Genomic DNA, 57,370 nt, shown 5'->3' on the forward strand with positions numbered 1-57,370 from the left:
AATTCGGTGAGTCACGCTACTCTATATGTTTTCGAAGAGACTTCCTCTTCCTTTCTAATTCATAATATTCTAACTTAAATTAAATATCTGAGATAACACTCAGTGCAAATAATGTATGTTCACGATTTTTGTCGTAGTGTAGGAATTCCTACATGAGTATGAAGATCACCCCCACCCAAGTTCGGGTGGAGGAGGTGGGCTTGTGGGAGAAGCCTTTTCCCCTATATAGTAAGATTCCTTAAACATCAACACCAATTTCCACCAACAGCGCATGTTGGAATTCCAACAAACCAGTCCAAAGTCTAAATAAGTTTTTCCCAAGAAATAACTTAAACTTAACATATTCATAAATAAATTTCCTTTAATTCTTCGAGGCCTTCTTTCAAGAAATTTTTTGAATAAAATATAAGTTATTCGTCTTTGGTAATATTAGAGGGTTTTTAAATACCTTTTTAAGTTGGATGCAAACGGATATTTGGAAACTTGCAATAGGTGGGCTAACGGTTCTATTTCCGTTGTTTTATTTTTTACCTAGCTCTTCTTCTGGAATGATGGAAGCGGACAGAAGCCTTCCCGAGTTTCAGATAATGGAAGAAGGTAATAGAAGCACCGACATACGCAATACCTTAATCGGAAAAGAAAATCTTGTCTATTTCGGATATCTAAATTGCAAGACGATATGTCATGGCAGTTTGCATAAATTAAAAAATCTAATTTCGAAACAAAAAGATCTAAGACTCGTATTTGTAAGTTTAGATCCAGAAAATGATACAGAAGAACGTTTCGAAAAATATTTTTCCGATCTAAAGGTGGAAACTAAATTTATTCGACTGGAATCAAGGGGTAGAGCCTTCGAACTTGCCAGACTTTTCGGGATTATGGCATTTTCTTCCAACGAAAGTGGGGATATAGACCATCCAGATTCGGTCCTTTGGGTTAATTCTCAAGCAAGGATCAAAGGATTAATTTTTGAATTTGATAAACATTGGGATCAAAGTCCAGAAGAACTTCTAAAATTTATAAGCGATAAAAAAGAACAAAAGTTTCTAAACATCTAAGCGATTCATAATAAACGAAAACAAAAACGGGATCGTTCGAAAGCTCGAATCCAAAATGAAATAGGTCCGAGACCCGATCTAGAAATAAACTTTTAGAAAAACAAACGGATATCCGGGTCACTGTGGCAGGTGCGTTGTTCAATGCTGGAGAAATTTCTCAAAATGTTCACCAAGCAACAGAAGCGGAAAAGAAAAGTTTAGAAGAGATCCGAAACTTTTTAGATCGGATCCAAAATTCGAACACTGTTATTGCGACCCAAGCAATTGAAGCGGCAGACCAAGCCAGAAAATGTGAAAAATTAAGTGATTCTTTGCAAAAACAGGTCCAGGAATTCAAAGCCTAATTCCAAAACAGAAACTGGAAATTTCTTTCTAAACTTAGAGAGATTTTTCCGATCTGCAAAATTTTTCGTTTGAAATATTTTCTTTCCAAGAAGAAGGTTCCTAATTGTTTTCGGACCTTATCATGAAAAAGTTTCTGTTTATCTCTGTATCCGCAATAGCGCTTGCGGTCTTTTTAGCAATTCCAGGCACAATTAGCTCCCAAAGCGGCGATATCGAAGCAGCCATACAAGCAGCTTGTAACCGTTTAGTCGAAGGTGGACTCTACAAAAGTTGCAAACCAGCCCCTGGATTCTCACTCGGGCAAGGTTATTATAGCCAATCCGCTCAAATTAAATGCCAATGTGAGAACAAATCCGATAACGGAAAAACGATCGTTACTATTTCTCTTTGGCAAGGATATTAATCCTTACTAGATAGAGTCCGAGCTTTCCAGAATCTGAAGTTTTAAAATTGGAAAACCGGAATTATGTCCAATCTCCGCCTAAAGAAAGGGTTATTTACTTTGGACATTTTTTAGCTCTTTTCGTTTCAAAACGATATTCGAAATCACGTCTTTGATCACATCCTTATAATAATATTGTCCTTCTTTCTGATCTTCTCCTGCCCAAAAGAAGAAAACTAAAAGCAGTCTTCCAGCATAAGCAAGCTCCGAATAGCTAATCTTATTATTGATCTGGATAAAGGCTACTTTTTGAACTTCCGTTCCTTGTTTATCGTTTGATGAAAGAATTCCGGATTCGTTAAAAACTTTTTTTGCCATTACATCCAAGACGATGGAGCAGAAGATAGAAAACACCATTTTCAGGATTCCTTCGCGTCCAATCTAATGCGACATAATACCTATTATCGGAAGTTGGGAATTCTTGGTCAGAGGAGCAAATTCTGCAGTATTTCCGAATCTTCGCCCATGCACGCCGAGATCACGATCCCAATTCTTCCTATTTGTCGAAGTGACTACAAAATCTCAAAAATCACTCAGATCATCATGCAAGATTAAATCGTCCAGATACACATTTGCATAATCAGTTCTGATGCCGGAAGTTCCCCAGCTAAAAGTTCCATCCGTGATAGACAATTGGAGAACATTATCTACGTAAAAATCTATATGATTTCCGATCGCAACCAAACTAAGCTTGTACCATTGTTTTGTTTGGAAAAACTTTGGATTTCCTGCCTGGTCTTTTAGAGTGCCGGTTGCCAATGTTGTATAAGTGCCGCAGAGTTTTTTCTTAAAATAAACGGTCCCATCACTTCGGAGAGATGCAACATACAGATCGTTTTCGGTTCTATATCTGGTAAATAGATGAATCCCTTGCCAACTATCCGAAGAAGTTTGCCAAGAATCTATGTAGAATCTTGCCTCCAATGCTTGATCCGTCCATTTAACACGTGAGCCATTATTCAAACCTTGGATCAGCATCCTGAAATTATAATCTTCCGTTTTCGCCCTTTTATATAGTCCCCCGGAAAGATGTTTAGATACCAAGGTTCCAGAAGTAACTTCAATATGAGATTGTAGAGCCTTATTAGAACTAGCTTCTATCACGCTTCCATCTACATAGGTTTCGAAACCCTCGAAGGAAACTCCAGCCGGAGTTTGCCATGGATAGACTTCACTTGATCCGCTGGGATAATAACCAGTACCTGGAAAAAATTCGTAAGTGCCAGGAGGATTACAAGAACTTGCCTCTAGTTGATTTCTCGTTTGGGCGGAAGGATCTAAAACTTGTTCCAAAATAATATTTGTTCCAAAATCGAAAACGCCTAAATATAGAACACTAGCAAAGCCTAACACTTTAAAGGTGGAATTCATATAGTCACCCGTCCGATTATTTTCGATCCGAGATCAAATTCCTTTTACTTTCGAAAGTCAAGCTCTTAATTAGAATTGAGTGCAATTCAGTATTATCACTCGATTGTTCCATTTAACGTTTTCTGATTTAAAATAAAATCCAAAGAAAAACGACCTGGTCCTGACAAATATAGAAATAAACATCCGAGCGCCTGCGAATACTCGGACCGAATCTCATGTAGAACTGCCCAAATTCCCAGAATCGGCGGAGCTTGAGGTGGTGCTAAAGGAGAAGTTCCGAAAAATAAAGGCAATTTCGTAAGATACATCGCCACAAGCATTTCTATAAAAAATACAATACTTAAAGGTTTTGTCAAAATTCCCAATACCAGCATTGTCCCCCCTATAATTTCTAAACCTCCTATAAATGCTGCTGTCATTTCCGGATTCGAAAATCCTAATTTTGTAAATCTCCCGATTCCTTGGTTTAGATAGAGAAATTTAATAATTCCCTCCCAGATAAAAACTCCTCCCACCAAAATCCGGATAATAATATTATTTCTGCTATTCTTTGTCTCAATGCGAAAGAAATGATTCGCTAAATTGCTCAGATACATGGTTTATTCCTTTATATAAACTGTTTTGCAGTTAGAAGGCAGAAAGATACAAAAAGTAGAAAGAATACAATAGAACCTGCATGAACGATAAAATTGGGAGTTTAAACTTCTGCGGGAATAACCGACCTCAAAAATTGTCCCCTCCTTCATTTAAATTTTCCCCATTTCTTTCCCATTCAGTCTAACTTAAATACATTTATATATTCTTGTTACGTGAATGAACCATTTTCGATTACAAGATGTAATACAAACCTAGACCGTATTACAAAATCCGAATAGACCGGTTTCTATTTTCAAAATCATATCGAGACTCCAGTCGGTATAGAAACTTTTTACTAGTATGTAATCAATTAATTACTTAAAATCTTGAATTCAAAACTTCCGGATAGAAATTTGGTCCTATGCGACCATCCGTTTCCGTTATACTCCCTACATACAACGAAAGCAAAAACCTACCTATCGCTGCGGATAGGATTACCCGGTCTCTATCCGATTACCGTCATGAGATCATTGTGGTAGATGACGATAGCCCTGATCATACCTGGGAAGTTGCGGAACATCTTCAGGAGAAAATCCCACAACTCAAAGTAATCCGAAGACTGACCGGGAAAGGATTATCTTCCGCAGTTTTAACTGGTATGGGTGCAGCAGAAGGAGAAGTTTTCGTAGTGATGGATTCGGACCTCCAACACGACGAAAAGATCCTTCCGGAGATGATTCGTTCTTTTTATGAAAGAGACGTGGATCTCTGCCTCGGGACCAGATATGCGAAAGGTGGATCCACAGGAAAATGGTCTTTAGCCAGAATTGGAATTAGCAGATTCGCGAATTTTCTAGCGAAAGGGCTTTTGGGTCTTCCTGTTTCAGATCCTATGAGCGGCTATTTTGGTATCAAACGTTCCGTATATTCCGATACAAAAAACGCAATCAATCCTAGGGGTTTTAAAATCCTTTTAGAATTTTTGGGAAGAAGTAAAGAAAATCTAAAAATAGAAGAAATTCCATATACATTCCAAACTAGAATGTATGGAGAAACCAAACTTAATAATTCAGTGATCAAAAGTTTCTTTTTGGCAATCCTTGATATTCGTTTCGGAAAATGGATTTCTCCTACATTTCTTCTTTATTCTCTCGTAGGAGCAAGCGGAGTACTTGTAAACCTAGTCGGGTTTTTAATCGCTGAACTATGCAAATTCCCGGATGTCCAAACCGGAATTTCCTTCTTGGATCCTTTTTCACTTTCCGTACTTTTCGGGATAGAACTTTCCATTCTGTCTAACTTCTTCCTCAACAACTACTTTACGTTTTACGAAAGAAGGTATTCCGGAAAAAATTTGACATTCGGATTTTTAGTATTCCATTCTGTGAGTATGGTAGGGATTTTAGTGCAGATGTCAGCCTTCCACTTCATCTACTATTCGATTTTTAAACAGTGGAATGGAGTCTCGGAACTTACTTTAAAATTCGGTGCAGATATTCTCTCGATTCTTACTGCAATGGTTTCGAATTATTTCCTGAATTCTAATCTAACTTGGTCCCAAAAGCCGGAATTAAAAACCTAAAGTTTTAATTGATTTCTTCTCTATAATTCTTAATTTATATTGAAGAAGGTCTTCTACCTTCTTTAGTCACAGTAATTGGAGAAGATTATGCCGAAGGTTCTGGTTCCTTTTGCAGACGGAATGGAGGAAATGGAAGCTGTCATCGTAATAGATGTGCTTCGAAGAGCTGGAATAGAGGTAATCTCTGCCGGAATTTCCACGAATACTATCATAGCTTCCCGAGGAGTAAAATTAGTTTCCGATTCTCTTTTATCGGAGGTGGATCCTTCTAGTTTTGATATGATCGTTTTGCCAGGAGGAAATCAAGGCACCAAAAATCTGAACGCAAGCCCCCTGGTTTCGGAAATATTAAAAATTTTTAAAAAAGAAGATCGCTGGATCGGAGCAATTTGTGCTGCACCGAATGTTCTACTGACTCATTCCATTCTTCAAAACCAAAAATTTACCGCTTTTCCCGGAAGTGTTCCCTCGAATGAAAAATACACTGGAAGCAGATTGGAACTCTCCGATAAAATTTTAACTAGCCTAGGCCCTGGCTCTGCGTTTGAATTTTCTTTAAAAATTATTGAACTTCTTTCCGGGATAGAAAAAAGAAAAGAAGTAGAAAAAAACTTATATCTTCCTTCTTAAGATGCAAATCTCTCAACAGATAAAAGATAAATTCAAGAACTCTAAAAACATCTTAGCACTCACGGGAGCAGGAATTTCTGCGGAAAGTGGTGTTCCAACATTTAGGGGAAAAGAAGGTCTTTGGAAACAATATAGAGCGGAAGAACTCGCGACACCTCAGGCATTTTTTCGAGATCCAAAACTAGTTTGGGAATGGTATCTTTGGAGAATGGAATTGATCACCACAAAGTCTCCGAATCCTGCTCACTTTGCATTGGCGGAATTGGAAAACAAAAGATCCAATTTTAATTTGATCACTCAAAATGTGGATGGCCTTCATAAAAAATCAGGCTCTAAAAAGATCATTGAGATCCACGGAAATATTTTTAGAAACAGATGTACCGATTGTGACAAAACTTACGATTCGGATCTTCTTATTCTTAAAAATTCAACGGAGTGTCCGAACTGTAAAAGTATAGTCAGGCCGGATGTTTTATGGTTTGGAGAAAGTTACGATACGGACCTATTAAATCAGGCAATCTCCCTTGCAGAAAAATCGGAACTCGTTTTTATCATCGGTTCTTCCGGAGCCGTAGGAATTCCTGTGGAACTTGCAAGAATCGCTAAAGAAAACGGTGCATTTGTAATAGAAATTAATACGGATCAAAGCGGCTACAGTAGATACGCTGACTTATTCTTACAAGGGAAAGCGGGAGAAATTCTACCCGAACTTATTCCTTACTTTGTCTGAGTTTTCGGGAAAGTTTCTTCTAACTTTTTGAAAATATAATCACCGAAGACCGGAAAACAATTCGGAGACATATGCCCAGGATCGGCAAATTCTTCACAATTACAGCTGGGATCCTCGTTCATATTCCAGAAAGCAGTTCCTGTTTCTTGGTTGAACTTTTCTATGATAGGCTTCCAGATTTCCATTGGAGTTTTTAGACCCTCAGAGGTTTCCACTTTTCTATTCATATACAGATTAAAATATGGACGGGCAACCTTTACCCAAATAGTAGCATAAGGTATTTTATATTCTTTTAATATACGAATTGAATCCCTTTGCATATCGAACATATTTGTATGGAATGTATAAGGTTTTAAATAAGAGGAAAAATCCATCTCGGATGCTTGGACGAGCTGCTCATCCGTATGTTTTTGATTAACAAGTTCCCTTGGAGTGCTCCCTTTTTCCTCTTTCAACGCTGTGAGTATTTCTTGGACCGCTGCCTTATATACTTTCGCTAGAGCGGACGAATTTTGCATTCTTTCCGAAATTCTCCATAATTTAGGCCTGTCTCGATAGGTATGAAATAGATGTTTAGATATAAATACGGATAATTCTTCTCTGGAATATTTAGTCCAATGTCTCAATATAAATTCAGAGGAAAGTCCGTGAATTAATACTTCATCTAAGGCGAGAACCGGGGTTTTATTATAAATTTCTAATGATTGGTCTAAAAGAACAAAATCCGGTCTAGTGCCGTCCGATTTAAATCTTTCTATCCAGTATAAGAAGTAATCTGGAGAACCGCCAGGAACGGAAAAATTATAAAGCACCCAATCCGAATGTCTTTTTTCCAACTCTTTTGTCGGAAGCAAAAGTGCTCTAGAATTTCCGAAAAAGACCAAGACTTTTTTACGGGTAGATGGATCCTTCTTCAGATATTCTTTCAGATCCGAATACAAATCCTCTTTGCTGATAAAATTCAGATGAGACAATGTATTAGAATAATAATATTGAAAGAACTCCAGGGTAAATAAACGGTCCAAACCTAAAGAGATCAAAAGAACAAGTAGAGGAAGAAGTAAGAATGTATTCTTTTTCATAGTTATTTCCGGCCTAGAACTGGCAATAAATACAAGCGCCGGAATCCTCCGATAATAATGCGATTGCAAAGACCGTTCCGACTCCGCAGGCAACAAGCAACCAATCTTTTCCCCTTCCCCATTCTAATAATCGATCTTTTCTAGATTGGATCCAATGAAATACGATAAATCCTAAATATGAATATCCGATCTTTTCGATATTCTTCATAGATTCCAAAAGAAAAGGAGAAGGTCCCGTAACCAAGGAAATCGAATTTTCTATCCAACCAAAGCCTAAGGATTGTAAAGATGAAGAAAGATAATTTGGAGTATTAGTCACAAGCCCAACGACATGTTGAAGCATCTTAGTTGCAGAATTTGCCCTGAACAGGATTGCGCTAAAAGAAAATAAACAAAATACAAATTGTATTCTTAAGAAATTGAGAATTTTACTTTTGGAATCTTCGTCGTTCCAACCGAACTTACCTACTAAAAATCTTTCGAACGCAAGTATAACACCCCAATAAAATCCCCAGGCGATAAATGTATAATCCGCTCCATGCCAAACACCACCGACAGTCATAGTGATGATCAGGTTCAGATAAGTTCGCCATTCTCCTTTTTTACTTCCGCCCAAAGGAAAATAAATATAATCCCTAAGCCAAAAAGAAAGACTCATATGCCATCTCTGCCATAATTCTCTTCCGGAAGGAGAAAACAATGGTGCGTTAAAGTTTTCAGGAAGTTCAAATCCGAAATAAAGTCCCACAGCTCTTGCCATATCGGTCAAACCTGAAAAATCACAATACACTTGGATCGCATAGCCGAATGCTGCCAGAACAAGAGATACATTATCATACTGTCCCGGATTTGAAAACACGGGAGCGATCACGCCTGCCACAGGATCTGCAATCAAAACTTTTTTGACCAACCCGGAGATCATCAAATAAGAAGCGCGAACAATCTTATCTTTGTCAGGACTTAGATGTCCTATATTTATGAAATAGTCCTTGGCTCTTAAAATCGGCCCCACAATCAGAACAGGGAAGAATATTACGAAACCAAGATATTGCTTTAGTCCTATAATTTCTCCTTCAGGTTTACGATATGCGTCCACGGCAGCCGCAATCATCTGGAAACTGTAGAAACTCACCGCTAAAGGGAGAGAGATCTGTAATATTCTGGGAACTTCGTCGAAAAATGGGTACTTAGTAAGATCAAAAAGTATCCTGTTGATAAAGTAAAAATACTTAAAGAACCCCAAATTGATCGCGTTCAAAAGAACAGCAAAGATCATCCAAACTTTCGGTTTCGCAGAAGTTTTGATCTTAAAATATGCGAGATAATTGAATAGAACGATTATTAGGAAATGTAGAAAGAAGTAGAAACCGCTTAATAAGGTAGAAGACGCTACCACATAAAAGATACCGCTGGAAATGAGTAAAAAATCGGATCTTTTCTTTTCCGGAAGAAGCCAATAGATAGAATATACGATAGAAAAAAAAACGAAAAATAAGATCGAATTGTAGAGCACTCTTTTACTTTCCCTTCTTGAATAGTTCCTTCCAGTAGAGAATCTCTCCCGGAGAAAGTTTTGCACCTGAGTCCTTTTCTTCCCGAACGGGTTTTTCAGCCAAGGCGCTTTCTATTTTTTTTACGAACTCTTCGGATAGTATAGGTTTTGTTCCCAGTCTTTTTGCAAAAGCCAAAATTTCCTGGTCGGAAGTCACCACGAATAGATCCGCAGGCCTAGGAGCAAATTTGATATATTCCTTGATCAAATCATCCGCCTTTCTGTCCCGGCTGAAATAAACGTGTATTTTTCCGTACGAATCTTCTTTGGTTTCGTTCCCTTTTTCTTTTTTGCCATCGAAGAATACATGGACTTTAGAACTTTTCAGTTTAGAAGAATAAGATTCCAAAATTCTCAAGAGGCCTACTCTGGCATCCCTCAATCGATTGGAATACATATACTCTTCCAATTCAGGAATTTTGTAAATCAGATTGAAACCGTCTACGACTAAATGCATCCCTTTAAAACTAGTGACCAGAATGTATGTTTTGGAAAAACTTGTAAACACCGAACCGAATCGGACAATGGCACATGGTGGAAGCAAATTCCCAACCGGCAAAATCTTCTAAAATCCGAAATTTTATACAAACGGTAAAATATTGGAGAAGTGTTTTACCCGGCACAGCAAGAGATTATTTTCTTTTAGGCCTAGCCGCAATCGACGTATTCTTTTTATTATTTGTAAACTCCTATAAGGAATTCATCCATAAGGATATTCCCGCTTACGTGCTTGCTTTCGATCTATTTGTCATATTTTTATGGGGAATAGAAGTTTGGATCAAGGTCCGACAGAAAAAAGATATCAAAAAATATTTGAGAACCAATTGGTACGAACTTATAGGTATCGTTCCTCTTTATTTCCTCCGCCCATTTTTACTATTAAGAGGCGTTAAACTAGCAATCGCATTTTATAGGTTCGGGACATCTGGCCAAAACGTAAGCGAAGTTCTAACGAGAGAGATCACATTCAGATTTAGGGATGTGATCGTGGACACTATTGCAGATGCGGTATTTTTACATTCTTTAGAAAGAGTGGAAGAAGTAATGCTAAGATTAGATTATAGTCAGCTTGCAAAGGAAGCCATTTCCAAACATAATGATCAACTCAACTCCAAGGTAAACGAATCCTTACAGTCCAAGTTTTTATTAGAAGAATTATCCAAGATACCTTTTATGTCCGAGGTATCCAAAAAGTTAGGACATGATATCGGAAGAATGATCGCAGAGGTATTAGAAACAGAAGTGATCGGTGATATCATGAAAGATATCACCGCAAATATCTTAAAAGAAATGGCAGAACATGTAAAAAAACTTCCGTTAGAAAGAATCACGGAACCAAAAGACGATATTCCTTCTCCTCCTGCCATCCCGGAAACTTAAGTGTCTCAGGTAGCACCGCCAGGTAATCTTAATATCAAAACTTGAGTTGTGGACTTTGCGAGAAGTTTACCTTCTTCATCAAAAGCTTCTCCTTCTAGATAAATATGTTGGTTTCCTCTAGCTACAACCTTTGCTTGTACGGTGATCCTTTGATTCTCTTTTACCATCCGGATATAACTAACGCTTAATTCCAGAGTCGTAGTAGGTTTACCCGCCGCCAAATAACATAATGGACCGAAAGTATTGTCAAATGCAGCCGCTAAAAATCCGCCCTGGAAAACTCCCATCGGATTGGAGAACCTAGGCTCCACATAAAAACTGCAGACCATCTCCTTCTTACGTACATATGAAACGAATTCCCCGGACAATTCTTTGAAAGCGGGAGGTGGAACTTTTAGACCTGGGGCGGCTTTTGAAAACTTCTCCCATTCTTTCTGCATATCTTCTAAATCTTTTTGATTCGCCAAGGTAGATCTCCTAGTCTATATTCCGATCTTGTAAAGAAATTGGATTCGGGCAAATTAAAATTGCCATGATTTGGTGACACAACCATTATGTAGGAAAATGAACCCATTCTTTTCTCTCGATACCAAACTAAAAAACGGTCTCCGGACCGCATGGCAGGAGCTGGGAATCAAAAAGGAAATCGCTCTTGCAATTGCAGGTGGTGGGATCAAAGCGTTTTACGGGCTGGGTTTTGCATATACACTAAGAACCTGGGGAATCAAAATTAAAGAAGTTTCTGGGGTGAGTGCCGGGGCCGCAATGGCAATCAGCACATTATCCGAAACGGAAGAAGACAGTTCGAATTATTTCCAAGAACTGACCAAACGAAATCCGAAAAACTTTTATTGGAATAGACTACTCAGGATCAGTGCTCCCTTTCCTCATCATGGGATAGCGAGAAGGACTGTAGAATATTGCCTTCGATTTTCCAAACTTATATCCAAAGCTGCAAAGATTAGGATCCATACAGTAGAGATCCCAAATGAAAGTTTAGACAAAAATAAAAAGGGTAAACCGATCCAAAGACTCTTGTTCGCTAAGGCAGCTTCTATCATACGCGCTTATTTTAAGGACGAAACATTACGGAGAAAGGGAGAACAACCTTTTGCGGTATTGCAAAAAATGAAAGATTGGGGATGGAGAGAAAAAGTTTTTACGGAGAAGGACCTAACCGATCCGGAAACAATCACCCAGATCGTAATGAACTCTTGCTCTGCATTCCCTGTTTTGCCGCTCCAAAGTTTTAACGGAAATTATTATCTAGATGGCGGCTTAACAAATAATCTTCTGCTTGAGGACTTCTCCTCTGACCTTCCTAAGATAGGAGTATTCTATGAACCCACTACGCTGGTCGGAAAATCAGCCTCGATTCTATCGGATACTCTACTTGTTTCCCCCGAGGGTCCATTTATTGAACAAGGATTTGATTATACTAGTCCAAGCCTTGTAAGGTATGCATTCGAAACTGGACGCAAGGATGCAGAAGAACAGAAGGAAAGGATCTTGGGTCATCTGGACCCAAACTGGAAAAAACACTTGCATTCTTTTTTCGAACAAATAAAATAATTAACTTGCTCCTGAAAAAGATAGGGTTATTCCCTATCCTTCTTCCGGGAGCTTTAGAATTAGCGAAAACGGTAAATAGAAAAAAACTTTCAGGACCCAGGAAATGCCTAAAATCGTAAATCACGAAAAATACAAAGCCGAGATTCTCTCCAAATGTGTGGATATTTTGGCTAGGCGAGGGTATTCGGCAGTTTCCATGAGAGAAATCGCCACCGAATTGGATGTTTCCACCGGAACTCTCTACCATTATTTCTCCACTAAAGAAGATATATTTAAAGAACTCGTAAAGTTCGTATTAAACAAGGACATCGAAGAATTACAGGTATATTCGAAGGGAGAAGACAACCAAACCATCGAAAAAAGAGTAGAAGCACTCTTTACAATGGTAAAGGACAGAGAAACCTATTTCCAAAATCTTCTATATATCATCTGTGACGTTTCTAGATTAAAAAATCATGAAGAAGAAAAACAACTGATCGCAGAAGCGATGAAAGAATACGTTACGATCATTACTAAACATCTAGGCATCACGAATCCGAATCTGAACAGACTTCTTATCAGTATTATTTTAGGAACTGTAGGCCAAAGAATTGTAGACCAAGAATCCATTAAACTGGATGAGGTTGCGGAAGTAGTAAAAGATTTTATGGGAGTAGTTCTCGCGAACACTTTTACATTCTGAAGTTTTAAGTCTCGAAACCCGCGGGATTGCTTGAACTTTTTCTCCATCCTAAGAATAGACGATTTGTTGGAATTCCAACAAGATCTTTGTTTAAAAAATTAATTGTAAAAATTAGGATCTTGTGATATAGCAACGGGCGCTCTCCCACGAGCCACTCCCCGCCACCCAAAGCCGGGCGGGGGCAGCACTTTCAAACATGTTGGAGCTCCAACACACTCAGAGACAAAAATTTCTCTTATCTCAAAACCTCTTCCTTTTTACCCGAATAAATATCTCGAATCAATCCTGAATATTTATCAGTCACCACATGACGTTTTACGGAAAGTTTTGCAGTGAGTTCATCTCCAGTCTCGAAAGGTTTAGGCAATAATCTAAAGTCCACTACCCTTTCGAAAGACTTGAATCCATTCGCTGAAGAAATGGAATTTTTGATCACCCCTTGGATCTTTACCGCACATTTCGCTTCTTCTTCCGCTGAACTGAATCCGATGCCCGGCTTGTAATCCGGAAAAAATTCTGGATTCGGAACAATCAAAGCTGAAAGATATTTTTGATCCTGACCGATCACCATACATTGAAGTATAAATTCGGACTGGCTCAGAATATTTTCGATCGGGACCGGTTCAACATTCTCCCCACCTAATAGAACAATGGTTTCTTTTGTTCTACCTACAATTTTCAGACAATTATTGTAAGTCATCATTCCCAGGTCTCCGGTATTAAACCATCCGCCATTCATCACCTTGCGAGTATTTTCCTCGTCATGATAATATCCGGACATAACCTGATCTCCTTTTACATGGATCTCTCCCTTGGTTGAATAGCCTTTAGGTCCACCTTCTTCCGTAGTCCAAAGAATTTTAGAAGTATTAGGATCCACTACTCTGAGAGAAGTTTCCTTATACAATGGACCTACTGTTCCCATCACCGCCTCATTCAAAATACGGACGGAGATCACAGGAGAAGTTTCAGTCAAACCATATCCTTCCAAAACCTGGATTCCTATCGCGTTAAAAAATTTGTCTACATGGTTCGGAAGAGCTCCTCCTCCGGAAACAGTTCCTTTCAATTTTCCACCGGTAGCTTGACGGATCTTATTCAAAACGATTAGATCCAAGAGTGTTGCCGGAAGAATATTCAAAATATATTGTAGAATCTTGAATATCCCCACAAACAAAGAAACAATTACATTTCTACCAGTCAGATCCAATTCTCTAAAACCTAGCCAACGTTTTGCAGACTGAATATTTGAAGAGAAGAAGAGCGCCGCATGAAATAAACTTTGTTTTACACTAGAAGACTTAGCTACCGTCGCATAAATCCCCTGGTACACACTTTCCCAAAGTCTAGGCGCCGAGGCCATAAATGTTGGTTTCACTTTTTTTAGATCTTCCTTCAACGTTCTCACGGAAGAATAATACGTACCCGCTCCGAAATGGATACATACCATCTCAAACATTCTTTCAAAACTATGCCATACAGGAAGAATGGAAAGTATCCTTTCTCCTGCAGCAAGTTTGATCGGGATACGATTGATTTGGGACATGATATTCTTATGAGTTAAAGGAACTCCTTTTGGACGTCCCGTTGTTCCAGCGGTGTAGATGAGCGTAAAAAGATCATCCTCCTGGATTTGGGAAATTCTTTTCTCCATCTCACGGTTGCCTTTTTCTCTCAGTTCTTTTCCTCTCTGCACCAGATCCCAAAACCTAAGCTCTTTTCCTGTACCCTTAGCATTCTTATCTATTAGAATTATTGTATGTACATTCTGGATAGCACTTTGGTTTTGATGCAGTTTCTTTAGCACGGAATCGTTTTCCGCAAACACGATAGTGGATCCACTATGAGGAAGAATATGGTTTAGGTCCGAATCGGTAACATCAGTTCCTCTCGGTACATCCGCCCCTCCCGCCATCACAATCGCATAATCTGCAATAATCCATTCTAAACGGTTATCTGCAAGAACGGCAGCATGTCCCTTATACGGAAATTCCAATTCTATAAGTGCTGTCCCGAGTTGTAATCCTAACTCGTACAATTCGGAAAAACTTACTGAGTCAAATTCTCCAGAAGAATTTTTAGTAAGAAACGCAGGTCTTTCCCCATATTTATTTTTGGACGATTGATATAAATCGGCAAGAGTTTTCATGCCACCTCCTAGGATGGTGGAAAGTATAGAGGTCGCTTGGAACTTTGTCGTCCTGGCGTATAACTCAGGACGTGCGAATTTTAAAATTTTAAAGAAGCCTTATACTGGATGGCTGTTTTTCTGAAGTCGCTCGGTGTAGAATCCGCAAACTTCTTAAAAGCTTCGTTAAATGCCGATTTTGAGTTAAATCCAACCGATTCAGAGATTGCTAAAATGGAACGGTCCGGATCTTCTAAGAGTAGAACCTTCGCTTCTTCTACCCTCCATGAATTGATATAATCTGAAAATTTCATGGATAGACGTTGGTTTAGAAATTCGGAAAGCTGGTGGTTAGTGAGTCCCAGCTCTTCAGCAAGTTGAGAAAGTGTGAGATCTTCATCTGCGTAAACCTTCTCCCTTCTCATCAATGTTTCCAGACGATCTTTGATTTTGGATTCATCCATTCCTTTCAGTCTGGATTTTTTATAACGGACTTCTCTTAAACTTTTTCCTACAAAGCCTAACCAATTCGGTTCTCTTTGAGAAAGTAAAAATCCGATCACCAATAGAACAGGAAGACTGAAAATACTTTCTTTTACGAATTCAATTCTTCTTAATATAGAACCTGTGAGTCCCCAGAAAATGACAAAACAAACCAAGCAGATGAAGAGTAAAAACATTCTTCTGGCTCTTTCTTCGTTTTCGTCTTGTTCCGAGCGAAATAAATAACTTCTGTATATCCAAAGTAATGGCAGAAAATAGGATAAGATCGAAATTTTAGGAGTGATCTGCAAAAAAGCAAGGATACTGGAATAAGTTCCTCCTTGCATAATGTTTTGTAATGTGTGAACTCTAAGTTCTTCTCCACCTAACCAAAAAGGTAAAAGTAAAATTACACAGATTAAATTGGGTAGAAAGTGAAGAAGTATCTCTTTTTTAGAAAGTTCCAGCCCGAGTAATGTGATTTGAAAGTGAATATAGAGAAGTGGCGCAATTCCCAACGCAAAAGGAATATGGATCGCATATAAGATGGGATACGTTTTGACTAGTCCAGAAAGGAATGTTGCAGCTCCTACCAGCCAGAAAGAAGAGCAAAACATAATTAGGGAGGCTCTGGTCCTTTCTCCAAGCGATGCAGGAGAAAGTAAGATCCCCAAAGACCAGACCCAACCGAAGGCGATTCCGAAAACTAAATAAGCAGTTTCTAAATCCATCTAACTTACTTAGAGATATCAGATCGAAACTAGATTAAAAGTCAAAAATGATAACGAGAAAGTATCTCAGAGCTTTCCGCTTTCTTACGAGCGGGGTTCCAGCCCAATGTTTTTCCTAATTCATCTACAATTTTATGCAAGGATTCGGAAGAAGGTGCGCCAGGCACTCCTACTCCGGATCTTCGAAAGAAAAAATCGGTTCCCTTCTCCACTTTTTCTTCGGAAGCAATATAACGGATCTCTGCTGTACTGAATTTTTCTCCATTATTCAAGGTTACAGATTCGTCATTTGCCTTCTGGTATTTTAGGACTTCGTAGGCTAAACTTCCATACCGAGCTCCCAAAGTTTCCAGATATTCTCCCGAAAGTTTAGAATATTTTTTGCTGAGTCCTTTGACTAAAGAAGAATGATCCGAAAATTCTCCGGACGATAGCGGGATCTGATCCGTTTCACAAGGCAAAAATTTTCCGGGAAGATATTCGCATAGTTTATCAGTGATCTTCTCCGCTAAATGTCTACTAGTCGTATATTTTCCGCCTAAGGCAGTAAAAAATCCAGGAAGCCCTTTTTCCTTATGATCTAAAATTTCAGTTTTACGCGAAGCGTTGTAAGTATCCGATTTTTCTCCCGGATCTTCTACCAAAGGCCTCATTCCACCATAATAAAAATCTACATCGGATTCCGTTAGATCCGAATATCCGAATGCATAATTAATTTCTTCTAATAGACCTTGGATATCCGATTTAGTGACCTTAAATTTATCGGGAGAATCCGAGAAAACTGTGTCCGTTGTTCCTACGATCGTTTTACCTCTCCAAGGTAGAACGAACATATGGGTTTTATCTCTTTTCTTTAATACGATCGCCTTAGAAACAGTTAAAGCTCTGATTACAATATGGATTCCTTTGGATCGGACGAGAACCTTATCCATTCCTACTCCTGCCAAAGATTCTACAAAATCCGCCCAGGGACCTGCGGCATTTACTACTGTTTTTGCAAATACCGGATAAGTTTTGCCGCTTCTTTTATCTTTTAAGATTGCTTGGTATACTTCTCCTTGCTGAGAAATCGCGACTAGTTCAGTATAATTAAGAGCAGTCCCCCCTTTTTTTTCAGCGGAGAAGATGAACTCGCATGTATGTCTTTCCGGATTCGTGTTCTGGTAATCGTAATATAAAAATCCACCTTTCAGGCCTGCTCTAGGCAGGCTTGGTGCTTCCATCACTACTTCTTCCGGTGATAAAAATCTGTATTTTGGAATCCAAGAATCTGAACTGATTTCTTTATTTCTATCGTACGAAAAATAATCGTACATTCCAAGGCCGATATTCGTGATCCACTTTTCCGAATTAGAATAAATTGGAATAATAAAGCCTAAGGTTTTGAGTGCATGAGGACTGATCTTTGCGAGGATTCTTCTTTCTCTTAATGATTCTCTCACTAAGCCAAACTCTGCATTTTTTAAATATCTTAAACCTCCGTGTATTAACTTGGAGGTGGCCTGAGTAGTTCCCGAAGCAAAATCATTCTTTTCTACCAAAAGTGCCTTTAACCCGCGTAAGGTGGAATCCCACAAAGTAGTAGCACCAGTAATCCCTCCCCCTATCACTAAGGTATCGAAAACTTGAGAAGAAATCGGAAAAGAAGGAGTTTTAGCGTGTTTCGTTTTGGCCATAGATTCACAGCTTACATTTGAGAACTCGGTCGGTCAAGACTTTAGAAATTACACAAGTTCTTTACTCCAAATCAGTAGATGATAATTTATGTTTAGACCCGGTTCTTATTTCCCACTTATTTTAGGGACTTGAACCGAACGGAGTTCGATTCAATAGATGTCATATACTTCCTCCCGGGCAGGTAGTTTTCAAAACAAATGGAATTCAATTCTAGGCTTCTTTAAGAAAGACCCAGATAGAGCAGTATATGAAAACGAATATGCTGAAGATCTAAAAAGACAAACTCGTAGTCTCCAATATCCAGGTGCATTTCTAGCGATGTTTGTTTGGTTGGGTTTCGCTTTTGGAACGGACCAAAAATTACATCCTGAATTTCCCGAACTATTTTATTTTCGGATCGGCTTTTCCTTAGTAGGGTTCATAAGTTTAATTTTCCTTCTCTTGGATACATTATTCAAGATTCCCACACGTAGATACAGCCTGGAAATGGCATATATCTATATCGCCTATCTTTTACTTTGTACATCCTTTTTTACTGGCAGAATAGCGGACGATCCCAATTACGTATCCGGTCTTCAAATCGCTCTGATCACCATTGTATTCGTCCCTCTTCCCAAAAAATCATATTATATATTTTTAATTCTATCGATCTTGGCTTTTATCAGCTCTGTCTTGATCTATTCTCCTAATTTGAGCACTCCTCAGGCTTCGTATTCCATGCAAAATCTGGGAATCGCATACATTCTCACACTTGTATTTTCTATAATTCTGGAAAGATACCGATTTGTAAGTTTTGTAGGTAGATTTAAGATCCAAGAAAGTAATCGGGAAATTTCCGAAAAGATGCAACAAATCCAAGCTTTGAAAGAAAAGCAGGATGGAGACTATTTTTTAACAGCCCTACTCCTTTCCCCTCTGATCAAACTGGATAATTCCGAAAATTCGGGAGTTAAAGTGGAATTCCTACTGGATCAGTACAAAAAATTCTCCTTCAAAGAGAAGGACTATGAACTAGGCGGGGACTTCTTAAGCGCATACATAGTTAAGATCCAAGACAGGGATTACACTGCATTCATCAATGGGGATGCTATGGGAAAATCTATCCAGGGCGCGGGTGGTGCATTAGTATTAGGTTCCGTATTCAATTCTATTATTAGCCGTACGAGACTCTCACCGGAAATACAATCCAAATCTCCGGAACGTTGGTTGAAAGAAGCATTCATAGACTTACAAAATGTATTCGAAACTTTCGACGGATTTATGCTGATCTCCGCGGTTTTAGGAATCGTAGAACATTCTACCGGAGCAATGTATTATATCAATGCGGAACATCCTTGGCCGGTTCTTTATAGAGACGGAAAAGCAATGTTTTTAGGATCGGAATCCAATATTCGTAAATTAGGGATCTCTGAAATGTTCGGCTCCAAGATCCAAGTCCAAACTTTCCGGATGCTTCCTGGAGATACGATCTTTTGCGGATCCGACGGTCGGGACGATCTAGTCTTAGAAGAGGATTTCTCAGGAAAAAGGGTCATGAACGAGGATGAGACAATCTTCTTGGCCTCAGTGGAAGAAAGCGGTGGAGAATTAAAAACGATCCGTAGATCCCTCATTAGTAGAGGAAAACTTTCGGACGATTTAAGTATATTATCTATTTCTTATAATCCTTCCAGAAACCCGTATATGGAAGACAAAAAATCCATTACGGAAGCGGAGTCCGCTTTCCAAAAAGGAAATACAAAGGACGCAATAAACATTTTGGAAGAAGGTTTAAAAAGATCAGGTCTAGTTGGAGAACGTTATTTTCCTCAGGTAGCTAAACTTCTTTCCAAATGGTACGACAAAATATCGGAATTCAAAAAAGCGGCAGAATGGGCGGAGAAGTCCCTATCCTGGGATCCTTCTGAAACCGAACTTCTATTCTATTCTTCTATACTTTGGAAGAAGGCTTATACCCAGAAAAAAGATACTGAATATTTAAGATCAGCAGCGGAACTCGGAGAGAAGTTAAGAGTACGTTCTCCGAATCATCTGAAAAACTTGATCAACCTGTCGGATATTTATAGATTACTCGGCAATTCATTCAGAGCCAAAAAGTTATTGGATGAGGCTTCCGTCCTTTCACCGGATGATCCAAAGATAGCAGAATTAAGAAAACGTCTTTAAAACCTTATGTGGAATTCGGATCTAGGAGATCTTACATGTGATATTTGATCGATATCAAATATCCTTTTTACCTTGCCCTCTGGAAAGATTCGTATTTATTGGAAACGTTTTTAATTAATCGGAGATAAGCCCCCCATGTTCTACCACGAGCTCAATTCAAAAATCGACTATTCCAGATCCAATCTTAGATGGAATGCCTGGGGTGCAAACGATCAGGACTTCGGTAGAAAGGCGCAGATGCCTGAAATACTCAAACTTCTCCAAAGAGAATTTAAGTTAGACTCTATTCGTGAAACTCCTGCGGTTTCTTTGGAAAATATCAAACTTCCTAATGGTAAATTGAGCCCGAATGATATCAAAAACCTAAGTGCACTCGTAGGTAAAAATAATCTTAAAACAGATAGATACGAAAGAATTTTCCATTCTGCGGGTCGTAGTTACTACGATGTTCTCAGACTTCATTTTAATACTCTTAAGTCTTTCGTAGATGGAGTGATCTATCCGAAAAAGGATTCGGAGATCATTAAGATTTTAGAATATTGCTCTAAAAACAAGATCACAATCATTCCTTTTGGCGGAGGATCTTCTGTAGTCGGAGGTGTGGAAGTATTAAAAGGAAAAGGACAAAAAGCAGTTCTTTCTTTGGACATGACAGAGATGAAAGAATTAGTATCCTTCGATCCAATTAGCATGACCGCAACTTTCCAAGCGGGAATCTATGGGCCTAAATTAGAATACGGGTTAAACTTAAAAGGATATACCTTAGGTCATTTTCCTCAATCTTTCGAATATTCCACATTAGGTGGATGGGTTGCTGCGAGAAGTGCGGGACAACAATCCAATCGATACGGAAAAATCGAAGAGATCCTAAGTTCCGTAAAACTTATTAGCCCGAACGGGACTGTCGAAACATTAAGAGCTCCCGCTGCTTCTATCGGTCCAGATTGGAATCAAATCATCGCAGGTAGCGAAGGTCTTTTAGGAATTATTTCAGAAGTTACGATCAAGATCCACAAGATCCCTGAGACTAGAAAATATTTCGGTTTGGTATTTTCCGATCTGCTTTCTTCCATCAATTTTATCAGAAAAGCGAACCAAGAAGAGATCAAAACTTCTATGATGAGGCTTTCGGATGCAAACGAAACTAGACTTTACGAGTATCTGGGCGAATTAGGAAAAAAGAATACACCAATCCGCAAATTCAAAAAATTCCTCCAAAACTCTTATCTGAAATCTGTAGGGATCGGAGAGAATAAATGTGTTGTTTTAGTAGGGCTGGACGGATCCAGACAAGAAGTAGATCATTCCTTTGAAGGTCTTAAAAAACTTTGGAAAAAAGGCGGAGCGATCTTTGCCGGAGAAAAACTGGGACAGAATTGGATCCATAGTAGATACAATATGCCTTTCCTTCGGAATCATGTAATGCAGTACGGAATGGGAGTGGATACAATGGAAACTTCCAGCACATACGATAAACTGGAAGATCTACATAAAGCGGGAATTGAGTCCTTACAAAATTCTATCCCAGGTTCTATCGCAATGTGCCATTTATCCCATAGTTATCATGAGGGAGCATGTTTGTATTATACGATCTTATTCCCGATGGATTCGAAAAAACCGGAAGAACAATGGTTTAAAATGAAGAAGTCTGTTTCGGATACATTTACTTCTTTTAAGGCTCCGATCAGCCACCACCATGGAGTCGGTTTCGATCATAAAAAATGGTACGAATCTAGTTTAGGTAAACCTGGTGTAGAGGCATTAAATGGCCTTAAAAAAGTTCTGGACCAAAAAGAAATTATGAATCCTGGAAAATTATTCCATTCTTAAAGGTAAATAAGCCTGGGAGAAATCCCAGGCAAATAAATCATCAACTCAGGTAAAGACTGGACGTCTTCTTTCCTGGATCGATTTCATCCCTTCTTGTCCATTAGAACTAGCAATTGCTTGTGCAAGAAGATCCACATCTCTTTTTTCTAATGTATCTGCAAGCAAACGTTGAGAATCTCTAAGGGCGATCTTCACTCCCACCACAGATTCCATTGCCATGTCTTGGAATTGAGAACACCATTTTCTAGCTTTCAGGATTACTTCTTCAGGACTAGCCGACTCTTCCACGAGTCCAACTTGAACTGCCTCGTCTGCTTTGAGACCTCTGCCGCTATACAATAAGTCTCTTGCGGTTTTCATTCCGACTAGATCTTTCAGAACCGTTCCCGCAGTAGACGGGAAATTGATACCGATCAATGATTCAGGAAAACCTAATCTTCCTTTTTTCTCTACGAGAATTCTGTAATCAGAGAATATAGCGATGACTGCTCCCACTCCCATTGAGTGGCCATTCATAGCACAAACCACAGGTTTAGGAGAGAATAAAACTCTTCCGCAAGCACCGAGTGCCTCTCTTAAAACTTCTTTAATTTCTTCTAGGTTTTTACCTACGAAAATTTCAGGATCGAATCCGTTTGAAAAAAACTTATCATTTCTTCCTGATAGAAGAATGGATTTTACGGATCTGTCGTTTTCCGCTTGTTCTAAAACATCTCTAAATTTACGGAAAAATTCCCTACCCAAAGAATTTGTCTCATTTGTTTTGATATACAGTTCTAAAATATGGCCGTTTTTTTCTACGTCTAACATATTCGATTTCCTTAATATTAAAATCCGAACACTACTTGGTTCAATTTATCAGTGCGGGATACTTTTTTCATTTTAATCTCGATACGATTCTGGTCCGCACCGTCTGCTCTTGATACGATTCGAGTGATCGTGGTCTTCGGGGGAAAATCCACTTCTCCCTGAACACTTGTTACTGCCTTTACATTCTTACCGCTCGAATCCCATTCTACGGAACGGATCCCATTTTCTCCCGTGTAGTAAGTCCATTCTTCTCCCGGTTTTCTGACGAGAACAATTCCGTCAGTCGGCTGAACGAGCGTCCATTGTGGTTTGAACAATTCTGCATTTCGATTGGACAGAAGATAATAGATAACGGGAAAAGGAACTACTGTTTGTTTTCCGGTACTCGGATCGGAAAGTATAATATCATCCATTGTTTGCTCGTGAATCTTGTCCACGGAAACGGTTTTGATCCGGATCGTCTGCCCATCGCTAAATACTTTAGAAACGCTGATCCCGAAAAGTTTATCGGTCAGTTCTATCTGCATTTTACCGGTCGGCCTATCATAGAAGATCTTTCCGGCTAAGGAGAATACATCCTTCTTGGGGAAAAAATTCTGGATACGTATATCGAATTCTCCCGTATAAGAGGTATTCGATTCTTCTAATTTACGAAGTAGGTCTAAATATTTGGAACCTTCCTTGGATTTGGCGCTCCAAAATTTGATCTTTCCTTTTTGACGAAAATTTATCTCTTCAATATCCGTGGTCACACAGCATTGGAAAAATAGAATAAAACAAAAAAATGATCCGAATATAAAGATCCGGCGTAAATGGTTTGCTTTCAAAACAGGTCCCTCCCGGTCTCTACGATTTATTTAAGACCGGATTTGTTCTTAACCTCTCCAATTTTTCCCGAATTCGAAGTTTGTCTTCCTTCTTTTGAAAAAGGGTTTCCGATTTTTCCCAGAATCTTCTGGCATCGGCAAATTCTCTTCTTTCATGATGAACATCTCCCAAATGTTCGCAGATAGTAGGATCATATTCATTTCTATCCTGCAAAATTTGGAAGGCGAGATTCAAATGTAAAAGAGCCTCGTCCACTCTTCCCTTTTTATAATAGATCCAACCTAAACTATCCTGATAAGCCTCGTTGTCAGGAGCAAGCTCGACCGCTTTTCGGATCAGATCTAAAGCCTCATCCAAACGAATTCCTTTTTCGGAATAATGATACCCTAGATAATTATAAGCAATGGGATTTTCAGGATCCAACTCCATGGACTTGCGAAGGTCCGCTTCCATCTCAGGAAGCCTTCCTAGTTTTTCTAAAGTAGACGCCCTATAAAAATGATACACGGATGATTTCGGCTCCAAGCGGATTGCTTGTTCGAATGCTCCCCTACTTTCTTCCAACTTTTCGGATTGGAATAGAACGATCCCTAAAAGATAATACGCGTAATGATTGTTCGGATCATTTTTTAAAATGTTCTGGATGATTTCTTCCGATTCTTGGATTTTTCCCGGAGGATTTCCTCTTAGCAAAAATGCCAAATGTAATTCGTATTTTTTAGAATCTTCCGGGGAAGAAGTAAATTGGATCGCCTTACGAACGGAAATGATGGATCTGAATACGGAGCCGGATTGTTCATATACCCCAGCCAGGAAGTCATATTGTTCCGCAAGAATTCTTTTATCTAGTTTTTCTTCTTCCGTGATCTTGATAGATTCGAGAAGTAACGTTTCCGCAAGTGTGGTCAACTGGGATTGCAGTGCGATGGAGGCAACCTCTACCAATTCTTTAATATATTCTTTTTTATTAATATTTGGATCTCTTTTTTGGATTTCCAAGACCCCGAGTCGAATGGACAATCTTTTAGGAAATCTTTCCTTTAAAGGAAAAAGAATACGCCTCGCATCTGAATATTTGGAATTCAGAACGGAATATAGCCCGAATAAAACCCCGTCCTTATTAAGTTTCCCTTTTTTCTTGAGATCCTCGAAATAACCCGCCGCCATAGATCTACTTTCGATAAAATACATCTCTCCAAGCATCAACTCCACGGAAGAATTTCCCTGAATCTCTTGCAGAATTTTTTGTAGTTGTTTTTTTGCTTGGGAAAACTTTCCTAATTGGTCCAAAATTTTTGCGAGTAAAAATCGTATCTCCCAGTTCTCAGGTCTCATCTCCAGATAGCCGGAAATATAAAAGAGCGCCTTAGTATTCTGGCCTAAAGCGAAGTATGTTTTTCCCAAAGATAAATATACAAATTCAGGATATTTCGGATTGGAATCTTTTTGTTTGATCAGATCTCTGAGAGAGCTTAGATACAATACGGATTTTGCGTCATTCTTCAGCGCAAGTTCTGCAGAACTTAATAAATAATAAAAATCAGGATCTTCCGAGAACTTACTCAAATGAGTTTCTAAATAAGTCGCGGCCTTTTCATATTCTCCGCTGTTCAAAAGAATGGTTCCTTTTAAAATATAAGATTCTCTAAAATTCGGATCCGACTTTTCGGCGAGATCCAATTCGGAAACTGCATCTTTCCATTGGCCTAAATAATAATGGGCCAATGCTTTATTCCAGCGAAAGACCGCGGAAACAGGAACTCCTACAGATTCGGAGCAACGGATATAATCTTGGAAGTTTCGAACTGCTTCTATAATCTCTTCTGTTCTTTCTCTTCCTTCCGAATTTCTAGCCTTATTTAAACTCTCTAAACCGAGAGAATAATAATAGGCCGGCCAAACAGCTCTACCACGCCCAGATGAATCGGTGTCTCTACATACAAAAACGGAGTCTGTATTTTGAGGAGAAGCAAATAGGGAACTCGCATCCAGAACGGATACCAGAAGAATCGGAATAATGCTTGCGTGTTTCATAATCCCCGGACTTGTATAGGGTTTGGAATCGAAAAAAGCGAAATCTTCACTCTCTCTACTCTCAAGCGAGGGACTCTATTCGTCTAACGAATTTTCCGGAACTTAAGGAAAGAAATTGTTCAGCATTCTAAAAGAAAAGAAAAAGTTATTCTTAACACTTCTGTTGATTTGGACCCTGGCAGCGATCTATATCTATCCCAGGAGATTCCAGATTTTGCGCTCCTTTGCACTTTGGTTGGAACCTCCCGTTTTAAATCCTTCCCTTTCCGCAAAATTGCAGTCCAAGGGAGACGATCTATTATCTGAAAAAGTAGAATACAGACAGATCGAACATTATCTTAGAACAGACCAATTGTCCAGAGCCTGTGTCCGAGCCTATAGAATAGGAAAAGAAGGTAGCGGAGATATTTTCAGGATCCCAAGCTGGATGGAAGCAAAACACCAAGGCTGGACTATCGAAAGACTCGCAAATCCTAGCGAGACCAAATTTTCCACGGGAGAGAAACCTGTGGATCCGTTCGAATATTGGAAAGAATTCTACCAAATTCCTCTGGAAGCTTTAGATTATTATAAAAGAGCCTTAAACTATAATCCTTTCGATGGATACAATTCTCCTCCTAGTCAGGCAATATTAGGAAAAGACAAACCTGAGATTTCAGGTAAAAGTCTTTTAGAGAAGATCCGAATTTCTTCTTTTGCTTCTTGCCGTCCAGAAGAAGCGATACTTGCACATTTCCAAGCAATCCAAAGGATAGAAGAACTCGTATTCGAAAAATTGAAAGAAGTAAAACCGATTTCCATTCCCTGGTGGAAACGTATTTTGAATTTTTTCAGTTTCAGCTGTAATAAAGAAGAAGAGGAGAATATAACGGAAGATCTTCCGAAAGATATCCGTATCTGGAAAAAGATCACAGAGTCCCAATCTTCTCCGATAGTATTCTCCGAAGATTATCCGGATACGACTACATTAACTGCGAATAAGTATAAAACACTTCTATTAAAAACATTGGAGTTACTTAGACTTAGAACCGATGAATCCCATCCTTCTCTTTCTCCCGAAGAATCCGTTTCCTTATTCACAAGGGTTTTGTATTTTTCCTGTTCTAAAAGAACCATCCCTGCCGAGGCGAAGTATTGGGGTGCAAGTGCAATCGCTGCGATTCCTTGCGAAGCAACCGACACGGAAGGAACAAAAGTATTTTATTCTAACCTAAACCGAAATGCGCAGCTATTCTATAAATTGGGAGATAGAGACTCCAATTATAGAAAAAAAGCAAAGGATATGTTCGAGGCAGTCTATCAGTCTTCTGCGACGGATCTAGGCGTCAGATTTCAGGCAAAACTTATGAGAGTAAGATGTTTATTGTACGAATCCGATTTTGATAAGGCCTTGAAAGAATTGGATGCCTTGGATACCGAAGTTTATACCGTGGATCCGAATTATAGAAACGATAAATCAGGCTACGAAGATCTGATCGAAGATAAAAAGAAACTATTGCAGTACACACTTCGTCGAAAAGGAAGATACGAAGAAGCAGACGATATTTTCGATGAAAAGAATTAAATACTTCGATTATAATGCCACCCATCCTCCTATTCCAGGTTTATTAAATAAAATCTTAGAAGAATACGAGGAAGACTTTTTTAATCCTTCCGGACCGACCCGATTTTCCTTAGCCAGACAGGGAAAAATTGAAGAAGCTAGAAAAGTTTTAGCAAAACTCACAGGAAAAGATCCGAAAGGATTCGTATTCGTATCTTCCGGAACGGAAGCGGATTATTCTCTAATATACTTCGCAAAACAATTTATAAAAACGACAGCTTATGTTTCTCCTTTCGAACATGCTGCCATGTATTCCTCTTTTAGAAGTTTAGGAGTTCCTTATAAAACATTAGGCGCTGATAAATCAGGACTTGTATCTCTTTCAGAATTAGAAACCAATCTGAAAAATGAGCCGGGACCTGTATTTGTCCTTCATGCCGGCAACGAAACTGGAGTGATCCAACCGATCGAGGAATTAGCTGAAATTTCAGCAAAATACGGAATGCCATTTTATTCGGATCTGATTCAATCCTTCTCCAAAATTCCTGTACCTTTTTCCGTTCTGAATGGATTTACATTCTCCGGTCATAAAATCGGCGGAGGTTTAGGTTCTTCCGTTTTATGGTTCGATCCAAAACATCTACCGGAAGGTGGGGTATTCCAAGGGGGAAACCAGGAGAATGGACATAGGGCCGGTACCGAAAATTCTCCCTCCATCTTGGCTTTGGCAGAAGCTGCAAAAATACAATTTGCAGAAATGGAGAATAAGAATAAAAGACTGGAATATTATAGAAATAAGATAGAATCCAAGCTCAAAAGTTTAGGAGCGCAAATAGTAGCGGAGAATTCGCCCAGACTTTTTTCCACTACATTCGCATTACTTCCCTTGGACGATCTAGACTTTTTTATGATGGGAATGGAAGAGAAAGGATTTGCAGTTTCCACAGGATCTTCTTGCAAATCCAGATCCAGAGAAGCAGCACCTTCTTTATTAGCAATGGGTTATACTCAAGAAGAAGCTCTTAGAGCAATCCGGATATCCACCGGCTTATACACAACGGAAGAAGAAGTAGATTCTTTGCTGATCGCATTGGAAGAAACTGTTCTTTCTATTCGATAAGAAAGTAATCTAAATCACATTAAAATAACCTGGAGTGAACTTTTTGCCTGAGAGCGAAGCCAGGATGGCGAAGCGACCCGGAGGTTTGCACAGGATGTGCAAGCGGAGGGGAAGGCAAAGAGTTTACTCCAGGAATTATAACGGTTTTTAGGATACGCTCACTTTCTTAGGCTGGAAGCCATCTCTTCTGCGTATCTGTCGGTCATTCCGGCTACATAGTCGCATACACATCTTTCCAAACCTTCTTTTTCTATCCTTCTCTTGTAGGTTTCCGGAATGGAATCAGGTTGTTTTCTAAAATGAAAAAATAATGTTTCAATAATATCTCTTCCCCGGTCGCTTGTGACTACCACGGAAGGATGTCTGTATAAAGTTTTATAAAGAAAAGATTTTAGTTCCCGGACCTTCTCCCCATAGGAAGGTTCATAAGTGGCAATCCTTTTACCTTCTTGGTAGGCAGTATTCAGATCGGAACGATCCCGGATTTTCCAGTCGGAGATCCTGGATTCAATGGTCTGTATCATACTAGAGACCATACTATTGGTCAGTTCTCGGATCACAGTTCGAACAAATACTTTCCCATCCAGTTTCGGGAACTTACCTTTTACCATTTCTGAAGTTTCTGCCCAAAGAGAAAGTGATCTTAGATCTTCCACTTTTAGATAACCCATTTCTAAACCGTCATCTATATCATGACTTGTGTATGCGATCTCGTCTGCAACATCCGCACATTGAGCTTCCAAACTCGGGCCTTCGTCCTTTCTTTCCTTTCCTAGATTGGAGCCTCCGTATTCCGCCCCATGTTTCATCATACCTTTTAGGGTTTCTTTGGAAAGATTGAGTCCAGGGAATTCCGGATAACGTGTTTCTAATATAGTAACTATACGAACTGATTGTTTATTATGTTCGAACCCACCGAATTCTCCCATTAAATCCGAAAGCATATCTTGGCCTGCATGTCCGAAAGGTGTATGCCCCAGATCATGTGCGAGCGCGATTGTTTCCGTCAGTAAAGAGTTGAGTCCTAATGCGGAAGCGATCGTCCTGGAAATTCCAGCAACTTCCAAAGTATGAGTGAGACGATTACGATAATTTTCGCCTACTGAATAAACAAAAACTTGGGTCTTATACTGTAATCTTTTGAATGCACTAGAATGAACTACCCTATCTCTATCTCTTTGAAAAGGAATACGGTACGGGTGTTCTTCTTCCTTATATTCTCTTCCGCCGGTTTCGTCCTGCAATACTGCATAACCGGCTAGTAAAGAATTTTCGGTTTGGATGATTTGGTTTCGGTCTTTCTGCACCTGGAACCAATTTGGAACCTAAAAAGACCAAAAGCAAGCCAAACAAATCTAGTTTTTCGGTTCCCATTTGCCTCGGATAAGTTTCACTGGTGGAATTCTACTCGGACAGATAGAAGCATTCATGGATCTAGTTAATATCCCGGATTTAGTAAATTTTTTTTCCCGCTTTGGGAATGAGTTCGCTTACTTAGCAGTTTTCTCCACCCTGATTCTCTGCGGTTTTGGTCTTCCAATTCCTGAGGATATCTCCCTGGTTTCCGGAGGGGTTTTGGCAGGTTTAGGATACGCAAACGAACATGTAATGTTCGGTGTGGGAATGGCCGGGGTTCTCGTAGGAGACGGTTCCGTTTTTTTACTCGGAAGGATTTTCGGAGAGAAAGTATTACGAATTCCTTTCATCGCTAAATTTTTAACTCCGGAAAGATTTTCCAAAGTACAGGAGAAGTTTTCCCAATACGGAAACTGGGTTGTATTCATGGCAAGGTTTATGCCTGGTCTAAGGATGCCTATCTATCTAACGGCAGGGACTTCTGACCGAATTTCTTTTTTCAGATTTTTGTTTTTGGATATGTTCGCTGCGGCGATTTCCGTTCCGATCTGGGTCTATCTTGGCCATTATGGCGCAAAAAATTTAGACCAGCTCAGCAATTTAGTCCACCAAGGCCAAATTACTGTCTTTGCATTATTAGGAATCCTTGTATTAGTCCTAGTTCTATATTTTACGATTAAAAAGAAACGTTCAGGGAAATAATACTTTTACTCGACATAATTTTATGAATCTATACTGTTTGGTTAGATATGGATGTTCTTACCCAACCTGTGTTGGTGCTGAACGCGACCTATGTCCCGGTTGCGATCCGAACCGTTAAAGACGCCGTTATCCTTCTAATTCTAAGAAAAGCAGAACTCATTCGAGACGAAAAAGACCTATTTATCAGGTCTGAGAAACTTCGGTTTACTACTCCTAGAATTATTTTACTCACAGACTATTATAAAGTTCCTAAACGTAAGCATAAACTCTCTAGAGAAAATATTTTCTTAAGAGATGATCACGAATGTGTCTATTGCAGGCGTAAACTTCCTTCTTCTAAGCTCACTTTGGATCATGTGATCCCCAAAAGTCGTTGGGAAGAGATTCCCAGGGAAAAAAAACCGAAAGAATATCATACCTGGGAAAACCTGGTCACAGCCTGCAGAGACTGTAATACCAGAAAAGGAAACAAACTTCTACAAGAACTCAAGTGGGAGATTCCTGAAAATCGGTCGACAAACAAGAGACGTTTTCCACAATTTTCAGTATCCACCCAATTGGTCGAAAAATTCGGCTGGGCGGATTATATACGCATCTAAATGAATCTTTTTTTATCTGGGAGAATGTCCAAATTCTTTCCTCACTCACTTCTAATTCTTTCCTTATTCTCTTGTTATAATTATTCAACGAATCGAATCGTCAGCACTCCACCTACTTTGGTAGGGATCACTTTGATTGGGACTGGAGTATACGAACTTAGGCTAAGAGCAGGAAATCCGGAAGCATTTTTTAACGGATATACTTTGTATACGGGAAGTACTGCAGATGCATCCAGAAATCCTTCCGATTTTTCTTCAGGCAAAGGATGTGAACTTCCTCTGAATCTACTTCCGAACCAACCAAAAGAATATTCTATAGAAGTAAATCCAACCGCAGGTCCTCTTGCAGTTCCGGGTCCTGGAGAAAACACAAATCGGGTCTGTAAAATTGTGGCTACTTTAAATTCCGGAGATTACGTAACTCTTAGATCTTCTGTGATCTCTTTGGATCTGAATAGTGGTACCAAAGACATCTATGTATTCTCCATGCCTTCAAATACATTACAAGTTCCTTAATCTTTAAACCAAACTTTTATTTTTTTAAGAGTTGTTTCCGTATCTTCTTTCCAGATACTTTTTGGAAATTTTTCCAAAAATTCTTCCAATTCTTCTTTAGCCGTTTCTAATTCTTCTCTTAAACGTAAAAGTGCAGGATTGTCTTCTTTTTTTAGAAATACAGGATTTCCTTCGGTGAATTGAAAATATTTTTCGATAGCCTTGGCTGCTTTTTGTTTGGCTAATTTATAAATCTGGAATCCATCCGGATCTTCTTTAACATTTTCTAAAATTGTAGAAGTTTCGGTCTCGAGAAAAGATAGAAGAACATCCCTGAGCTGTACAAGCTCTTTGAACAAAAGATCCGTTTCATATTCTCCGGAATCAGGATGATACTTACGTGAAAGTTCTCGGAATCTACTCCGGACTAGATTTGCGTCGAATTTTTTAGGAAGTCCGTAAAAGTCCAGGGCACGGCTTAGCAGGTCCCCGTCTTCCAACCCAATTTCCTATGAGCTAGGAATTTTTTGAGTTGGATCTTGGATTGTACCATATTCAACTCTTTGCGGTATTCCTGCAGAATGATCTCCATCTTTTCCCCTACTTGGGAATTCAAATCCCTGGACTCCTCCAATTTTTGGAAGATCGTATCGGAGAGTCGAATAATTTCCAGTGTTTGAGGAGAAGATTCTTCTAATTGTTCGATCTTGCGGTCTAGTCGTTTCATTTTTTCGACTAGATCGGAATTTTGGAGTTCTAGTTTGGCGGTACCTTCTCCGTCTCCAAAACCCAAAATTTGCAACTGGCGTTTTTGGAGTTCTATCAGTTTGTCCAAAAATTGAATCTTGTCCTCATAGAGTGAGGAAAGTTTTTCTTCCATAGAATTTAGACTTTTAGAATCCCTCGCCGCCATAGATGAATTAACCTTGGAGGGAGAGGCCTGTTCCTCTGGAACCGGCAGTTGGTAATGGAACTACGGAAGAAGCTTTTTCTTTCTTCTCAATTTCTTCCCAAGCAAGTTTTAGATCTTCCAGATATTTGATAATTTCGGAAAGGATCTCGCTATCCTTCTTCATATTAGCTTCTAGTAAGCGCTTTTTAATATAAACGTAAATACCAAGTAGGTTATTTGCAACCTCTCCCCCATTTTCCATATTCAGGGCAAGCATCAGCTCGGTGACAATCTCTTGGGCTTTTAGGATATGATTATTCACCACGTCGTACTTGCGGGGTGTATTATTCTCGATGGCAACGTTCAGGAAGCGAATTGCCCCTTCATATAACATCACGATAAGTCGGCCCTGACTCACAGTAGAAATTTCATTGGATTTATACTGTTCGACGGACGCCGTCGATTTTCTAGCAAGTGACATGTGTCTCTCCTGAAATACTTTTCGACAAAATTCCGGACCGCCTTAACGTGGACTGGTAATTCTTAGCGTATCGGATGCGAAAATTCTTGGCAAGTCTGATTCCCAAACCCAGAAAAAAGCTTGTCTTTTTGGCCTCTGGGCGGGGGAGCAACCTGGAAGCTGTCCTTCAGGTGATCCAAAAGGGAAAAATCCCTGCAAATCCCGCATTTTTAATCACAGATAACCCGGAGGCGCCTTCTATCCAGATCGCTGCCCGCCATAATGTCCCCACCAAGATCCTAGACTGGAAGTCATATTCCAAAAAAGAAGAATATCATCTGGACCTTCTCCGAACCCTGGAAGAGATCTCCCCAGATCTAATCGTTGCCTGCGGGTACATGAGAATTCTAAAACCGGAAATTATTCGAGCCTTTCGGAACCGGATCATCAATATACATCCTTCTCTGCTCCCTTCCTTTACCGGTCTACATGCTCAAAAACAGGCATTCGATTATGGAGTGAAAATCGCTGGTTGCACTGCCCATTTTGTGGACGAGGGTGTGGATTCGGGTCCCATCATTTTGCAAGGAGTTATTAAAATCGAGGAAGGAATGACCGAAAGAGAATTGACTCTTGCCATTCTCAAAGAGGAACATAAAATCCTGCCCCTCGCGGTTAAACATTTCTGCGAAGATCGGCTCCTCATTAAAGACAGGAAGGTCTCAATCCTCTAGCATGATCAAAATCACTCGTGCCCTTATTTCAGTTAGCGACAAAACAGGACTTATCGGATTTGCTAAGTACCTGGAATCCAAAGGAGTGGAAATTATTTCCACCGGCGGGACCCTCAAAACACTTTCCGAAAACGGAATCAAAGCCATTGCGATAGACGATTATACCGGATTTCCGGAAATTTTGGACGGAAGAGTAAAAACTCTCCACCCTAAGGTTCATGGCGGGCTCTTGGGAGTAATCTCCAAACCGGAACACAAACAAAAGATGGAAGAATTAAAAATTCCGAAGATCGATCTGGTAGTTGTGAATTTATATCCATTCGTGCAGACCGTTTCCAAACCTGGTGTTCATCTGGACGAAGCAATAGAAAATATCGATATTGGCGGACCTTCTATGATCCGTTCCGCTAGTAAGAACTATAGACACACTGTAGTAGTAACGGATCCGAACGATTATAAAACCGTAGAAGAATCCATGAAGGTTAACGACGGTTCCGTGGACGCGGACACTTCTTTCCTTCTTATGAGAAAAGCATTCTCTCATACTGCAATGTATGATACTGCAATCTCTTCTTGGTTCAACAAACTTGCCGGGGAGAAGTTCCCAGACATTTTAAATCTTTCCTTTACTAAAAAACAAAAACTCAGATACGGAGAAAACCCTCACCAGGGAGCCGCTTTCTACGAGCCTTTGTTCACCAAAAGTGAATTCTCTCCTCTCCAAGGAAAAGAATTATCTTTTAATAATATGTTAGATTTTGATGCGGCATTCCATATCTCGGCACTTCTTCCTGATAATACTGTTTGTATCATCAAACATTTGAATCCTTGCGGGATCGCTTATGCTGATGATACATTAGAAGCATTCCGCCTGGCAAAAAGAACGGATCCTATTTCTGCATTCGGTGGGATTATCGGGATCAAAGGAACTGTCACTGGAGAACTTGCTGTTCTCATCGGAGAAACATTTGTAGAAGGTGTGATCGCTCAAAAATTCGAGCCTGCCGCTCTGGAATATTTCTCTAAAAAGCCGAATGTTCGTCTGATCGAGATCCAAAATTTCCAAGAAGCATTGGATGAAATGGATCTAAGACCGATCCATCACGGAATTCTTCTACAAGATAGAGACTACGCCACCATCACCGAAAAAGATCTAAAGATCGTTTCTAAAAAACAACCTACCGAGGAAGATATCCGAGGTCTGATGTTCGCTTGGTCTACCGTAAAATTTATCAAGTCAAACGCGATCGTCTATACGGAAGAGAACGCTACTTTAGGAATTGGCGCAGGACAAATGTCCAGAGTGGATTCAGTTCAATTAGGTGCGACCAAGGCTCTAAACGTTGGACTTTCTGTTGTAGGTTCTTATGTGGCGAGTGATGCATTTTTCCCATTCAGAGATGGAATAGATGCGATCGCTAAAGTAGGAGCAAAAGCAATCATCCAACCCGGAGGTTCTATCCGGGACGAAGAAGTGATCAAAGCAGCCGACGAGCATGGCTTGATCATGGTGTTCACTGGCATGAGGCATTTTAGGCATTAAGATGGAATTTTTTCTCTACCTGATCTATTTAGTTATCACGTTAGTAGTCGTTTCCCTAGGAGACTATTATTTCGGGCTCCTACATTTGAGCGGAAAGGATACTTTCGAAAAACAGGAACTTACGGATTGGGCGAGAATTATTCCTTCTAAGATCGTTTCCATTTTTGAATCCGCGGGAAGTTTACAATATGGACTTCTCGCATTCGGACTCTCCGCATTTTTTGCTTATGTCTGGACTTTAACCGGGGGCTTAATCGGTTCTCCACATTATACGGATTCTTTTGGAAATTATTTCTTTCTGTCCTTTATCATGCCGGTACTTGTGCTTGCGTTTTACTCTTTTATTTCTTCCGAAATTTTAAGAGCGGCTAGGATTTCGAGAAATAGCGGATCTTTTTTAGCAAGACTACTTAACCAAGAAATTCCCCTACTTTCAGGGATCTTTATTTCAGTAATCGCTTCAAATCTGGCGGTTTATGGCCTCTACCATGAAATTTCCTTTTTATTCGTTCTTCCGAATGTATTGATCCTAATGGCCCTTCTTATCTTAAGATGGAATGGGAAGGTGAAATTCGGGGGAATTCGTGTGGACAGAGAGGAAGAAGAGGTGGAGGATTTGGGGGAAGATTCCTAATTCTTGTTCGGTTTTCTGCCGATAGTGTAAAGAGTATGAAAGGGCAATCCATCTTCCTGTTCTTATTCTCCCTACTCCTTCCTTGGAGTTCCGTATTTTCTCAGTTTCCGGGAGATAATTCCAGAAATAACGGCTCCAAACCAACCTTAGACGGATTTGCAGAAGTCTCTTGGGAAGCATCCTATGGGCAAGTGCGGGATAAGTTTTTGTCCTTAGCTGCTAATCCACAGAGCGATGAAAAGATAGAAGTGGTCCATGAAGATAAGGAGAAGTCCTTACTCGTAAGAAGAAATGGGATTTTCTATTTATACCGTTTTTATTCCACTCCTAAATTGGTCCTGGATTCCCGTCCGAAAGATAAGAACCAACCTCGTCCGGAAAAAGAAACTTCCCCTGATGAAGATGAACATTTAGAACCCGGTAAATTATTCTCTGTTGGAGTTTCCTTCCGTTATCTTCCAGGAAAAGACGTACAATCCAAACTGGAAAACAAGTATGGAAAACCTAAAAAAGAAACCCTGGATGATAAGAAGATCGGGGGTGCTGTAATTTGGGAATTAACCGACGAAAGACAGGCACCTCCCGCTGGTGGATTCATTGTCCAATGGAAGGAAGCTTATAAAAAACAACCTTTTACCAGAAGAGTGGATTATTTCAGCTCCAAGGTAAAAGCGCAGATCGAAAAAGAATACAAAGAGTTCTTCTCCGCAGAAGAAATCAAAACTTTAAGAGATCTAATCCCGTAAGAAATCCTTGACCAAGGGCGCTTGAGGCCACCACTATCCAGAGAGATTCAAAATCTTTCGGAGCAAACCGTGGAATTATATTTAGATACAGCCAATGTGGACGAGATCAAGGAGATCGCGTCCTACGGTCTTTTGGACGGAGTTACTACAAACCCATCTCTCATTGCTAAATCGGGCCGTAATTTTAAAGAAGTGATCAAAGAGATCTGTGCGATTGTGCCAGGCCCTGTGAGTGCAGAAGTGATCGCAATCAAACACGAGGATATGCTGAAAGAAGCGGACGAATTAGTAAAGATCGCTCCGAACGTCGTCATCAAGGTTCCTCTTATTCCGGAAGGATTAAAAACCGTAGTAAAACTTACTGAGAAAGGAATTCCTACAAATGTAACTCTTTGTTTTTCCGCTCCTCAGGCCCTTCTCGCTGCGAAAGCAGGAGCTACTTATATTTCTCCTTTTATCGGTCGTGTAGATGACACTTCTTGGGATGGAATGGAACTGATTTCCGAGATCAGAGAAATCTATGATAACTACGGTTATGAGACTAAGATCTTGGCTGCTTCTATCAGAGGACCTATGCATTTGAAAGAATCCGCTCTTCGTGGAGCAGATTGTGCTACTATGCCGATTTCTGCCTATCAGCAGCTATTCAAACACCCACTCACCGATATCGGTTTGGAAAAATTCTTAGAAGACGCTAAAAAATTAAAGTGGTGATCTGACTTAAGCAAATTTTTCACACAGAGGCACAAAGCCTCAGAGTGACTTATGGAAAGGATACCTATAAGTTTAGGTATCCTTTTTTATTTGTTCGGTTTCTATAAATTTCCGGTTCGAAGACATAAAGGATCTTACATTCTCTGAGGCTCCGTGACTCTGTGTGGGAATAAAACTCTGAGACTCTTCTTTCCTTTGCGGCTTCGCCTGACTTGACTGTCTTTCTTAAGGAAGTTTCTTCTTCCCAAGAAAATCATTCATTAAAATTTCAGATTGTTCTAATATACAAAGTACACTTTGGTGGGAACCGTCGTAGTATAATTCGCAGGAACTGAGAGTATTCATATCTGCCGCAGTTGCACCATATTTGGAAGCTAACTCCTGTATTCTGGGCCACCAGGATTTTTCCAAACCTAATTCATAATAGCCCGCTCTGTATCCGGGGTATACTTTCGGCCAAATGAGATAGGTTTTTACACCATTCTGTTTTCCGAGTTTTAGGAATTCTTCCACAAAAAAATATTCGATCTCGCCTGGAGTAAAACCAGAAAGATAAATACTTTTTAATCTTAGAGCGTCTTTTTCTAATTTTTTAGGATTATTACTAACGCTCGCGTAAGCAAGTTGTTCTCCGTTTCCTAATTCCAAAATCAAATTTTCATGATTTTGTTCCGGTTTGTATAATTTCAGTTTTTTTGAAGTAAGCCTAGACCAGAATAACTTGAAACCAGGTTTAATCTTTCGGATAGAAAAGAACTTTTCTTTCAAAATTTCCAATTTGTCCGAAGTGGAGAATTGGTCCCAATACGTTTTTCTGAACTCTTCGTCTGCTCCTAATCTTAAAAAAGGTTCGTATAATAACCCCTTGGAATCATCGAAACCTTCTGGACTAACCACATAAAATGCAACCTTAGGCTTAATTCCAGATTCTAAAATTTTACGAAACCAGTAGAAACCGTAAGCAGGAACCGCCTGCGGACCTGAAAAATTATACACCGCCCAATCATTCTGGATAGATGCAGGGAGAGTTTTCACAGAATACGGATATGCCCGGGAATCTCCAAACGCAAGGGCTAAGTTCTTTTTGGAAAGAGATTCATCCTTTTGCAATTTTTCGAATAGATGTCTTCTTTGGGCATAATAGACAGGATTTCCTTCCTGGTAAAAAGAAGTTTGGAAGAAGTCCAAAAGAAAAATTTTATCCGCAAAGAATAGAACGATTAGGAAGAGTAAAGGAAGATAGATATATTTCTTTTTCATACTATTTCTCAGAATTGTCCGTAAAAGAAATCTGCATTTCCGCTAGGTAGGGCGAGTAAAACCAAGATCCATACAATAGGAAGAAATGCAGTCTTCCATTTGAGACCGACCTTAAATTTTTCAGGCCATTCTTCCGTAGAATGGAATAAGATCGCGACCAAAAGTGCAAAAATACAAGGTTCCATATTCGGGAAAGCTACTCCATTCGACCATACGAATATTCTTTGTACTGCAGCCACTGCAGATCCAAAATCAGGAGTAAAAAATAAAATCCAAGAAATACTATATATATTTAAAACGAACAAATAAGTGATCGTTTGTTTTACATACGGGATTTCTGGTAATATTTTGATATTTAAATCTTTTAAAACTCTTTCGATTGAGAGATATAATCCAGTTAGAACTCCCCAAAGAAGATAATTCAAATTGGCTCCATGCCAAAGGCCACCCAATCCAAAGGCTAACATATAATTAAAACAAGTGCGAAAGGTTCCACTTCTGGATCCGCCTAGAGGAATGTACAAATAGTCTCTGATCCAAAAAGAGAAGGTTAAATGCCATCTTCTCCAAAAATCCCCAAAACCACTAAAGAAGAATGGAGCCTTGAAGTTTTGAGGAAGAGTAAATCCTAAAAGTTTTCCCATCCCTCTTGCAATATCAGTTAGTCCTGAAAAATCCAAATACAGATAGATCGCAAAGAAATACACAGTGCTTAAAAGTGCTGCCCCAGAAAAAGCGGAAGTCTCTGCAAATACTTGAAATATAGATCCTGACATCAAAACGGAAACTACGGACTTTTTAAAAAGACCGATTACAACTAACCATAATCCGTCCACCATATCCTCTTTTTCCATTTTAGGAGAATCGAACTGGGTAGCCACATCGTTAAATCTTAATATAGGACCTGCGATCATCACTGGGAAAAGGAAAATATAGGAAGTCAGTTTCCAAAACCCGATCTCTTCTGTGATCATTCCTTTTTTCTTATCCACCAGAAGAGAGATAAATTGGAATGTATAATAACTGATGGTTAAAGGAAGAACTACTTCGAATCCCGCCCAGTCCAAAGACTTGGAAAGTATCCCATCCAAACTGACCTTATTTTGGAAATCAGGAATTCCTAAGAATATACCGACCAGGTCTGCGAAAAAATAGAAGTATTTAAAAAAAGCTAAATTAAGAACATTAAATCCTATGGAAACCGGCAAGAACCACTTTTTTGCAAAGAAAAACCGCAGGAATATCCAATTGATACTTACCACAAGGATCAGATGGAATAAAAACTTCCATGAGGAGAATGTGTAGAATAAAGCGGAACTTAAGATTAGAAAATATTTTTTCCATCGATCCGGAAGATTCCAATACACCAGAAATACTAGGCAGAAAAAAAATAAAAATTCTAAACTGGTAAAATTCATGGTCTCCAAACTTTAGGATCCAGTAAGACAAACTTACCTTCTCCGATTTTCAATTTTTCTAAAGAAAGTTTTCCGATCCGTATTCTTTGTAGATCGATCACTCTAGCACCGAGTATCGAAAACATCCTACGGATTTGGCGTTTTCTTCCCTGTTTTAAGATTACTCTAAACTTAGAAGATCCTTCTCCTTTTGTTAAGGATGTAACCTTCTCTGCTTTTAAAAATTCGCCCTCATCCATAAATCCCTTAGTGAATCTATCCTTCACTTCCTTTGGATCCAATTCATCTTCCAAGACTACTTCGTATTCCTTTTCGGAACCTTCGGATGGATGTGTAATTTCTTGGACTAAATTTCCTTGGTCTGATAAAAGAAGAAGTCCCCTTGAATCCAGGTCCAATCTTCCTGCGATAAATAGTTTACCGTATTTTTTAGGGAGTAATTCAAAAACTGTATTAGAATGAAAACGATCGCTATGAGAGCAAAGAAAACCTTTCGGTTTATTTAATGCCAAGAATATAGCTTCCGTAGGCGGTTCTAATTTTTTATTTCCTACCTGAACAGAGTCCAAACCTACTTTAATTCTGGTGCTCAGGTTCTTTTCAATAGAACCATTGACTCTTACTTTTCCGGAAAGAACCAATTCTTCGACCTTTCTGCGCGAACCAAGACCGCAGTCAGAGAGAAACCGATTGATTCGGATCTCCTTTTGGGGTTTTTCCCCTTTTTTCACTTTTGCGATATTTTCGCTCAAACTATCTCCTGGCATTGGCCGATCCCTCCAGAATCATGGACCCGCCTGTTTCCGGCTACCCAAAACACTTGACTCTTTAGAGACTCGGGCGGAGGCTTTAAGGGTGAATCCTCTCAAAAAGAAGCCCAGATCCAATGCTTACCAACCCGCTCCCGAAAAACCGGATTGGTTAAAGGTAAGGCTTCCTTTCCGTGAAAAGGAAAATCCGGTCGATTTAGTCCGTAATTCTGTAGAGGGAGGAAAACTCAACACTGTATGCGAAAGCGCTTCTTGTCCTAACCTGAATCATTGTTGGTCCAGAAAAACTGCCACCTATATGCTCGCAGGAGATATCTGTACGAGACGTTGTTCCTATTGTGATGTTGCTTTCGGAAAACCGTTGGCATTAGATCCGGAAGAACCATTAAGGGTGGCAGAATCCGCAAAGGCCTTGGGTCTTAAGCATGTAGTCATCACATCGGTAAACAGAGACGATTTATCTGATGGAGGAGCTTCTCATTATAAAAAAACCGTAGAGCTGATCCGAGAAAGACTGCCCGAATGCAAAATTGAAATTTTAGTACCAGACTTCAAAATGAGGGAAGAAAATCTAGAGATCGTCTATTCTTCCAAGCCGGACATATTCAATCATAACCTGGAAACTGTAGAGAGATTATTTCCTACTGTAGCCCCTGCTAAAAAATACGAACGATCTTTGGATGTTCTGGAGCACGCATCCGGGAAAGGATTTTTAACTAAAAGTGGATTGATACTAGGACTCGGAGAAACCTTAGAAGAAGTCCATCAAACATTAAAAGACCTCAGATCCGTAGGCGTACAAATGGTTACTCTTGGACAATATCTGCAACCAACTCCAACACATCTTCCAGTGAGCGAGTATATTCGTCCTGAAGTATTCAAAGATCTGAAAGAATTCGGAAAAGCCCTAGGATTCAGAACAGTATTCTCTGGACCATTGGTCAGAAGTTCTTATCACGCGGACGAGCAAGTGCCGTGGTTCGAAAATTAAAAAGACTCAAAGACAAATTTCCGGAAATCCCGGATACTGGAGAGATGAAAAAGATCATCTTCCATTCTATTCTATCGTATCTTTCCAAACAAGATGGTCATGTTTCCAAAATGGAGATCAAAGACGTTCTATTTGATTCCATTAGTTTGATCCCCGGCTTCCGAGTAGAATGGGGAGAGATCCAAAAATTCGGTAAAAGTAAACTGCTAGTAAATTATAAAGATAAGGTTCTAGTTTTGGATCTAGAAGAAATTTCAAATATGATCCTAAAACTCTGGGATCATTATTTAGATACTCATCCGCATCATAAGTCTCATAAATAGAAAAACCCGAGCTGCCTTTCGGACAACCCGGGGTTTTTCCACCTATTTAAGCCTGTGGATTAGTTTTCGGACTTAGTTTGGAAGTCGTAGATAACTTCTTTTACATCATCCTGATTGATCTTCTTAATACCGTCTTCGGTATGGACGATCATGGTACTACCTTGCTGGTCTACAATCGCCCCGATGATGGTAGTTTTTCCATCAGCCAGTACGATTTTTTCCAGTTTCTCGTAGTAGTTTACAAGATCCTTATTGGTTTTCAGGTTTTTAGGAGCAGAAACAAGAACGTTCTTGAATCTTTTCAACTCGTCTGCCTGACGCTTAGCTAATTCTTCTTCGATTTTCTTTCTCTCAGCTTCATTAGCAGCGTTAGTAGCTTCGTCTACTTTTCCGGATTTAGGATCGATATTCAGTTTTACTAATTTATCGGTAGTGTCTTTGTCCAGAGTAACGATAGTTCTGATCTCTTCTTCTTCGGTTTTAGAAACTCCAGAGCCGCTCAGTTTAGTAACTGCTTTTGGAATATCTTTCTCCAAAGTAGCATCTAGCTTAGTAAGTTCTTTCTCACCGAATTTTTTATCAGGAGCTTTTACTATGGAAGACTCGTCTTTTTCTAAGATAACTTCAGATTTATCCAGGGAAGCTTTGATCTTTTGTAATTCTGCATTCGCAGAAATTTCTTCTGCACTTGCACCTTCCAGAGCACGAACTCTTGGAGATACTGCAACGGATCCTTCTAATACTTTTACGACGGATCTGTCGTTTTTAGTACGATCCACGACGAAAGAAGTTCCTCTAACTCCCGCGATTGCGGTCGGAGTTACTACGGAGAACTGATCGTCTTTGCTTGCTTTATTTACTTTAGCGAAAACTTTTCCGGAAACTAAGGACAGTCTAGTGTCAGTGTTTCCTTGGGTATTCAAAGCGAGAGCGGAGAATTCCAAGCTGGACTTTTCAGCCAAACGAATGGCAGAACCGTCGGAGAATTGGATATCAACTTTTGCTTTTGCCTTGGTTTCAATTTTGTCCCCTTCTTTCAGGACTGTTCCAAGACTAGCTTTGTCTTCAGTTAAATCAGCGTGTTGGATTTTTGCTTCCCCTACGCTAAATACTACGATTGCCGATGGTTGGCTCTGTTTTGCGTTCGCGGAATCCGCGTTCTCCGCAGGCTTTTTACAAGCTCCGGATGTCAACAGACCGACCACTAGGACGGCTGATGCAACGGAAATGACTTTATTCATACCCCTATCCTTCTTTGATCGAGATTAATCTGGACCACGGTGGAGGCAGTCCGATCTATATTGGGTTAACATCTATGGATTTGGGATTTTCAATTTATTTCAATTTTTTTTTCCTATTTGGAAGATATTTCCTGAACTAAAATCACCAAAATACAGTTCACCTGTGGAATCTTGGCCAAATGTGCTAATTAGGTAGTGAGTATCCCCTAATACGGTTAGTTTCTTCTTACCTTCTGCCTCGGTAGAGAATCCGAGGATCTTTCCTGAGACAAAGTCGGCAAAAATGTACCAACCATAGTATTTGGAAAGATTTTTCCCTCTGTAGACGTATCCACCCGTGATGGAGCGGCCCAGATCATGATCATATTCCAATATTGGATCGGTTAATCCCGGTTTTTCGCAGGCCTCTTTAGGTAAAAAGCAATAGGATCCTTCTTTTATATTCCATCCATAATTTTTGCCTTTTAGAACCAGATCTACTTCTTCCCAATCATCCTGCCCTACATCTGCCAGATAGAGATCTCCTGTTTTTGTATCAAAGGAAAACTTCCAAGGATTTCTAAGTCCATAGGCCCAGATCTCAGGCAAGAAGCCTGGCGAATTTTTGAAAGGATTGTCTTCCGGAATCTTATAAGGAGGAGCATTGGAATCCAAGTTAGGTGTTATTCGGATCAAAGTTCCTAGATAAGTAGAAGTATTTTGCCCATGTTTGTATGGGTCTCCTCCGGCGCCACCATCCCCAAAACCAATATATAATTTTCCATCCGGACCGAAAGCCAACTGGCCCGCATTATGATTGGAATAAGGCTGATCCACTCTAAGTAAGATCCTTTTACGATCTTGCCAGCGAAGAATTTTAGAATCGTCCCATAGAAATTCTAGAATGAATGTCTGGTCCTTCCCCGCTTCTTTTGAAACTGCATTGATATAGAAGAGCTTATTTTCGGAAAACTTAGGGTGAAATGCAAAACCCAGTAAACCTTCTTCCGATCTGGTCTCTACACTTCCTGTAAAATCAGCAATGAGTTTGGATTGTTTGTTTGTAAAATTCCAGAGAAGTATTTTTCCCTTCTTCTCTAAGACTAACATCTCTCCGGGAAGGCTAGGATGAAATTGTATATCGGTGATTTCTTTAAAGCCGGAAGCTATTTGGGTCCAACCAAATACGTATTCTGTGCCGTTCTCTTTTTTAGGTTTTTGTTTTTTGGTTTTGGCAAGAAGATGGGTGCCCTCTCCCATAAAAAGGCAGAGTCCCAGAAATAGAAAGAATACTAAGATCCTATTGCAAAATCGTCTCATTCTGGCAGAAAAAATACAGTTTGAAAGCTCTCAGTCAAGGATGAAAAAGCCAAAAACTAGATGCCAAAACTTACCCACAAACCAGTCTGGAGCTAAGATGAGCACGAGCACCCTTCGCCCCGAATCTTCCATAGCCTTATTGGAGGAAATGGAAAGAAAATACAAACAGATCCCATTCGAAGCAATTCTGAAACAGGATATTCTTAGACAGGGGATCCATTTTCTTCCGGAATCTTTTCAAGTAGGGGAAGATTATAAGACCAAGGATTATTTCATCTTCTCCTTCGACCATATCCCACTTGCGGATATGAAAGAAGGGACCGATTCAAAAGCGCCTGAAGAGATCAAAATCACCGGCGGTTATTTCAATTTATTGCCTACTATTGTTTCTACTCGTAATAATCCCAACTCTCCTTACAAAGTAAAACGTATCCCTGCCGGAGAAAAAGACGAAGGCAGACCCGGTCTTTATTTAAACGAAACATTTTTGGGAAAATTAGAATACCCACCTAAGCCTGCATGGTACAGACACAAAACCAAGTCCGGAAAAATTCCAGGTGAGATCGCACCTGTTATCGAATGGGGATATCTCATCTACCTAACTGTATTCCGCAACTGCCAATATTTTGGTAAAGACGAAGAATGCGCGTACTGCGATATCAATCATAACTATAGACAACAGAAAAATGCAGGCAGACCGTATACAGGCGTTAAAGATATCGAAGATATTTTAGAAGTTCTGTCTTGGATAGATGCAGAAGACGAGATCGCGAAAGTTTACACCATCACTGGCGGTTCCGTAATCACTTCTCTTAAAAAGAAAAATGAAATAGATTTTTATTTAGAATACGCGCAAGCAATTGAGCAGAAGTTCCCTGGAAGATGGATGGGCAAGATTGTTTCCCAAGCCTGGGAGAATGATGACTGCAAAAAATTTAAAGACGCAGGAATCCAAGTTTACCATCCGAACTACGAAGTCTGGGAACCTGAACTATTCCGAAAAATTTGTCCTGGAAAAGAAGCTTATATCGGTAGAGACACTTGGATCAGAAGGATCGTTGATTCTGCAGAAATTTTTGGGCCTTCTTATGTGATCCCAAACTTTGTAGGTGGAGTAGAACTTTCTCAACCTTGGGGATTTGCCACAGTTGCAGAAGCAATTAAATCTACTGGAGAAGGTCTAGACTTCTTCATGTCAAAAGGTATCATGCCTAGATTTACTGCTTGGTGCCCGGAACCTTATACAACTTTAGGAACACAAGCCGGTCCTCCATTGGAATATTTCTGTGAATTACTCACAGTCTGGAAGTCTACATTCGAAAAATATAATCTACCAGTTCCTCCAGGTTACGGAGAACCAGGACCAGGAAAGGCGGTATTCTCCGTTTCCGCCTTTATGGATGTGATTGGCTATCCAGGAAGGGCTTAATCCCCTCCACTCGTAGAACGTTGCACTCTTCTCCAGGTATTTGCCCAAGAGGCAAAAGAGTTTTGGTTACGAGTTTGTAGATAAAGTTTTCCCTTACCGGAAAATTTGGCGACCAATCCTTCTCCAGATAAGAAGAGAGATTTTAATCCGCCTACTTTATCTATATGATAGTCCAAGCTTGGTTCGAATGCTACGATATGGCCTGTGTCAACGATGTACATTCCATCCACATCTACTTGGTGAATTGCTCCAAAGCTAGAAAAGAAAAGGTCTCCTGTTCCGGAAACTTTTAGAAAGAATAAACCTTCTCCCGCAAAAAATCCTTTGAAACCTCCCCATTTGCTGTCGATCACAAGCTCTGTGCCGCCAGCAACATAGGCACCTCTGCTTAAGATCAATTCTTCGTTTTTGAGAGTTCTATGTTCCAAGTCTCCTTGGGTAGCAGAGGTCAAAAATAATTCTCCATTTCCATTTTCTACAGTGAATGTGTTTTGGAAGAAGGACTCACCGCTGAATAACGCTCTTTTTGCGGATGCGAATATTCCCCCTTGGGCCTTGGTTTCCATTTTGACCTGAGGAGACATGGCAACCATTGCTCCGGATTCCGCACGAATGGATTCTCCGGAATTCAAATTGAGCTTTAGGATGGGAAAATCAGGTTTTGCTAATATTTCAAATTTCATATATTATTCCTTTCTAGGTGGTAATTCGGATCTGAACCAAGCGCCGAGTGTAGGCACATTTCTGGATTGGAGCCAGAGTCGTCCTCTTCCTTTAAATTTGGCGACTAAACCTTCTCCGCCCAAGAAGAAAGATTTCCAACCTCCGAACTTAGTGATCTCGTATTGCAGACCTTCTTCGAATGCTACGATATGGCCTGTATCTACTATAAATTCGCCTTCTACATCTAAGACTTCGATCCCACCGTAACTGGAGATAAGAACCGGTCCGCTTCCACTCAGTTTTAAGAAGAACAAAGACTCACCGCTGAAAAAACCTTTTAAGCCTTGGAACTTAGTATCTATATCTATCTCTGGTTTTGAAGCGAGAAAGGAACTGGATTGGATAAAAATTGTACCGTTCAATTCCAGTTTTTCGATATCACCAGGAAGTGTGGGAGCCAGTAAAACTTCGCCCGCTTGTGATGCAGAGAATGTGTTCATCCAGAAAGATTCTCCTCCTAAGAAGGCAGCCTTCAAGGATTTAAAAAGTCCTCCTTGTTGTGCCTTACTTGTTTGCATTTGGATATGAGAACTCATACTCATGAGAGCTCCCGCTTCCGCCTTGATGGATTCTCCGGAACTTAAATTTACTTTTGCTACGGAATAAGATGGTTTGTATAAAACTTGGATATTCATTTTAATTCCTAATATTTGTTAAACTGGAAGAAGTTTAGTAAGCCAGCTGATAAATCCGGAAGGCACTCTAGATTGGATCCATAGAGTTCCATTGCCTGAGAAATTTGCGACTAAACCTTCGCCACCTAGTAATGTGGATTTCCAATTTCCTCCCGCCTTTCCTACTTTGAATTGTAGAGAATTTTCGAAGGCGACTATATGACCTGTGTCTACAGTATAATTTCCTTCTACTCGGATTGGAACAATAGCTCCATAAGAACTTAAGAATACTTTTCCGGTTCCGGAAATTTCTAATAAGAACAGACCTTCTCCTCCGAATAAAGAACGAAGACCACCAAATTTAGAAACAACTTGGATGCCGGGATCGGATGCTAGATAAGATCCAGATTGAACAAAAATACTTTTTCCATTCAGATCCAGATCTATGATATCTCCGGGAAGATCGGGAGCAAGTCCGATCTCTCCTCCTGTATCGGGAGCTGTGTAAGTATTGAAGAAGAACGATTCTCCACCGAAAATTTTTCTGGAAAGTGCAGAAAGAAACCCACTTCCCATTTTGGTTTCTACACCCATTTTGGAACTCATGTACACCATGGCTCCGGCTTCCGATTTAATCGATTGACCAGGGCCTAATCTAAGTTTCAATAAGGAGAAGGAAGGTTTATGAGAGATCTGGAATTGCATACGCGGGAAAGTTTGGAAAATATTTTCCAAGGCGTCAATCGATTCCCGGGCTCGTAAATTTCTTTCTAGACTTCTTCTTATTTAAATTTAATCCGAATGAAACAAATTTTAATCACTGGCGCAAACCGAGGCATCGGTCTGGAACTCGCAAATATCTATGTTGAAAAAGGTTATACCGTTTACGCTGCTTGTAGAAAAAGTTCGGAACCGCTCCGTAGATTGGGTGTAAAAATTTTCGAAGGCCTGGACCTAACCCAAAGCCAAAGTTTCGAAACTCTTTCCGGTTTTTTAACCGGGGTCAAACTGGACATATTTATCAATAATGCAGGGATCCTGATCCCGGATAATTTGGAAAGTGTGGACTTTACGGAATTAGAAACTCAGATCCTGGTAAATGCGATCGGGCCAATCCGACTCAGCAGGCTTCTTCTTCCTAAACTTGGTCCAAATTCAAAACTGATATTTATCACTAGCAGAATGGGCTCTATCGCAGACAATACTTCCGGAGCCTATTATGGATACAGAATGTCCAAAGCCGCCTTGAACGCGGGTGCCGTTAGCCTAGCTCGTGACTTAAGCTCTAAAAAGATCTCTGTAGGTATTTTACATCCGGGAATGGTAGCTACCGAAATGACAGGTAGACAAGGAATTCCCCCTAGAAATGCAGCCGAAGGACTATTCCAACAGGTCGAAAAACTCTCTCCAGAACGGTCCGGAAGATTCTTTCACCAAAACGGGGAAGAGTTACCATGGTAATTGATTCTGTCTCCCTAAAACAACAACTGTTGTAAAAAAGAGACAGAAGTACAGAAATTTCTTTCAAATTATGTCTAGTTATCTCTGTACCGGGCTTTACTGCCTGTCTAAAACAATCTTTTTGCACTGCACCTGGCATGGATATTGCTTCTATAGTCCTAAAGGGTTAATTTGGACTTGGATCTCCAAGAACGTCCAATAAGATAAGAGCCCAAGTGCAAAGCGAATGGATTCCGGAATCGAAAGTTTCCGGGGTAGGAAATGATGAATTTCACTGAACATAGAAAAACTCTTAAAGAAACAGTTAGAATTAAGGGGATCGGATTACATTCCGGCAAAGAAGTAAATCTGATCGGGCACCCTGCTCCTGCTGGAAAAGGCATAGTCTTTGAATATAGAAAGGGAGAAGATAAAGCATCCATCCCTGTAGAATTAAGTAACGTGGTAGATACAAGTAACGCTACCACACTCGGAGATGGACTCCATAGGGTCCAAACTGTAGAGCATCTAATGGCAGCGGTATTCTCCTTAGGAATCACGGATATGGTCCTGGAAATCGACTCCGTAGAAGTTCCGATCATGGATGGATCTTCCCTTCCTTTCTTAGAAGCATTCGAAAGCACGGGTTATACCGAATTCGAAGAAAGAATAGAACCCATTTATGTTAAGAACCCAATGTGGGTAGTAGATGGGGACAAGTATCTTGTGATCCTTCCGAGCGAAACCTGGAAAGTGACGTACACAATTGACTTCCCTCACCCCCTTCTAAAAGGCCAGAATATCACAATCGATCTGGACCGCGACATTCTCAGAAACGAAATTTTACCAGCCAGAACCTTCGGATTTCTAAAAGACGTTGAAGCCCTCCAAGCAAGAGGTCTCGCTATGGGAGGCTCCTTGGACAATGCAATCGTTCTTACTCAGGATGGATACCTGAATGAATCCCTCCGCTACGAAAACGAATGTGTCCGACATAAAATTTTGGACCTGGTGGGAGATCTTTCCATCGCAGGAAGACCTATTATCGGACATTACTTGGCTTCCAAGGCGGGACATGCGCTGGACGTTTCCATGGCTAAGTTAGTCATGAGTTCAGTAACAGGAAATGAACTGGGCAAATACAAAAGCCGCCGGATCCCTCTTTTCAACAGAAAAGCGGCGATGGTCTAATCCGCTCGATTTCCCGCCTTTGATTTGGGCGGGAAGTCACAGATTTATAAAAGACTTGTCGATTCACTAAACTACTGTATTTCTACCTGCGGATATTCATTCTATGAATGGCGGCGGAAAAAGAAGTACATATATGGGGATAGTCGCTTTTCCCGGAAGGTTTTACGGTAAATGCGTAAAAGTCGGGACAAAGAGAAGACATCTTGCTCACGGCGCCTATATCCACGAGAGCCAGAAGCAGGAAGAGCTCAAAAAACTTGCGAGCGCTCTAGATTCTTCCAAAATAGAATTAAAATCTATCATCTCTAGTCTCAAAACAAGAGAACAAGATAGAGAACTTAAAGAAATTTTAGAAACCCAGGTCACGATCACGGAAGATCCGGGTTTGCAAGATTCATTTAGGAATCGCATTAAAGAATACAATGAAAATGCGTTTTTAGCGGTTCAAAATACGATCAACGAACTCACAGATAAGTTTACTCGTTTGGACAATCCATTCTTTCGAGAAAGATCAGATCATTTTCAGGATATTTCCAATCGGATCTTAGAAAACCTTTTGGATAAAAAAGAAGAAGTCTCCTTTTTAGCGGACCAATCAGAGGACGTGATCCTAGTCGCAAGACAATTGACCCCTTCTCAAATGATACTCATGGACAAGAGTAAAATTAGAGGAATAGCCACCGATTTGGGAGGAAAAACAGGTCATATGGCGATCCTTGCCAGAAACTACGGGATCCCCACAATCGTAGGTTTAAAGGAATTTTATAGAAATATTAACGATTTTGAATATGTTTTTTTGGATGCGGACACCGGTCAGATCGTGAGGAACCCTACGATAGAAGAAGTTAAGTATTACGGAGCTTCTTCTCCCTTGAGTTTTGAGACCAAGATAATAAAACCAAAAAAAGCGGTTACAAAAGACGGAGTCAAGATCCGACTAAAATGTAATTTAGAATCGGATACAGACTGCGATCTTGCTAAAAAAGCGGATGTGGACGGAGTGGGACTTTTCCGTTCCGAGTCGTTATTCTTAAAATACCAGGATAAAAACGTTTCCGGAGAAGAACAATTCTTAGCCTACAAAAGGATCGCAGAAGGAATGGATCCTAATCCTGTTTACATTCGAACTTTCGATATAGGAGCGGATAAATTTTCGACAGGAGAATTTGAAGAAAATCCTTTTTTAGGAAATAGAGGGATTCGATACAGTCTCCAAAACCCGGAATGGTTCAAGGAACAATTGATCGCGATACTAAGAGCTTCCGCTTATGGAAACTTAAGTATTCTACTCCCTATGGTGACAAACCTAGGAGAGATCAAAAAAACAAAAGAAATATTAGAAGAATGTAAAAGAGAACTTACCACCAGAAAAGAAAAGTTCAATAAGAAGATAAAATTAGGCGTGATGGTAGAAACTCCTTCGGCAGTATCTTCCATGGATGTTCTTGCAAGAGAAGTGGATTTTTTCTCCGTCGGAACAAACGATCTATTACAATATTTAATGGCAGTTGATCGGAATAACGTAAATGTTTCTTCCTTATACAATCCATTTCATATTTCTTTCTTAAGAACTCTGGTCCAGATCGTAGAAACAGCTTGGAAATATGAAAGACCGTTGAGTATCTGCGGAGAAATTGCGTCCGACACAAATTTTACGATCTTACTTTTGGGTATGGGATTTAGGGAACTTTCCATCTCCATTCCGTTTGTAGGTCCGATTCGTAAAATTTTAGGATCTGTCAGTTTAAAACAGGCAAATTTTCTTTTAAAAAAGATTTTAGAACTTTCTGAAAATGAGGATTACGAGGCAATCGAAGCCTTTCTGTTTAGCAAACATTTGGAATAAAGTTCGACTCTAAGAACGCTTGCAGGAACGCACGCGCCTGGCAATTTAATTCTAAATGCAAATGTTGGAACTCCAACATTGCAAATTTACTTTATAATATCAGAATATTCCAGACTCAAAAATAAAAAAGGCTCCTGGTCGATCTTCTTCTCTTGTAAAAATAGAGGACCTAAGGACTCTTTCGGTTTCAGGAAATTTAAGTACGACTGCTTTTCTGTTCTAAGGAAAAAATTCCCTTCTGATTTTTTCTCGAAATGAAACTGAGAAATCTTTTTAATCACAGATGGAAGATTTCTATTTTCAGAATGGATCTTAGAAAATAAAATTAGATAATTTTTCTCTTTCCAAGTTCCTTCGAAAACGAACCCTTCGGAGGAAAAAAATTCTCTAAAAGGAATTTTTTCGGAAAGATCTTCCAATCTTGAATATTGAAATACTTCTTCCGTACCGAGCACTTTTGGTAAAAAAGAATCGATCTTAAGTCCGGGAGCATCTTCCCAGCCTGCACTTAAACAAATCCCTTTTTTAAAACTTGGGTTTAGGTTTTTGATCTCCAGTTCCGAGTGAAACTTTTTCCAAAAAAGTTCCGCTCTGGCAAAAATGAATCCTAAATTTAAGGCAGAAAATTCTCTTACCCTGGAAAAGTCCCAGACTTCTCTTTCTCTTAACGTGGAAAAGTAGAGATTGTCCAAAGCATATAGGTCCGAATGACCATAAGGTTCGAAAATACTTGGTTTGGAGAGGATCGTTTTCGCCATACAGGATACATATCGGCGGCATGTATAATTCCCCGCAGGGTAAAAAAAAAAGCCCCGGTTGGTAACCGAGGCTTCTTCTTTCCTTTTTTAAGCGTTAAAAAAGGATTATTTATCTGTGTAGACCTTCTTGATTTTATCCGCGTATTTCTCAGCGATTACGTGGCGTTTCATCTTCAACATATTGTTCAGCTCGTCTCCCACCTCAAAAGGTTTGGAAACTATGAAGAAAGGAGTCACTTGCTCGAAGGACTTAAATCCGTTCTTAGCGTTATTCAACGCCTTGATCTCTTTCTTGTATAGATCTACCACTTTTGCGTTGTCTATCAAAGCTTCTTTATTAGAAGTATCAACTCCGTTCTCTTTTGCCCATTCTTCTAATTTTTCGAAGTCAGGAACAATGATGGCTCCCAGGTTTTTCTGGTCTTGGCCTATGATCATACACTGGCTGATATAAACGGATTCTTGGAGTTTGTTCTCGATTGGAACCGGCTCCACATTTTCCCCACCTAACAAAACAACAGTGTCTTTCGCTCTTCCGGTAAGTGTAAGGGTATGTTTGAAGTTGATCATCCCCATATCGCCTGTGTTCATCCATCCGTCCACAAGAGCCTTAGAAGTAGCTTCTTCATTTTTGAAGTAACCTTTCATAACTTGAGGACCGTTTACGAATACAACACCCTTGCGTCCTAGTTTACCTTTGATCACTTTTCCGTTTGCGTCGATCTCTGTCAGAATTTCATTATTATCATTTCTGATCTGAAGATGAGTTTTAGGAACGATGGAACCTACGGAACCTATGATGAGTTTTTGGAAGGTTCTTACGGAAAGTACAGGAGAAGTTTCAGTCATACCGTAACCTTCCAATACGTTGATCCCGATATTATTGAAGAACTCATCTACGTGACGAGGAAGAGCTCCTCCTCCGGAGATAGATGCCTTAAGTCTTCCACCTGTAGCAGTTCTGATCTTGGAAAGAACGATCTTGTCCAAAGTTGCGCTATTGAAGAATACTCCAAGTCCTGCAAGAATATAAAGAGGCAGGCTTAAATAAGAGAACTCAGTAGGAGCCAATATATAAGCTGCAATCGAAGAAGCTACTGTCAGAGTAAAAGGCCCGGTCAGAACCAGTTGAACCAACATTAAGATTCCGTAAAATAGGGAAACAATCGGATTTCTTCCGGTATAATCCACTTCTTTGCCGGTGATAAAACGAACAGCTGCGTTTTTCTTATCGGAGAAGAAGTAAGCTAGTTTGAATAAACCACGGCGGATCGCAGGAGTTTGACTTGGATCGTTAATCCTTGTATAAATTCCGTTATAGATATTTTCCCAAAGACGAGGAGCGGAACCCATAAAGGTAGGCTTTACAGTTGCCAAGTCTTGGCGAAGATCTCGAACGTTTGTGTAATATGTAGCCGCACCAATACTGATACAAACATATTCTACAACTCTTTCGAACACGTGCCATACAGGAAGAATGGAAAGTAACTTTGCTTCCGCATTGATCTTTAGCATAGGAGTTACGTTCAATACTTGGTGCATCATATTAGAATGTCTTAATTGAACACCTTTAGGAAGACCAGTTGTCCCGGATGTATAGATCAAAGTGAAAAGGTCCTCAGGTTTGATAGAAGCAACTCTATCTTCTACCTTGCGGGAACCGGAAGCTCTTAAACCTTTTCCTTTTTCGATCAGGTCATACATTTTTAGAACGCCTGGAGCCTCGGATTCTTTGTCCATTACGATAATCGTTTTTACTTTTCCGAGCTGCGACTTGTTTCTGTTGAATTTCTCCAACATTTTATCGTTTTCTATGAATACTACTTCGGACTCAGAGTGACTAACGATATAAACGATTTCAGAATCGGTAATATCCGTTCCTCTTGGAACGTCAGCCGCACCAGTCATGATGATACCGTAATCTGCGATAATCCATTCTACACGGTTATCTGCAAGTAATGCGACATGGTCTCTGGATTGAATGCCAAGTTCGATCAAAGCCTCAGCAAGATTCACTCCTGCTTCGTATAACTCTGAATAGTTGATCGGCAAATAATTCTTTTGCGCATCTTTGTATAAGAAAGCCGGTTTATTTTTAAATTTTTCTGCCGACTCACGAAATAATTGGGCGAGATTCTCAGCCATGAATGGAAATTCTCCTGAAATGAAATGGAATGATGGATGTGTCCGGCAGCACTTACCGGGAATCTAATTCCAGATTCAAACTAAATGCTGAAAGATAAATCCTTTTTTTTAAAACGAGTCTAAGTTTGGCTTTTTATTGCACAATCGTTATGGATAAAACGACATTTTAAGGGGATTCAAGCCAGTTTTTTAGTCTTCCGGTCAATATTGGTAGATCTTTCTCTGAAATTCCGTATTGGGAATGAAGTTTCTTTCCTGATTTACTAAAGACAAATAATGCAGGCTGACCTTCTATTTTAAGAGGGGTTACTAATTTCCATTCAGGATCCAGAAGACTTGGATATAACATTCCGAATTCGGAAGCAGCCTTTCGGATTTCTTCCAAGCTTAGATCGTCTTCTGTATTCACACCTAACACGATAGCAGGAGAATCTTTTAATTTTTCTCTCAATTTTTCGACTACCGGGACTGCCTTTTTACAAGGTTCACACCAGCTTGCCCAGAAATCGAGGACCACTAATTTGCCTTTATCTTCCAAAAATTTATGAGAGTTACCATCCCAATCCTCTAAGGTCACCTGGTACAGCAAAGGTTGCTCGTCCGATCTACAATCGTTTAAGAATAAAATGAAAAAAAGAAGAAGGAAGAAGAAAGGCCAGGCTTTTCTAAAAACCATACTTCCAGTTTACAAATAAGAATATAAGCTACAAGTCATTTACTTCCAATTCTACCTTGCTTTAAAGAGTGGAGATCAAAAACTTGTACAGGGTTTTCAGCCTTGGAAGAAACCAGGATCTATAATTACTATTTCCAATTTTCTGAGTTCCAATCTTATTTGGAAGGAAGAAGATTCCAAGGAACAGGCATCCATTTTGATTCCGGAGCCCCGGAAGGATCCGTAAAACCACCAATTCTCTCCGCTTTTCTGGATCCTAAAAAAGGATTTATTCTACAATTAAGATCTAACAAAACTTTAGAAAAAATCTGCACCGATTGGACGGACAATTCTTGGACAAGGAAAGAAGACCTATTTGTTTGGAATGTGAATCCGATGGAACAAATTTATTTCCAGGCCTTGGATAGTAATCGGATCCATATTCACTGGAAATCTTCCTCCGATATTCTTTTTTCCGGAACGATCGAAGAATCTAAAAGATCTTTGACCCAAAAGATCTTAAACTTTTTTATTAGAAACTAAATCCCTAAATATTTTCTTCACAAGTGTGGCCGATTTTTTTCTTTCGAATCTTTTCAGATCCGCTTTCGGAAATTTAAACTTCTTCTTTTGAAAATCCAAAATCGCTTTTTTCCATTCTTCCTCCGATTCAGGAGAAATATACACACAGGATTTTTTTCCTATTTCTTTAAATACTTCTAAATCCGAAACGATACAAGGCAGAGAATAAGCAAGCGCCTCTAAAAGTGGAATTCCGAATCCTTCATAAATGGATGGAAAAACAAATAGGCTTGCTTGTGAATACAAATATCTTAGCTCTTCTTCACTTACAAAATCGAACCAATATAATTCACCCGACTCGGAAGACTGTTTGAACTTTTCTAGAAACTCGGCAGATTCCCAACCTTCTTTCCCGGCATGCACCCAAACAAGATCCGATCTTTCTTTTTTGGCTTTTTGATATGCCTTCAGAAGTGTTCCGAAATTTTTTCGGGGTTCCAGAGTGGAAACAGTTAGGAAAAACTTTTTTGGTAATTTTCCGATCCGTTTTGTAGGAGGAGTTTTGATCTTTTGGATCTCTTTAGGATCGTAACCCGGATAAATAATATCTATTTTATCTTTTGAAAACGAAGAATATTTTAAAATTTCGGAAGCTGTAAATTGTGAATTTGCTAGAATAAAATCAGCTCTTTGGATACTTCTTCTTAAATAAAAAAGCTGCTGGAATCTTGCGATCGGCCTCATTGTCTCCGGAAAACGATAGGCCACGAAATCGTGATATGTCAAAACCCCGGGAATATTTTTGGATAAGAATAATGGAAATACCTGCTGAGTTCCCCAAAATAGATCGATCTCATATTTTCTAAGTTGGAAAGGAAGATAAAACGCAAAGTAAATTCCCCCTTTTTTGGAGAATAGACCTTCTCCGATTACAGACCTTATATTCGGATTTTTGAATAGATCCGAATAACCTTCATGTATTGGCCTATGAGAAAAAAGATAAAATTCAAAATTGGGGTCTTTTTCGAAACCTTTCAGTACAGACTCAATTAATCTGCCCACTCCGGAGACCGGGGTGGATAATGGCCTTGCATCCAAGGCGATTTTGTATTTTTTTCTGTCTAGGTTGGACAAACTAAAAACTTGCCATTTTAAAATTGATTTACCAACGATCTCTGACAGAACCTTGGAGGGAAGTTTTAAACTTTTCCCAGAATTGAGTCACGAGCTCGGATTCTCCGGCGAGTAATCCTATCCCTAGTTTAGAAGTTAAAAATGGATAATCTTTTCCGGAACGGATTTCCAGATCTTTTCCGAGAGAAGCTCGCAATATTGCAATTCCTCCCGCAACATCCCAATCGTTTTTAGGTCGAAGAGAAAGTGTTAAAGGATATTTTCCAACTGCGACAAGTGCAAGTTTATAAGCAATAGAACCTTTCGGCTCGAATATAAAATCATTTCCATAGTCCAAATTTTTGAAAAGTCCTGCCTTAGTTTCCGAAACGGAGACAAGAACCT

58 protein-coding genes (1 of these 58 cut by a window edge) are annotated in these 57,370 nt (G+C 39.7%); 28 read left to right on the forward strand and 30 right to left on the reverse strand.

Annotation, left to right across the window (positions count from 1 at the left end; translation table 11 throughout):
* Positions 1-587 precede the first annotated feature (587 nt).
* The 3 genes from CH365_RS14535 to CH365_RS14545 all read left to right on the forward strand — a co-directional run bounded on the left by CH365_RS14535 (position 588) and on the right by CH365_RS14545 (position 1,806).
* On the forward strand, positions 588-1,058 hold the full coding sequence (locus CH365_RS14535; protein WP_244283212.1) for an SCO family protein: 471 nt from the start codon (positions 588-590) through the stop codon (positions 1,056-1,058).
* Between the two features lie 122 nt (positions 1,059-1,180).
* Complete coding sequence (locus tag CH365_RS14540) at positions 1,181-1,402, forward strand: hypothetical protein (protein ID WP_244283214.1); 222 nt, start codon at positions 1,181-1,183, stop codon at positions 1,400-1,402.
* A 122-nt stretch (positions 1,403-1,524) separates the two neighbouring features.
* Positions 1,525-1,806: a hypothetical protein gene (locus tag CH365_RS14545; RefSeq protein ID WP_100769304.1), complete on the forward strand. Its 282-nt coding sequence runs from the start codon at positions 1,525-1,527 to the stop codon at positions 1,804-1,806.
* 90 nt (positions 1,807-1,896) lie between these two features.
* On the opposite strand, the gene CH365_RS14550 is transcribed toward CH365_RS14545, so the two are convergent.
* From CH365_RS14550 to CH365_RS14560, 3 genes are all read right to left on the reverse strand, one after another.
* Positions 1,897-2,202, reverse strand: a complete 306-nt coding sequence (locus CH365_RS14550) for a hypothetical protein (RefSeq protein WP_100769305.1) — start codon at positions 2,200-2,202, stop codon at positions 1,897-1,899.
* A 165-nt stretch (positions 2,203-2,367) separates the two neighbouring features.
* Positions 2,368-3,216 (reverse strand): pectate lyase, encoded by an 849-nt coding sequence (locus CH365_RS14555; protein WP_100769306.1) that lies wholly within the window; start codon positions 3,214-3,216, stop codon positions 2,368-2,370.
* A gap of 95 nt (positions 3,217-3,311) precedes the next feature.
* Positions 3,312-3,812, reverse strand: a complete 501-nt coding sequence (locus tag CH365_RS14560) for a DoxX family protein (protein WP_100769307.1) — start codon at positions 3,810-3,812, stop codon at positions 3,312-3,314.
* Positions 3,813-4,213: 401 nt separating this feature from the next.
* On the opposite strand from CH365_RS14560, the gene CH365_RS14565 reads away from it, so the two are divergent.
* From CH365_RS14565 to CH365_RS14575, 3 genes are all read left to right on the forward strand, one after another.
* Positions 4,214-5,374 carry a glycosyltransferase family 2 protein gene (locus CH365_RS14565; protein ID WP_100769308.1) on the forward strand — a complete coding sequence of 387 codons (1,161 nt, stop codon included), beginning with the start codon at positions 4,214-4,216 and terminating at the stop codon, positions 5,372-5,374.
* A gap of 87 nt (positions 5,375-5,461) precedes the next feature.
* A complete protein-coding gene (locus CH365_RS14570; protein WP_100769309.1) occupies positions 5,462-6,004 on the forward strand; it encodes a DJ-1 family glyoxalase III in 543 nt (180 codons plus the stop codon).
* Position 6,005: 1 nt separating this feature from the next.
* On the forward strand, positions 6,006-6,734 hold the full coding sequence (locus CH365_RS14575; RefSeq protein WP_100769310.1) for an SIR2 family NAD-dependent protein deacylase: 729 nt from the start codon (positions 6,006-6,008) through the stop codon (positions 6,732-6,734).
* Here CH365_RS14575 and CH365_RS14580 read toward each other — a convergent pair.
* The 3 genes from CH365_RS14580 to CH365_RS14590 are packed head-to-tail and all read right to left on the reverse strand — an operon-like array spanning position 6,722 to position 9,825.
* Positions 6,722-7,816, reverse strand: a complete 1,095-nt coding sequence (locus CH365_RS14580) for a DUF1574 domain-containing protein (RefSeq protein ID WP_100769311.1) — start codon at positions 7,814-7,816, stop codon at positions 6,722-6,724. The genes CH365_RS14575 and CH365_RS14580 overlap by 13 nt on opposite strands.
* Positions 7,817-7,829: 13 nt before the next feature.
* Entirely contained in the window at positions 7,830-9,329 is a 1,500-nt protein-coding gene (locus tag CH365_RS14585; protein ID WP_100769312.1) for an MBOAT family O-acyltransferase, read from the reverse strand.
* 4 nt (positions 9,330-9,333) lie between these two features.
* A complete protein-coding gene (locus CH365_RS14590) occupies positions 9,334-9,825 on the reverse strand; it encodes an NYN domain-containing protein (protein ID WP_208861224.1) in 492 nt (163 codons plus the stop codon).
* Positions 9,826-9,899: 74 nt separating this feature from the next.
* Here CH365_RS14590 and CH365_RS14595 point away from each other — a divergent pair, with 74 nt between their 5' ends.
* Positions 9,900-10,748 carry a hypothetical protein gene (locus CH365_RS14595; RefSeq protein WP_100769314.1) on the forward strand — a complete coding sequence of 283 codons (849 nt, stop codon included), beginning with the start codon at positions 9,900-9,902 and terminating at the stop codon, positions 10,746-10,748.
* Between the two features lie 5 nt (positions 10,749-10,753).
* On the opposite strand, the gene CH365_RS14600 is transcribed toward CH365_RS14595, so the two are convergent.
* Positions 10,754-11,215: a PaaI family thioesterase gene (locus tag CH365_RS14600; protein ID WP_100769315.1), complete on the reverse strand. Its 462-nt coding sequence runs from the start codon at positions 11,213-11,215 to the stop codon at positions 10,754-10,756.
* Positions 11,216-11,312: 97 nt separating this feature from the next.
* On the opposite strand from CH365_RS14600, the gene CH365_RS14605 reads away from it, so the two are divergent.
* Together CH365_RS14605 and CH365_RS14610 are read left to right on the forward strand one after the other, a co-directional pair.
* Positions 11,313-12,320 carry a patatin-like phospholipase family protein gene (locus CH365_RS14605; RefSeq protein WP_100769316.1) on the forward strand — a complete coding sequence of 336 codons (1,008 nt, stop codon included), beginning with the start codon at positions 11,313-11,315 and terminating at the stop codon, positions 12,318-12,320.
* Positions 12,321-12,423: 103 nt separating this feature from the next.
* Positions 12,424-13,002 carry a TetR/AcrR family transcriptional regulator gene (locus CH365_RS14610; protein WP_020771550.1) on the forward strand — a complete coding sequence of 193 codons (579 nt, stop codon included), beginning with the start codon at positions 12,424-12,426 and terminating at the stop codon, positions 13,000-13,002.
* A 235-nt stretch (positions 13,003-13,237) separates the two neighbouring features.
* On the opposite strand, the gene CH365_RS14615 is transcribed toward CH365_RS14610, so the two are convergent.
* The 3 genes from CH365_RS14615 to CH365_RS14625 all read right to left on the reverse strand — a co-directional run bounded on the left by CH365_RS14615 (position 13,238) and on the right by CH365_RS14625 (position 18,020).
* The gene (locus CH365_RS14615) at positions 13,238-15,151 is read right to left on the reverse strand and encodes an AMP-dependent synthetase/ligase (RefSeq protein ID WP_100769317.1); all 1,914 of its coding nucleotides are present in this window, start codon (positions 15,149-15,151) and stop codon (positions 13,238-13,240) included.
* Between the two features lie 80 nt (positions 15,152-15,231).
* Entirely contained in the window at positions 15,232-16,344 is a 1,113-nt protein-coding gene (locus tag CH365_RS14620; RefSeq protein WP_100769318.1) for an AraC family transcriptional regulator, read from the reverse strand.
* Between the two features lie 41 nt (positions 16,345-16,385).
* Complete coding sequence (locus CH365_RS14625) at positions 16,386-18,020, reverse strand: glycerol-3-phosphate dehydrogenase/oxidase (RefSeq protein ID WP_100769319.1); 1,635 nt, start codon at positions 18,018-18,020, stop codon at positions 16,386-16,388.
* A gap of 157 nt (positions 18,021-18,177) precedes the next feature.
* Here CH365_RS14625 and CH365_RS14630 point away from each other — a divergent pair, with 157 nt between their 5' ends.
* Together CH365_RS14630 and CH365_RS14635 are read left to right on the forward strand one after the other, a co-directional pair.
* A complete protein-coding gene (locus tag CH365_RS14630) occupies positions 18,178-20,187 on the forward strand; it encodes a SpoIIE family protein phosphatase (protein ID WP_100769320.1) in 2,010 nt (669 codons plus the stop codon).
* Between the two features lie 135 nt (positions 20,188-20,322).
* The gene (locus CH365_RS14635) at positions 20,323-22,017 is read left to right on the forward strand and encodes an FAD-binding oxidoreductase (RefSeq protein ID WP_100769321.1); all 1,695 of its coding nucleotides are present in this window, start codon (positions 20,323-20,325) and stop codon (positions 22,015-22,017) included.
* A gap of 45 nt (positions 22,018-22,062) precedes the next feature.
* Here the strand turns inward: CH365_RS14635 and CH365_RS14640 are convergent, their stop codons facing one another.
* From CH365_RS14640 to CH365_RS14650, 3 genes are read right to left on the reverse strand one after another with little or no spacing between them, the layout of a single operon-like run.
* Complete coding sequence (locus CH365_RS14640) at positions 22,063-22,827, reverse strand: enoyl-CoA hydratase/isomerase family protein (protein ID WP_100769322.1); 765 nt, start codon at positions 22,825-22,827, stop codon at positions 22,063-22,065.
* Positions 22,828-22,844: 17 nt separating this feature from the next.
* The gene (locus CH365_RS14645; protein ID WP_100769323.1) at positions 22,845-23,654 is read right to left on the reverse strand and encodes a hypothetical protein; all 810 of its coding nucleotides are present in this window, start codon (positions 23,652-23,654) and stop codon (positions 22,845-22,847) included.
* Between the two features lie 19 nt (positions 23,655-23,673).
* Positions 23,674-25,689 (reverse strand): tetratricopeptide repeat protein, encoded by a 2,016-nt coding sequence (locus CH365_RS14650; RefSeq protein ID WP_100769324.1) that lies wholly within the window; start codon positions 25,687-25,689, stop codon positions 23,674-23,676.
* Positions 25,690-25,804: 115 nt separating this feature from the next.
* Between CH365_RS14650 and CH365_RS14655 the strand changes: the two genes are divergently transcribed.
* Positions 25,805-27,253: a hypothetical protein gene (locus CH365_RS14655; RefSeq protein ID WP_100769325.1), complete on the forward strand. Its 1,449-nt coding sequence runs from the start codon at positions 25,805-25,807 to the stop codon at positions 27,251-27,253.
* Positions 27,240-28,352 (forward strand): cysteine desulfurase family protein, encoded by a 1,113-nt coding sequence (locus CH365_RS14660; protein ID WP_100769326.1) that lies wholly within the window; start codon positions 27,240-27,242, stop codon positions 28,350-28,352. Before CH365_RS14655 ends, CH365_RS14660 begins: the two co-directional genes overlap by 14 nt.
* A gap of 158 nt (positions 28,353-28,510) precedes the next feature.
* On the opposite strand, the gene CH365_RS14665 is transcribed toward CH365_RS14660, so the two are convergent.
* The gene (locus tag CH365_RS14665) at positions 28,511-29,659 is read right to left on the reverse strand and encodes a deoxyguanosinetriphosphate triphosphohydrolase (protein WP_100769327.1); all 1,149 of its coding nucleotides are present in this window, start codon (positions 29,657-29,659) and stop codon (positions 28,511-28,513) included.
* A 121-nt stretch (positions 29,660-29,780) separates the two neighbouring features.
* Between CH365_RS14665 and CH365_RS14670 the strand changes: the two genes are divergently transcribed.
* The 3 genes from CH365_RS14670 to CH365_RS14680 are packed head-to-tail and all read left to right on the forward strand — an operon-like array spanning position 29,781 to position 31,525.
* Complete coding sequence (locus CH365_RS14670) at positions 29,781-30,410, forward strand: DedA family protein (protein ID WP_100769328.1); 630 nt, start codon at positions 29,781-29,783, stop codon at positions 30,408-30,410.
* A gap of 47 nt (positions 30,411-30,457) precedes the next feature.
* Positions 30,458-31,009, forward strand: a complete 552-nt coding sequence (locus tag CH365_RS14675) for an HNH endonuclease (RefSeq protein WP_100769329.1) — start codon at positions 30,458-30,460, stop codon at positions 31,007-31,009.
* A gap of 24 nt (positions 31,010-31,033) precedes the next feature.
* Entirely contained in the window at positions 31,034-31,525 is a 492-nt protein-coding gene (locus tag CH365_RS14680) for an LIC11661 family lipoprotein (RefSeq protein WP_208861219.1), read from the forward strand.
* Here CH365_RS14680 and CH365_RS14685 read toward each other — a convergent pair.
* The 3 genes from CH365_RS14685 to fliS are packed head-to-tail and all read right to left on the reverse strand — an operon-like array spanning position 31,522 to position 32,877.
* The gene (locus tag CH365_RS14685) at positions 31,522-32,004 is read right to left on the reverse strand and encodes a molecular chaperone DnaJ (RefSeq protein WP_100769331.1); all 483 of its coding nucleotides are present in this window, start codon (positions 32,002-32,004) and stop codon (positions 31,522-31,524) included. The two genes, CH365_RS14680 and CH365_RS14685, sit on opposite strands and share 4 nt — an antisense overlap.
* A complete protein-coding gene (locus CH365_RS14690; protein WP_100769332.1) occupies positions 31,983-32,417 on the reverse strand; it encodes a hypothetical protein in 435 nt (144 codons plus the stop codon). The genes CH365_RS14685 and CH365_RS14690 overlap by 22 nt, the downstream gene beginning before the upstream one ends.
* A gap of 7 nt (positions 32,418-32,424) precedes the next feature.
* On the reverse strand, positions 32,425-32,877 hold the full coding sequence (fliS, locus tag CH365_RS14695; protein WP_036091165.1) for a flagellar export chaperone FliS: 453 nt from the start codon (positions 32,875-32,877) through the stop codon (positions 32,425-32,427).
* Between the two features lie 86 nt (positions 32,878-32,963).
* Here fliS and purN point away from each other — a divergent pair, with 86 nt between their 5' ends.
* The 5 genes from purN (at position 32,964) to fsa (ending at position 37,227) form a co-directional block, all read left to right on the forward strand.
* A complete protein-coding gene (purN, locus tag CH365_RS14700; RefSeq protein WP_100769333.1) occupies positions 32,964-33,590 on the forward strand; it encodes a phosphoribosylglycinamide formyltransferase in 627 nt (208 codons plus the stop codon).
* Position 33,591: 1 nt separating this feature from the next.
* The gene (gene purH, locus CH365_RS14705) at positions 33,592-35,133 is read left to right on the forward strand and encodes a bifunctional phosphoribosylaminoimidazolecarboxamide formyltransferase/IMP cyclohydrolase (protein ID WP_100769334.1); all 1,542 of its coding nucleotides are present in this window, start codon (positions 33,592-33,594) and stop codon (positions 35,131-35,133) included.
* 1 nt (position 35,134) lies between these two features.
* Complete coding sequence (locus CH365_RS14710) at positions 35,135-35,767, forward strand: hypothetical protein (protein WP_100769335.1); 633 nt, start codon at positions 35,135-35,137, stop codon at positions 35,765-35,767.
* Between the two features lie 35 nt (positions 35,768-35,802).
* On the forward strand, positions 35,803-36,513 hold the full coding sequence (locus tag CH365_RS14715) for a hypothetical protein (protein ID WP_100769336.1): 711 nt from the start codon (positions 35,803-35,805) through the stop codon (positions 36,511-36,513).
* Positions 36,514-36,582: 69 nt separating this feature from the next.
* Positions 36,583-37,227: a fructose-6-phosphate aldolase gene (gene fsa / locus CH365_RS14720; RefSeq protein ID WP_100769337.1), complete on the forward strand. Its 645-nt coding sequence runs from the start codon at positions 36,583-36,585 to the stop codon at positions 37,225-37,227.
* Positions 37,228-37,452: 225 nt separating this feature from the next.
* Here fsa and CH365_RS14725 read toward each other — a convergent pair whose 3' ends face one another.
* Genes CH365_RS14725 through CH365_RS14735 form a run of 3 tightly spaced genes read right to left on the reverse strand, consistent with a single transcriptional unit; the run spans position 37,453 to position 40,657 of the window.
* The gene (locus CH365_RS14725) at positions 37,453-38,487 is read right to left on the reverse strand and encodes a DUF1574 domain-containing protein (protein WP_100769338.1); all 1,035 of its coding nucleotides are present in this window, start codon (positions 38,485-38,487) and stop codon (positions 37,453-37,455) included.
* Positions 38,488-38,495: 8 nt separating this feature from the next.
* Positions 38,496-39,905 carry an MBOAT family O-acyltransferase gene (locus CH365_RS14730; protein WP_100769339.1) on the reverse strand — a complete coding sequence of 470 codons (1,410 nt, stop codon included), beginning with the start codon at positions 39,903-39,905 and terminating at the stop codon, positions 38,496-38,498.
* A complete protein-coding gene (locus tag CH365_RS14735) occupies positions 39,902-40,657 on the reverse strand; it encodes a pseudouridine synthase (RefSeq protein WP_100769509.1) in 756 nt (251 codons plus the stop codon). Before CH365_RS14735 ends, CH365_RS14730 begins: the two co-directional genes overlap by 4 nt.
* Before the next feature lie 103 nt (positions 40,658-40,760).
* Here CH365_RS14735 and lipA point away from each other — a divergent pair, with 103 nt between their 5' ends.
* Positions 40,761-41,666 (forward strand): lipoyl synthase, encoded by a 906-nt coding sequence (lipA, locus tag CH365_RS14740; RefSeq protein ID WP_100769340.1) that lies wholly within the window; start codon positions 40,761-40,763, stop codon positions 41,664-41,666.
* Positions 41,651-41,989: a hypothetical protein gene (locus CH365_RS14745; RefSeq protein WP_100769341.1), complete on the forward strand. Its 339-nt coding sequence runs from the start codon at positions 41,651-41,653 to the stop codon at positions 41,987-41,989. The genes lipA and CH365_RS14745 overlap by 16 nt, the downstream gene beginning before the upstream one ends.
* Before the next feature lie 59 nt (positions 41,990-42,048).
* On the opposite strand, the gene CH365_RS14750 is transcribed toward CH365_RS14745, so the two are convergent.
* Together CH365_RS14750 and CH365_RS14755 are read right to left on the reverse strand one after the other, a co-directional pair.
* On the reverse strand, positions 42,049-43,230 hold the full coding sequence (locus tag CH365_RS14750; protein WP_100769342.1) for a lipoprotein LipL45: 1,182 nt from the start codon (positions 43,228-43,230) through the stop codon (positions 42,049-42,051).
* A gap of 99 nt (positions 43,231-43,329) precedes the next feature.
* Positions 43,330-44,469, reverse strand: a complete 1,140-nt coding sequence (locus CH365_RS14755; protein WP_425268561.1) for a PQQ-dependent sugar dehydrogenase — start codon at positions 44,467-44,469, stop codon at positions 43,330-43,332.
* A gap of 157 nt (positions 44,470-44,626) precedes the next feature.
* Between CH365_RS14755 and CH365_RS14760 the strand changes: the two genes are divergently transcribed.
* Complete coding sequence (locus tag CH365_RS14760; RefSeq protein WP_100769344.1) at positions 44,627-45,958, forward strand: radical SAM protein; 1,332 nt, start codon at positions 44,627-44,629, stop codon at positions 45,956-45,958.
* Here the strand turns inward: CH365_RS14760 and CH365_RS14765 are convergent.
* The 3 genes from CH365_RS14765 to CH365_RS14775 are packed head-to-tail and all read right to left on the reverse strand — an operon-like array spanning position 45,955 to position 48,000.
* Entirely contained in the window at positions 45,955-46,641 is a 687-nt protein-coding gene (locus tag CH365_RS14765; protein WP_100769345.1) for a TIGR00266 family protein, read from the reverse strand. The genes CH365_RS14760 and CH365_RS14765 overlap by 4 nt on opposite strands.
* A gap of 3 nt (positions 46,642-46,644) precedes the next feature.
* On the reverse strand, positions 46,645-47,316 hold the full coding sequence (locus tag CH365_RS14770; RefSeq protein WP_100769346.1) for a TIGR00266 family protein: 672 nt from the start codon (positions 47,314-47,316) through the stop codon (positions 46,645-46,647).
* 18 nt (positions 47,317-47,334) lie between these two features.
* Positions 47,335-48,000, reverse strand: a complete 666-nt coding sequence (locus CH365_RS14775) for a TIGR00266 family protein (protein ID WP_100769347.1) — start codon at positions 47,998-48,000, stop codon at positions 47,335-47,337.
* Between the two features lie 90 nt (positions 48,001-48,090).
* Here CH365_RS14775 and CH365_RS14780 point away from each other — a divergent pair, with 90 nt between their 5' ends.
* The 3 genes from CH365_RS14780 (at position 48,091) to ptsP (ending at position 51,772) form a co-directional block, all read left to right on the forward strand.
* The gene (locus CH365_RS14780) at positions 48,091-48,756 is read left to right on the forward strand and encodes an SDR family oxidoreductase (protein WP_208861225.1); all 666 of its coding nucleotides are present in this window, start codon (positions 48,091-48,093) and stop codon (positions 48,754-48,756) included.
* Positions 48,757-49,020: 264 nt separating this feature from the next.
* Complete coding sequence (lpxC, locus tag CH365_RS14785) at positions 49,021-49,926, forward strand: UDP-3-O-acyl-N-acetylglucosamine deacetylase (RefSeq protein ID WP_100769349.1); 906 nt, start codon at positions 49,021-49,023, stop codon at positions 49,924-49,926.
* A gap of 103 nt (positions 49,927-50,029) precedes the next feature.
* A complete protein-coding gene (gene ptsP / locus CH365_RS14790) occupies positions 50,030-51,772 on the forward strand; it encodes a phosphoenolpyruvate--protein phosphotransferase (RefSeq protein ID WP_100769350.1) in 1,743 nt (580 codons plus the stop codon).
* An 86-nt stretch (positions 51,773-51,858) separates the two neighbouring features.
* Here ptsP and CH365_RS14795 read toward each other — a convergent pair whose 3' ends face one another.
* From CH365_RS14795 to CH365_RS14805, 3 genes are all read right to left on the reverse strand, one after another.
* Positions 51,859-52,530 carry an LIC11631 family protein gene (locus tag CH365_RS14795; RefSeq protein ID WP_100769351.1) on the reverse strand — a complete coding sequence of 224 codons (672 nt, stop codon included), beginning with the start codon at positions 52,528-52,530 and terminating at the stop codon, positions 51,859-51,861.
* A 105-nt stretch (positions 52,531-52,635) separates the two neighbouring features.
* Positions 52,636-54,675 (reverse strand): AMP-dependent synthetase/ligase, encoded by a 2,040-nt coding sequence (locus CH365_RS14800; RefSeq protein ID WP_100769352.1) that lies wholly within the window; start codon positions 54,673-54,675, stop codon positions 52,636-52,638.
* A gap of 166 nt (positions 54,676-54,841) precedes the next feature.
* Positions 54,842-55,351 (reverse strand): TlpA family protein disulfide reductase, encoded by a 510-nt coding sequence (locus CH365_RS14805; RefSeq protein ID WP_100769353.1) that lies wholly within the window; start codon positions 55,349-55,351, stop codon positions 54,842-54,844.
* 102 nt (positions 55,352-55,453) lie between these two features.
* Between CH365_RS14805 and CH365_RS14810 the strand changes: the two genes are divergently transcribed.
* Entirely contained in the window at positions 55,454-55,873 is a 420-nt protein-coding gene (locus CH365_RS14810) for a hypothetical protein (protein WP_100769354.1), read from the forward strand.
* Here the strand turns inward: CH365_RS14810 and CH365_RS14815 are convergent.
* Both CH365_RS14815 and CH365_RS14820 read right to left on the reverse strand, forming a co-directional pair.
* Complete coding sequence (locus CH365_RS14815) at positions 55,850-56,986, reverse strand: glycosyltransferase family 4 protein (RefSeq protein ID WP_100769355.1); 1,137 nt, start codon at positions 56,984-56,986, stop codon at positions 55,850-55,852. The genes CH365_RS14810 and CH365_RS14815 overlap by 24 nt on opposite strands.
* 28 nt (positions 56,987-57,014) lie before the next feature.
* Positions 57,015-57,370: the end of a 3'(2'),5'-bisphosphate nucleotidase CysQ gene (locus CH365_RS14820; protein WP_100769356.1), read on the reverse strand. It continues 496 nt past the right edge of the window; 356 of the gene's 852 nt are visible here — the last part of the coding sequence; its start codon lies beyond the right edge, outside the window; the stop codon is at positions 57,015-57,017.

It is taken from the genome of Leptospira neocaledonica (assembly GCF_002812205.1).
In the GTDB taxonomy this organism is placed as follows: domain Bacteria; phylum Spirochaetota; class Leptospiria; order Leptospirales; family Leptospiraceae; genus Leptospira_B; species Leptospira_B neocaledonica.

What these genes read in the sequence shown, in the direction of transcription:
- CH365_RS14660 (WP_100769326.1), top strand. Translation starts at nt 27,240, where the DNA reads ATGAAAAGAATTAAATACTTCGATTATAATGCCACCCATCCTCCTATT.
- CH365_RS14770 (WP_100769346.1), bottom strand. Translation starts at nt 47,316, where the DNA reads ATGAATATCCAAGTTTTATACAAACCATCTTATTCCGTAGCAAAAGTA.
- CH365_RS14795 (WP_100769351.1), bottom strand. Translation starts at nt 52,530, where the DNA reads ATGGCGAAAACGATCCTCTCCAAACCAAGTATTTTCGAACCTTATGGT.
- CH365_RS14730 (WP_100769339.1), bottom strand. Translation starts at nt 39,905, where the DNA reads ATGAATTTTACCAGTTTAGAATTTTTATTTTTTTTCTGCCTAGTATTT.
- CH365_RS14545 (WP_100769304.1), top strand. Translation starts at nt 1,525, where the DNA reads ATGAAAAAGTTTCTGTTTATCTCTGTATCCGCAATAGCGCTTGCGGTC.
- CH365_RS14650 (WP_100769324.1), bottom strand. Translation starts at nt 25,689, where the DNA reads ATGAAACACGCAAGCATTATTCCGATTCTTCTGGTATCCGTTCTGGAT.
- CH365_RS14550 (WP_100769305.1), bottom strand. Translation starts at nt 2,202, where the DNA reads ATGGTGTTTTCTATCTTCTGCTCCATCGTCTTGGATGTAATGGCAAAA.
- CH365_RS14675 (WP_100769329.1), top strand. Translation starts at nt 30,458, where the DNA reads ATGGATGTTCTTACCCAACCTGTGTTGGTGCTGAACGCGACCTATGTC.
- CH365_RS14635 (WP_100769321.1), top strand. Translation starts at nt 20,323, where the DNA reads ATGTTCTACCACGAGCTCAATTCAAAAATCGACTATTCCAGATCCAAT.
- CH365_RS14615 (WP_100769317.1), bottom strand. Translation starts at nt 15,151, where the DNA reads ATGAAAACTCTTGCCGATTTATATCAATCGTCCAAAAATAAATATGGG.
- CH365_RS14610 (WP_020771550.1), top strand. Translation starts at nt 12,424, where the DNA reads ATGCCTAAAATCGTAAATCACGAAAAATACAAAGCCGAGATTCTCTCC.
- CH365_RS14710 (WP_100769335.1), top strand. Translation starts at nt 35,135, where the DNA reads ATGGAATTTTTTCTCTACCTGATCTATTTAGTTATCACGTTAGTAGTC.
- CH365_RS14630 (WP_100769320.1), top strand. Translation starts at nt 18,178, where the DNA reads ATGTCATATACTTCCTCCCGGGCAGGTAGTTTTCAAAACAAATGGAAT.
- CH365_RS14535 (WP_244283212.1), top strand. Translation starts at nt 588, where the DNA reads ATGGAAGAAGGTAATAGAAGCACCGACATACGCAATACCTTAATCGGA.
- CH365_RS14595 (WP_100769314.1), top strand. Translation starts at nt 9,900, where the DNA reads ATGGTGGAAGCAAATTCCCAACCGGCAAAATCTTCTAAAATCCGAAAT.
- fliS (WP_036091165.1), bottom strand. Translation starts at nt 32,877, where the DNA reads ATGTCACTTGCTAGAAAATCGACGGCGTCCGTCGAACAGTATAAATCC.
- CH365_RS14765 (WP_100769345.1), bottom strand. Translation starts at nt 46,641, where the DNA reads ATGAAATTTGAAATATTAGCAAAACCTGATTTTCCCATCCTAAAGCTC.
- CH365_RS14590 (WP_208861224.1), bottom strand. Translation starts at nt 9,825, where the DNA reads ATGCATTTAGTCGTAGACGGTTTCAATCTGATTTACAAAATTCCTGAA.
- CH365_RS14750 (WP_100769342.1), bottom strand. Translation starts at nt 43,230, where the DNA reads ATGAATAAAGTCATTTCCGTTGCATCAGCCGTCCTAGTGGTCGGTCTG.
- CH365_RS14670 (WP_100769328.1), top strand. Translation starts at nt 29,781, where the DNA reads ATGGATCTAGTTAATATCCCGGATTTAGTAAATTTTTTTTCCCGCTTT.
- CH365_RS14760 (WP_100769344.1), top strand. Translation starts at nt 44,627, where the DNA reads ATGAGCACGAGCACCCTTCGCCCCGAATCTTCCATAGCCTTATTGGAG.
- CH365_RS14620 (WP_100769318.1), bottom strand. Translation starts at nt 16,344, where the DNA reads ATGGATTTAGAAACTGCTTATTTAGTTTTCGGAATCGCCTTCGGTTGG.
- CH365_RS14680 (WP_208861219.1), top strand. Translation starts at nt 31,034, where the DNA reads ATGTCCAAATTCTTTCCTCACTCACTTCTAATTCTTTCCTTATTCTCT.
- lpxC (WP_100769349.1), top strand. Translation starts at nt 49,021, where the DNA reads ATGAATTTCACTGAACATAGAAAAACTCTTAAAGAAACAGTTAGAATT.
- ptsP (WP_100769350.1), top strand. Translation starts at nt 50,030, where the DNA reads ATGAATGGCGGCGGAAAAAGAAGTACATATATGGGGATAGTCGCTTTT.
- CH365_RS14580 (WP_100769311.1), bottom strand. Translation starts at nt 7,816, where the DNA reads ATGAAAAAGAATACATTCTTACTTCTTCCTCTACTTGTTCTTTTGATC.
- CH365_RS14725 (WP_100769338.1), bottom strand. Translation starts at nt 38,487, where the DNA reads ATGAAAAAGAAATATATCTATCTTCCTTTACTCTTCCTAATCGTTCTA.
- CH365_RS14805 (WP_100769353.1), bottom strand. Translation starts at nt 55,351, where the DNA reads ATGGTTTTTAGAAAAGCCTGGCCTTTCTTCTTCCTTCTTCTTTTTTTC.
- purH (WP_100769334.1), top strand. Translation starts at nt 33,592, where the DNA reads ATGATCAAAATCACTCGTGCCCTTATTTCAGTTAGCGACAAAACAGGA.
- CH365_RS14565 (WP_100769308.1), top strand. Translation starts at nt 4,214, where the DNA reads ATGCGACCATCCGTTTCCGTTATACTCCCTACATACAACGAAAGCAAA.
- CH365_RS14575 (WP_100769310.1), top strand. Translation starts at nt 6,006, where the DNA reads ATGCAAATCTCTCAACAGATAAAAGATAAATTCAAGAACTCTAAAAAC.
- CH365_RS14690 (WP_100769332.1), bottom strand. Translation starts at nt 32,417, where the DNA reads ATGGCGGCGAGGGATTCTAAAAGTCTAAATTCTATGGAAGAAAAACTT.
- CH365_RS14775 (WP_100769347.1), bottom strand. Translation starts at nt 48,000, where the DNA reads ATGCAATTCCAGATCTCTCATAAACCTTCCTTCTCCTTATTGAAACTT.
- CH365_RS14640 (WP_100769322.1), bottom strand. Translation starts at nt 22,827, where the DNA reads ATGTTAGACGTAGAAAAAAACGGCCATATTTTAGAACTGTATATCAAA.
- CH365_RS14715 (WP_100769336.1), top strand. Translation starts at nt 35,803, where the DNA reads ATGAAAGGGCAATCCATCTTCCTGTTCTTATTCTCCCTACTCCTTCCT.
- CH365_RS14570 (WP_100769309.1), top strand. Translation starts at nt 5,462, where the DNA reads ATGCCGAAGGTTCTGGTTCCTTTTGCAGACGGAATGGAGGAAATGGAA.
- CH365_RS14605 (WP_100769316.1), top strand. Translation starts at nt 11,313, where the DNA reads ATGAACCCATTCTTTTCTCTCGATACCAAACTAAAAAACGGTCTCCGG.
- CH365_RS14625 (WP_100769319.1), bottom strand. Translation starts at nt 18,020, where the DNA reads ATGGCCAAAACGAAACACGCTAAAACTCCTTCTTTTCCGATTTCTTCT.
- CH365_RS14755 (WP_425268561.1), bottom strand. Translation starts at nt 44,469, where the DNA reads ATGGGAGAGGGCACCCATCTTCTTGCCAAAACCAAAAAACAAAAACCT.
- CH365_RS14560 (WP_100769307.1), bottom strand. Translation starts at nt 3,812, where the DNA reads ATGTATCTGAGCAATTTAGCGAATCATTTCTTTCGCATTGAGACAAAG.
- CH365_RS14555 (WP_100769306.1), bottom strand. Translation starts at nt 3,216, where the DNA reads ATGAATTCCACCTTTAAAGTGTTAGGCTTTGCTAGTGTTCTATATTTA.
- CH365_RS14800 (WP_100769352.1), bottom strand. Translation starts at nt 54,675, where the DNA reads ATGGCTGAGAATCTCGCCCAATTATTTCGTGAGTCGGCAGAAAAATTT.